This window comes from Roseovarius maritimus, from assembly GCF_043355895.2.
In the GTDB taxonomy this organism is placed as follows: Bacteria; Pseudomonadota; Alphaproteobacteria; order Rhodobacterales; family Rhodobacteraceae; genus Roseovarius; species Roseovarius maritimus.
Genome location: NZ_JBHFPF020000013.1, coordinates 1 through 56,241 on the forward strand (window position 1 = coordinate 1; position 56,241 = coordinate 56,241).

Annotated in this window: 52 protein-coding genes and 6 pseudogenes (1 of these 58 only partly in view); 31 read left to right on the forward strand and 27 right to left on the reverse strand. The window is 61.9% G+C overall.

Translation table 11 applies throughout. The features are described 5' to 3' along the window. Positions 1-132: 132 nt before the first annotated feature. Both ACEWPM_RS17220 and ACEWPM_RS17225 read right to left on the reverse strand, forming a co-directional pair. Entirely contained in the window at positions 133-993 is an 861-nt protein-coding gene (locus tag ACEWPM_RS17220; protein ID WP_393963761.1) for an NAD(P)H-hydrate dehydratase, read from the reverse strand. A gap of 24 nt (positions 994-1,017) precedes the next feature. Next, positions 1,018-1,722, reverse strand: a complete 705-nt coding sequence (locus tag ACEWPM_RS17225) for an NAD(P)H-hydrate epimerase (RefSeq protein ID WP_393963762.1) — start codon at positions 1,720-1,722, stop codon at positions 1,018-1,020. A 174-nt stretch (positions 1,723-1,896) separates the two neighbouring features. On the opposite strand from ACEWPM_RS17225, the gene ACEWPM_RS17230 reads away from it, so the two are divergent. The 10 genes from ACEWPM_RS17230 to ACEWPM_RS17275 all read left to right on the forward strand — a co-directional run bounded on the left by ACEWPM_RS17230 (position 1,897) and on the right by ACEWPM_RS17275 (position 12,323). Then, complete coding sequence (locus ACEWPM_RS17230; protein WP_393933467.1) at positions 1,897-2,235, forward strand: P-II family nitrogen regulator; 339 nt, start codon at positions 1,897-1,899, stop codon at positions 2,233-2,235. Between the two features lie 52 nt (positions 2,236-2,287). Continuing rightward, positions 2,288-3,694 carry a type I glutamate--ammonia ligase gene (gene glnA / locus ACEWPM_RS17235; RefSeq protein WP_393963763.1) on the forward strand — a complete coding sequence of 469 codons (1,407 nt, stop codon included), beginning with the start codon at positions 2,288-2,290 and terminating at the stop codon, positions 3,692-3,694. A gap of 148 nt (positions 3,695-3,842) precedes the next feature. Beyond that, positions 3,843-4,652, forward strand: coding sequence for a lytic murein transglycosylase (locus ACEWPM_RS17240; RefSeq protein ID WP_393963764.1), 810 nt, complete (start codon positions 3,843-3,845; stop codon positions 4,650-4,652). Positions 4,653-4,831: 179 nt separating this feature from the next. Further along, the gene (locus ACEWPM_RS17245; RefSeq protein ID WP_393963765.1) at positions 4,832-5,611 is read left to right on the forward strand and encodes a hypothetical protein; all 780 of its coding nucleotides are present in this window, start codon (positions 4,832-4,834) and stop codon (positions 5,609-5,611) included. Positions 5,612-5,707: 96 nt separating this feature from the next. Beyond that, a complete protein-coding gene (gene dddP, locus ACEWPM_RS17250; RefSeq protein ID WP_393963766.1) occupies positions 5,708-7,054 on the forward strand; it encodes a dimethylsulfonioproprionate lyase DddP in 1,347 nt (448 codons plus the stop codon). Between the two features lie 90 nt (positions 7,055-7,144). After that, complete coding sequence (locus ACEWPM_RS17255) at positions 7,145-8,356, forward strand: bifunctional alpha/beta hydrolase/OsmC family protein (RefSeq protein WP_393963767.1); 1,212 nt, start codon at positions 7,145-7,147, stop codon at positions 8,354-8,356. A 76-nt stretch (positions 8,357-8,432) separates the two neighbouring features. Next, positions 8,433-9,737 (forward strand): adenylosuccinate lyase, encoded by a 1,305-nt coding sequence (gene purB / locus ACEWPM_RS17260; RefSeq protein ID WP_393963768.1) that lies wholly within the window; start codon positions 8,433-8,435, stop codon positions 9,735-9,737. Between the two features lie 89 nt (positions 9,738-9,826). Beyond that, positions 9,827-9,982, forward strand: coding sequence for a hypothetical protein (locus ACEWPM_RS17265; protein ID WP_393963769.1), 156 nt, complete (start codon positions 9,827-9,829; stop codon positions 9,980-9,982). 212 nt (positions 9,983-10,194) lie between these two features. Then, positions 10,195-11,262: a flagellar motor switch protein FliG gene (locus tag ACEWPM_RS17270; RefSeq protein ID WP_393963770.1), complete on the forward strand. Its 1,068-nt coding sequence runs from the start codon at positions 10,195-10,197 to the stop codon at positions 11,260-11,262. A 95-nt stretch (positions 11,263-11,357) separates the two neighbouring features. Beyond that, on the forward strand, positions 11,358-12,323 hold the full coding sequence (locus ACEWPM_RS17275) for a lysophospholipid acyltransferase family protein (RefSeq protein WP_393963771.1): 966 nt from the start codon (positions 11,358-11,360) through the stop codon (positions 12,321-12,323). On the opposite strand, the gene ACEWPM_RS17280 is transcribed toward ACEWPM_RS17275, so the two are convergent. Beyond that, positions 12,312-13,013, reverse strand: coding sequence for a DUF1223 domain-containing protein (locus ACEWPM_RS17280; protein WP_393963772.1), 702 nt, complete (start codon positions 13,011-13,013; stop codon positions 12,312-12,314). The genes ACEWPM_RS17275 and ACEWPM_RS17280 overlap by 12 nt on opposite strands. A 386-nt stretch (positions 13,014-13,399) precedes the next feature. Between ACEWPM_RS17280 and acnA the strand changes: the two genes are divergently transcribed. Then, complete coding sequence (gene acnA, locus ACEWPM_RS17285; RefSeq protein WP_393963773.1) at positions 13,400-16,171, forward strand: aconitate hydratase AcnA; 2,772 nt, start codon at positions 13,400-13,402, stop codon at positions 16,169-16,171. 66 nt (positions 16,172-16,237) lie between these two features. Here acnA and ACEWPM_RS17290 read toward each other — a convergent pair whose 3' ends face one another. The 12 genes from ACEWPM_RS17290 to ACEWPM_RS17345 form a co-directional block, all read right to left on the reverse strand. Next, positions 16,238-16,789 carry a DsbE family thiol:disulfide interchange protein gene (locus ACEWPM_RS17290; protein ID WP_393963774.1) on the reverse strand — a complete coding sequence of 184 codons (552 nt, stop codon included), beginning with the start codon at positions 16,787-16,789 and terminating at the stop codon, positions 16,238-16,240. Further along, a complete protein-coding gene (gene ccmD, locus ACEWPM_RS17295) occupies positions 16,782-16,937 on the reverse strand; it encodes a heme exporter protein CcmD (RefSeq protein ID WP_393963775.1) in 156 nt (51 codons plus the stop codon). The genes ACEWPM_RS17290 and ccmD overlap by 8 nt, the downstream gene beginning before the upstream one ends. A 1-nt stretch (position 16,938) precedes the next feature. After that, positions 16,939-17,670, reverse strand: a complete 732-nt coding sequence (locus tag ACEWPM_RS17300) for a heme ABC transporter permease (RefSeq protein ID WP_393963776.1) — start codon at positions 17,668-17,670, stop codon at positions 16,939-16,941. 21 nt (positions 17,671-17,691) lie between these two features. After that, complete coding sequence (gene ccmB, locus ACEWPM_RS17305; protein WP_393963777.1) at positions 17,692-18,348, reverse strand: heme exporter protein CcmB; 657 nt, start codon at positions 18,346-18,348, stop codon at positions 17,692-17,694. After that, a complete protein-coding gene (gene ccmA / locus ACEWPM_RS17310; RefSeq protein WP_393963778.1) occupies positions 18,345-18,962 on the reverse strand; it encodes a heme ABC exporter ATP-binding protein CcmA in 618 nt (205 codons plus the stop codon). The genes ccmB and ccmA overlap by 4 nt, the downstream gene beginning before the upstream one ends. A gap of 62 nt (positions 18,963-19,024) precedes the next feature. Then, on the reverse strand, positions 19,025-19,378 hold the full coding sequence (locus ACEWPM_RS17315) for an Mth938-like domain-containing protein (protein WP_393963779.1): 354 nt from the start codon (positions 19,376-19,378) through the stop codon (positions 19,025-19,027). Positions 19,379-19,389: 11 nt separating this feature from the next. Continuing rightward, positions 19,390-20,166, reverse strand: a complete 777-nt coding sequence (locus ACEWPM_RS17320) for a sulfite exporter TauE/SafE family protein (protein ID WP_393963780.1) — start codon at positions 20,164-20,166, stop codon at positions 19,390-19,392. Beyond that, on the reverse strand, positions 20,159-22,792 hold the full coding sequence (secD, locus tag ACEWPM_RS17325) for a protein translocase subunit SecD (protein ID WP_393963781.1): 2,634 nt from the start codon (positions 22,790-22,792) through the stop codon (positions 20,159-20,161). Before secD ends, ACEWPM_RS17320 begins: the two co-directional genes overlap by 8 nt. 45 nt (positions 22,793-22,837) lie before the next feature. Next, positions 22,838-23,140 (reverse strand): preprotein translocase subunit YajC, encoded by a 303-nt coding sequence (gene yajC / locus ACEWPM_RS17330; RefSeq protein WP_393963782.1) that lies wholly within the window; start codon positions 23,138-23,140, stop codon positions 22,838-22,840. A gap of 112 nt (positions 23,141-23,252) precedes the next feature. Continuing rightward, positions 23,253-23,612: a cupin domain-containing protein gene (locus tag ACEWPM_RS17335; protein WP_393963783.1), complete on the reverse strand. Its 360-nt coding sequence runs from the start codon at positions 23,610-23,612 to the stop codon at positions 23,253-23,255. 30 nt (positions 23,613-23,642) lie between these two features. Continuing rightward, a complete protein-coding gene (locus tag ACEWPM_RS17340; RefSeq protein WP_393963784.1) occupies positions 23,643-24,434 on the reverse strand; it encodes a carbon-nitrogen hydrolase family protein in 792 nt (263 codons plus the stop codon). Positions 24,435-24,447: 13 nt separating this feature from the next. After that, on the reverse strand, positions 24,448-25,488 hold the full coding sequence (locus ACEWPM_RS17345; protein ID WP_393963785.1) for an alcohol dehydrogenase catalytic domain-containing protein: 1,041 nt from the start codon (positions 25,486-25,488) through the stop codon (positions 24,448-24,450). A 105-nt stretch (positions 25,489-25,593) separates the two neighbouring features. Here ACEWPM_RS17345 and ACEWPM_RS17350 point away from each other — a divergent pair, with 105 nt between their 5' ends. The 7 genes from ACEWPM_RS17350 to ACEWPM_RS17380 all read left to right on the forward strand — a co-directional run bounded on the left by ACEWPM_RS17350 (position 25,594) and on the right by ACEWPM_RS17380 (position 34,381). After that, a complete protein-coding gene (locus ACEWPM_RS17350; RefSeq protein WP_393963786.1) occupies positions 25,594-26,484 on the forward strand; it encodes a LysR family transcriptional regulator in 891 nt (296 codons plus the stop codon). 114 nt (positions 26,485-26,598) lie between these two features. Continuing rightward, positions 26,599-27,558: an agmatinase gene (gene speB / locus ACEWPM_RS17355; RefSeq protein WP_393963787.1), complete on the forward strand. Its 960-nt coding sequence runs from the start codon at positions 26,599-26,601 to the stop codon at positions 27,556-27,558. Positions 27,559-27,585: 27 nt separating this feature from the next. Next, on the forward strand, positions 27,586-28,665 hold the full coding sequence (locus ACEWPM_RS17360; RefSeq protein WP_393963788.1) for an ABC transporter substrate-binding protein: 1,080 nt from the start codon (positions 27,586-27,588) through the stop codon (positions 28,663-28,665). 62 nt (positions 28,666-28,727) lie between these two features. After that, on the forward strand, positions 28,728-29,786 hold the full coding sequence (locus ACEWPM_RS17365) for an ABC transporter ATP-binding protein (RefSeq protein ID WP_393963789.1): 1,059 nt from the start codon (positions 28,728-28,730) through the stop codon (positions 29,784-29,786). A 7-nt stretch (positions 29,787-29,793) separates the two neighbouring features. Beyond that, positions 29,794-30,636 (forward strand): ABC transporter permease, encoded by an 843-nt coding sequence (locus tag ACEWPM_RS17370; RefSeq protein WP_393963790.1) that lies wholly within the window; start codon positions 29,794-29,796, stop codon positions 30,634-30,636. Continuing rightward, positions 30,633-31,424 carry an ABC transporter permease gene (locus ACEWPM_RS17375; protein ID WP_393963791.1) on the forward strand — a complete coding sequence of 264 codons (792 nt, stop codon included), beginning with the start codon at positions 30,633-30,635 and terminating at the stop codon, positions 31,422-31,424. The genes ACEWPM_RS17370 and ACEWPM_RS17375 overlap by 4 nt, the downstream gene beginning before the upstream one ends. 719 nt (positions 31,425-32,143) lie before the next feature. Beyond that, entirely contained in the window at positions 32,144-34,381 is a 2,238-nt protein-coding gene (locus tag ACEWPM_RS17380; RefSeq protein WP_393963792.1) for a Hint domain-containing protein, read from the forward strand. Positions 34,382-34,497: 116 nt separating this feature from the next. On the opposite strand, the gene ACEWPM_RS17385 is transcribed toward ACEWPM_RS17380, so the two are convergent. Further along, on the reverse strand, positions 34,498-38,181 hold the full coding sequence (locus ACEWPM_RS17385) for a peptidoglycan-binding protein (protein ID WP_420768039.1): 3,684 nt from the start codon (positions 38,179-38,181) through the stop codon (positions 34,498-34,500). A 318-nt stretch (positions 38,182-38,499) separates the two neighbouring features. After that, positions 38,500-38,742: pseudogene (locus ACEWPM_RS17390) on the reverse strand (integrase core domain-containing protein); the annotation flags it as partial. Between the two features lie 171 nt (positions 38,743-38,913). Here ACEWPM_RS17390 and ACEWPM_RS17395 point away from each other — a divergent pair. The 4 genes and pseudogenes from ACEWPM_RS17395 to ACEWPM_RS17410 form a co-directional block, all read left to right on the forward strand. Further along, on the forward strand, positions 38,914-39,381 hold the full coding sequence (locus ACEWPM_RS17395; RefSeq protein WP_393963793.1) for a GNAT family N-acetyltransferase: 468 nt from the start codon (positions 38,914-38,916) through the stop codon (positions 39,379-39,381). Between the two features lie 142 nt (positions 39,382-39,523). Further along, complete coding sequence (locus tag ACEWPM_RS17400) at positions 39,524-39,865, forward strand: zinc ribbon domain-containing protein YjdM (protein WP_393963794.1); 342 nt, start codon at positions 39,524-39,526, stop codon at positions 39,863-39,865. Between the two features lie 82 nt (positions 39,866-39,947). Beyond that, positions 39,948-40,103: pseudogene (locus ACEWPM_RS17405) on the forward strand (IS481 family transposase); the annotation flags it as partial. Between the two features lie 50 nt (positions 40,104-40,153). Beyond that, positions 40,154-40,309 (forward strand): annotated as a pseudogene (locus ACEWPM_RS17410) (transposase domain-containing protein); the annotation flags it as partial. 188 nt (positions 40,310-40,497) lie between these two features. On the opposite strand, the gene ACEWPM_RS17415 reads toward ACEWPM_RS17410, so the two are convergent. The 3 genes from ACEWPM_RS17415 to ACEWPM_RS17425 are packed head-to-tail and all read right to left on the reverse strand — an operon-like array spanning position 40,498 to position 43,078. After that, positions 40,498-41,271, reverse strand: a complete 774-nt coding sequence (locus ACEWPM_RS17415; protein WP_420768040.1) for a LamB/YcsF family protein — start codon at positions 41,269-41,271, stop codon at positions 40,498-40,500. Next, positions 41,271-42,332, reverse strand: a complete 1,062-nt coding sequence (locus ACEWPM_RS17420; protein ID WP_393963796.1) for a 5-oxoprolinase subunit C family protein — start codon at positions 42,330-42,332, stop codon at positions 41,271-41,273. Before ACEWPM_RS17420 ends, ACEWPM_RS17415 begins: the two co-directional genes overlap by 1 nt. Next, positions 42,329-43,078 (reverse strand): 5-oxoprolinase subunit B family protein, encoded by a 750-nt coding sequence (locus tag ACEWPM_RS17425; RefSeq protein ID WP_393963797.1) that lies wholly within the window; start codon positions 43,076-43,078, stop codon positions 42,329-42,331. Before ACEWPM_RS17425 ends, ACEWPM_RS17420 begins: the two co-directional genes overlap by 4 nt. 128 nt (positions 43,079-43,206) lie before the next feature. Here ACEWPM_RS17425 and ACEWPM_RS17430 point away from each other — a divergent pair, with 128 nt between their 5' ends. After that, positions 43,207-43,725: a winged helix DNA-binding protein gene (locus ACEWPM_RS17430; RefSeq protein WP_393963803.1), complete on the forward strand. Its 519-nt coding sequence runs from the start codon at positions 43,207-43,209 to the stop codon at positions 43,723-43,725. A gap of 56 nt (positions 43,726-43,781) precedes the next feature. On the opposite strand, the gene ACEWPM_RS17435 is transcribed toward ACEWPM_RS17430, so the two are convergent. From ACEWPM_RS17435 to ACEWPM_RS17455, 5 genes are read right to left on the reverse strand one after another with little or no spacing between them, the layout of a single operon-like run. After that, on the reverse strand, positions 43,782-44,561 hold the full coding sequence (locus ACEWPM_RS17435) for an ABC transporter permease (protein ID WP_393963798.1): 780 nt from the start codon (positions 44,559-44,561) through the stop codon (positions 43,782-43,784). After that, complete coding sequence (locus ACEWPM_RS17440) at positions 44,558-45,466, reverse strand: ABC transporter permease (RefSeq protein ID WP_393963799.1); 909 nt, start codon at positions 45,464-45,466, stop codon at positions 44,558-44,560. Before ACEWPM_RS17440 ends, ACEWPM_RS17435 begins: the two co-directional genes overlap by 4 nt. Continuing rightward, entirely contained in the window at positions 45,463-46,638 is a 1,176-nt protein-coding gene (locus tag ACEWPM_RS17445; protein WP_393963800.1) for an ABC transporter substrate-binding protein, read from the reverse strand. Before ACEWPM_RS17445 ends, ACEWPM_RS17440 begins: the two co-directional genes overlap by 4 nt. Positions 46,639-46,677: 39 nt before the next feature. After that, positions 46,678-47,766 (reverse strand): ABC transporter ATP-binding protein, encoded by a 1,089-nt coding sequence (locus ACEWPM_RS17450; RefSeq protein ID WP_393963801.1) that lies wholly within the window; start codon positions 47,764-47,766, stop codon positions 46,678-46,680. Beyond that, positions 47,759-48,415, reverse strand: a complete 657-nt coding sequence (locus tag ACEWPM_RS17455; RefSeq protein ID WP_420768041.1) for a pyroglutamyl-peptidase I — start codon at positions 48,413-48,415, stop codon at positions 47,759-47,761. The genes ACEWPM_RS17450 and ACEWPM_RS17455 overlap by 8 nt, the downstream gene beginning before the upstream one ends. A gap of 190 nt (positions 48,416-48,605) precedes the next feature. Here ACEWPM_RS17455 and ACEWPM_RS17460 point away from each other — a divergent pair. Both ACEWPM_RS17460 and ACEWPM_RS17465 read left to right on the forward strand, forming a co-directional pair. Further along, positions 48,606-48,800, forward strand: a pseudogene (locus ACEWPM_RS17460) (integrase core domain-containing protein); the annotation flags it as partial. Positions 48,801-48,876: 76 nt separating this feature from the next. Then, positions 48,877-49,173 (forward strand): annotated as a pseudogene (locus ACEWPM_RS17465) (transposase); the annotation flags it as partial. A 38-nt stretch (positions 49,174-49,211) separates the two neighbouring features. Here the strand turns inward: ACEWPM_RS17465 and ACEWPM_RS17470 are convergent. After that, positions 49,212-49,391, reverse strand: coding sequence for a hypothetical protein (locus tag ACEWPM_RS17470; protein WP_393963955.1), 180 nt, complete (start codon positions 49,389-49,391; stop codon positions 49,212-49,214). A 594-nt stretch (positions 49,392-49,985) separates the two neighbouring features. On the opposite strand from ACEWPM_RS17470, the pseudogene ACEWPM_RS17475 reads away from it, so the two are divergent. After that, positions 49,986-50,384 (forward strand): annotated as a pseudogene (locus ACEWPM_RS17475) (transposase); the annotation flags it as partial. Between the two features lie 158 nt (positions 50,385-50,542). On the opposite strand, the gene ACEWPM_RS17480 reads toward ACEWPM_RS17475, so the two are convergent. Further along, a complete protein-coding gene (locus ACEWPM_RS17480; protein WP_393963954.1) occupies positions 50,543-51,343 on the reverse strand; it encodes a helix-turn-helix transcriptional regulator in 801 nt (266 codons plus the stop codon). Positions 51,344-51,492: 149 nt separating this feature from the next. Between ACEWPM_RS17480 and ACEWPM_RS17485 the strand changes: the two genes are divergently transcribed. The 5 genes in view from ACEWPM_RS17485 to ACEWPM_RS17505 are tightly spaced (at most 35 nt apart) and all read left to right on the forward strand, a layout consistent with a single transcriptional unit that may run on beyond the window. Continuing rightward, entirely contained in the window at positions 51,493-52,626 is a 1,134-nt protein-coding gene (locus ACEWPM_RS17485) for an ABC transporter ATP-binding protein (protein WP_393963953.1), read from the forward strand. Between the two features lie 35 nt (positions 52,627-52,661). Next, the gene (locus tag ACEWPM_RS17490) at positions 52,662-53,816 is read left to right on the forward strand and encodes an ABC transporter substrate-binding protein (protein ID WP_393963952.1); all 1,155 of its coding nucleotides are present in this window, start codon (positions 52,662-52,664) and stop codon (positions 53,814-53,816) included. Between the two features lie 30 nt (positions 53,817-53,846). Further along, the gene (locus ACEWPM_RS17495) at positions 53,847-54,698 is read left to right on the forward strand and encodes an ABC transporter permease (RefSeq protein ID WP_393963951.1); all 852 of its coding nucleotides are present in this window, start codon (positions 53,847-53,849) and stop codon (positions 54,696-54,698) included. A gap of 7 nt (positions 54,699-54,705) precedes the next feature. Beyond that, complete coding sequence (locus ACEWPM_RS17500; RefSeq protein ID WP_393963950.1) at positions 54,706-55,512, forward strand: ABC transporter permease; 807 nt, start codon at positions 54,706-54,708, stop codon at positions 55,510-55,512. 20 nt (positions 55,513-55,532) lie between these two features. Then, positions 55,533-56,241: the 5' portion of an SDR family NAD(P)-dependent oxidoreductase gene (locus tag ACEWPM_RS17505; protein ID WP_393963949.1), read on the forward strand. 47 nt of this gene lie beyond the right edge of the window; only the first 709 of its 756 coding nucleotides appear in the window; its start codon is at positions 55,533-55,535; its stop codon lies off the right edge, out of view.

Here is a 56,241-nt window from a genome sequence, read left to right on the forward strand (position 1 = left end):
GCGATCTCGACCCAAAGGCGTTAGTCTGGCATTCTGATGTTCGTTCATTCGATCCCTCCGAACGGCATTGGTGCTTGCTAACTCCAACCAACTCGCAAGGGATCGAACGGACAACCTGTTGAAAGCTTACAGCTAGACGCCGAGCGCGCGGAGGACTTGAGGCAACGCCTCGGGCAAATCTTCGGCGATCAGGCCCGGCCCGTGGATGAGGGCTGCCTCCACATGAAGCCAGGCGGCGGTTTCCGCCGCCTGCATCGGGGCCTGCCCGCGCGCAAGGAGGCCCGTGATGATCCCGGCCAGGACATCGCCCGCCCCTGCGGTGGCCAGCCACGGCGCAGCGCGGTCCGCGCGCGCAGAGTGCAGACTGCATGCACCGTCCGGCGCGGCGATCAGCGTATCCGCTCCCTTGAGAAGAACTATACAGCCTGCCCGCGCGGCGGCCGCGCGAACGCCCTGCGCCCGCGCCTCCAGATCATCGGCAGGAACCTCCAGATCGGGAAAGAGCCGCGCAAACTCACCTTGATGCGGGGTCAGGACGCAGCGGTCATTCAGTACGCCCACCAGCGACGCGTCCTCGGCAAGGGCGGTCAGCGCATCGGCGTCGATCACCGCCCCTCGGGGCTGGGCGCCCTCCATGGCGCGGAGCAGCGGCGCCGCGCGCGCAATGCCAAGGCCGGGCCCAACGCATAGCGCGTTGATCCGCTCATCCTCCAATGCGGCGGTCAGCGCATCGCCATCCACGATCCGCTTCAGCATCACGGCCGTCTCATGCGCGGACACCTCCAGCTGCGCAGCGGGCGGCACGCCCAGCGTGACCAGACCGGCCCCGATCCTGAGCGCGGCCCGCGCGGCCAGCCGCGCCGCGCCGGTCGCCCCCGGCCCGCCGGTCAGCACCAGCGCGTGACCGTGGTCGTATTTATGCGCACCGCCCGCCTTGCGCAGGCTGTCGATACGGGCGGCAGAGCGGGTGATCTGGCGTGGACAATGATGCATTCTGGCCTCCGGCGGGCGTGTCATTCAGCTCATTAAAGGATCGCTTGGCAGGCCGATATCCTTGACCACCAACGCGCCGCAATGATCCGGACCCCGGGCCATCAGGTGACCGCGCTTGGGCGCATGGAAGGTGACAGTCAGCGCGCAGAACGGGCATGGCGGCGCGAGGGCGTCCGGCCCCACGCCCGGTATGCGCCCGTCATCACTGCCAAGGCCCGAGGGAATATCGACTGCGACGAGGCGCGGCTCGAAATGAGGCCGATCACCACCCTGGCCGGCCAGATAGCGCAAGATCGCGGCCAGATCGCCGGTAACCGGACGGGCAAGGCCTGTGCCAAGGATCGCGTCGATGTATATGTCTGCTTGGGCGGAGCCGCGGAAGGCGCACGGAGTCAATGCGCGCGCGGTGTTTTCCTTGGCCCAGAGGTCATAATTCGCCTGCGCGTCGGGGGGGAGCCGCGCCGGATCACCGTAGAGAAACACCTCGACGTCCCATCCTCGGCCCCGCAAAAGGCGCGCCACGACAAAACCGTCGCCGCCATTATTGCCCGGCCCGCAGAGCACGACCGCTCGGTGCGTGCCGGCAGACAATGCGGGCCAATTGGCGAGCACCGCCTCCACCACGCCTTGCCCGGCACGCTCCATCAGCGTGCGTCCGGTGACCGCGCCGGAAAGAATCGCCGTCTCCTCGATCGCGCGCATCTGCGCGGCTGTAAGCGCCCGGGTCATTTTGACCTCCCCATGGTTTCAGTAGTGCCTATTTTTTGATCACCCTGCCACATTTTTGAGCATTCCCCCGCCAATCTCCGACCGTTTAGCGCCGGTGTGCAGCCGCACCATTGAGCCTTGTACGCCCACATGATCTGACGGGCGCGACGCGACGCTGCCAAAGGAGTTCCGGCGATGAAAAAGATCGAGGCGATCATAAAACCCTTTAAGCTGGACGAGGTGAAAGAAGCCCTGCAGGACGCAGGGATTCAAGGCCTCAGCGTGATCGAGGTCAAGGGCTTTGGCCGCCAGAAGGGCCATACCGAGCTTTATCGCGGCGCCGAATATGTCGTCGATTTCCTGCCGAAGGTCAAAATTGACGTCGTGCTGGACGACGATCAGGTCGACGGCGCCATCGAGGCGATCATCGAGGCCGCAAAGACCGACAAGATCGGCGACGGAAAGATCTTTGTCAGCCCGGTCGAACAGGCCATCCGCATCCGCACCGGCGAAACCGGCTCGGACGCACTCTGATCATCATCCCAAAACCATAGCCCCTGAGAATTTCCAAGCGGAGGACTAAGATATGAGCGCATCTGATCTGCTCAAGACCATCAAGGACGAGGGTGTCGAATATGTCGACATCCGCTTTACCGACACACGCGGCCGCCTGCAGCACGTGACCATGGTCGTCGATCTGGTCGACGAGGACTTCATCGAGGAAGGCTTCATGTTCGATGGCTCGTCCATCGCGGGCTGGAAATCGATCGAAGCGTCGGACATGAAGCTGATGCTGGACACGGGCAGCGCCTATATCGATCCATTTTATGCCGAGAAGACGATCTGCGTGCATTGCTCGATCGTGGAGCCGGACACTGGCGAATCGTATGAGCGCGACCCGCGCGGCACCGCCGAAAAGGCCGAGGCGTATCTCAAATCCTCCGGCATCGGCGATACGGCCTTCATGGGGCCCGAGGCCGAGTTCTTCCTCTTCGACAACGTGCGCTATGCCAATACCGTCAACAAGGTCTCCTATGAGGTCGACGCGCAGGACGGGTCGTGGAACACCGACACTGAATACGAGATGGGCAACATGGGCCACCGACCAGGCCTTAAAGGTGGCTACTTCCCCACCAACCCGACCGACGACGCGCATGACATCCGCGCCGAGATGCTGTCGACGATGAAGCGTCTTGGCATGAAGGTGGACAAGCACCACCACGAGGTCGCGTCCTGCCAACACGAGCTGGGCCTTCTCTTCGGCACGCTGACCAAGCAGGCGGACGAGATCCAGAAATACAAGTACGTCATCCACAACGTGGCGCAGGCCTATGGCAAGTCGGCCACCTTCATGCCCAAGCCGATCTACGGCGACAACGGCAGCGGGATGCACGTCAACATGTCGATCTGGAAGGACGGCAAGCCGCTCTTTGCGGGCGACAAATACGCCGATCTAAGTCAGGAAGCGCTGTGGTTCATCGGCGGCATCCTCAAGCACGCCAAGTCACTGAACGCGTTCACCAACCCGACGACCAACAGCTACAAGCGCCTGGTGCCCGGCTTCGAGGCGCCCGTGCTGCGCGCCTATTCCGCGCGCAACCGCTCCGGCTGCGTGCGGATCCCGTGGACCGAGAGCCCCAAGGCCAAGCGCGTCGAGGCCCGCTTCCCCGATCCGGCGGCAAACCCCTACCTGGCCTTCGCGGCGCTCCTGATGGCCGGTCTTGACGGCATCAAGAACAAGATCGATCCCGGCGAGGCGATGGACAAGAACCTCTACGATCTGCCGGCCGAAGAACTGGAAGGCATCCCCACCGTCTGCGGCAGCCTGCGCGAAGCAGTGACCGAATTGCAGGGCGACATGGACTACCTGCTGGCCGGTGACGTTTTCACCCGCGATCAGGTGCAGGGCTATATCGACCTCAAGATGGAAGAGGTCCTGAAATACGAAACGACGCCGCACCCGGTGGAATTCGGCATGTACTACAGCTGCTGACCCAAATCGGATCACCGATCTACCCGAGGGCGCCCTGACCGGGCGCCCTTTTTCGTCCGGACGGCCCTTTCTGTGCCAAGGCCGGGCTAGGCAGCGGGCCGCGTGCCCGCTAGGCTGCTGTCAGACGTCAAACAACTTCGGGACCATCATGCGCCTCATTGCCCTCTCGCTTCTCGCCGCTCTCTTTGCCGCTCCTGCGGCCAGCCAATGCATCACCAACAAGGGTGCCTTCAATCAATACAAGCAATCGCTCATGCAGACCGCGGCTGCGCAGGGCGTGACACAGCGCGGCCAGCAAGCGCTGGCGCAGGCGGGGTTGTCCGACATCACCTGGCGCTTTGAATCGCAGCCCTCCAGCCAGACCGGCACGCTGCAATCCGACCCGTCGCGTTTTCTGGCGAAACGATCCGGCGCGTCCGCAGACAGCTTTATCGCGCAGGTGCGCAACAGTATTGCCCGCAACCCAAATACATTCGCGGCAATCGAGCAGCGCTTTGGCGTGCCGGGAAGTGTTCTGGCCACGATCTGGGGGCTGGAGACCAGTTGGGGCGGGTATATGGGCCGCACACCTATCGTCAGCGGCGCTGTGACGCTGTCCTCCTATTGCCGCCGCTATCCGCGCTTTGTGCCGCACGCCATCGCGGCGCTGCAACTGGTGGATAGCGGCGTCATTTCCTCGGGCACCCAAGGCGGGCCGTCGGGCGAGCTGGGTCATATGCAGTTTCTAGCGGGGAACTGGGTGAAATACGCCGTAGACGCGGATGGCAATGGCCGCGCCGATCCCTATTCGGCGGCCGATGCGCTGGCCACCGCCGCCAACATGCTTCGGGCGAATGGCTGGCGCGCGGGGCAGCCTTTTGGCGAGGGCACCAGCAATTTTAGCGTCCTCTCGGCGTGGAACGATTCCGGCAACTACCAGCGCGCCATTGCCTATTCCGCCGAACGCGTCGGGCGCTAACAAACTCGGCACCCATTCTCCCTAAGCGAGCATTCCACATAGTAGACACAATCTTATCTAAATATCCCCCAGATTGCAGGGCCAACTGATTCCGTGGACAATCGTTAGGATCAGGAAAGATTATGCGACCGCAATACACTGGAACTGCTGCAGCCTTCGAGTTCGCCAGCCGCCCACCGATGAGTTTCGAATCGCTCGTCGGTGAGTTCGACAGGAAACTGACTCGCGCCGGCGGCGGCCAGAGCCAGTTGACCCGCGATGGCGACGACATCGCGATCTTTGATCGTGGTCCTATCCGCGTTGCCCTTGGCTGGGTCGCACCGGGTGTTCGCAAGAAAAACTGGTACTTGATAATGGTGGTCGGGCCGTCGCCCGAATACAAGGGTCCCATCCCGGATGACACGGCCATGAGCGCAATGGCGAACAGGGTCCTCAAACATGCCGAGGCCCGGTTTCCGACGGATAGCGTTTACCGCTGCGACGTGGATCGCCAGATCGATTCCGATCTGATCGACTTCATGACCGAGGCCGTTCTGAGCACGGACACGCCCAGCGCCCCGAACCCGGTGGATCCACCAATAAACTACGCCGAAGATCTGTCGAAGACGCGCGCCTGCTGGTCGCCGCACATCCTGCTGGCTCACCGTGATGCCGAAGAATACCAAAAGCGGTCCAAAGCCAAGAAGCAACAGGTTCGTTTGCAATCGGGGCGCCTTGTCGGGACGGCGCCGGACGCTTTGCCAGTGCAGGACACTGCACAAGTGGGTGACGACGAGCGCGACCGCGTGGCTCAACTGCGCCAGATATTGACCGAGATCGACCCTGAACAAGCCATCAGCCTGCCCATGCATCTGACACTCTATACCTTCAGCCTGTCGATGATGTTGCACGTGCCCAGCATTGGCGCCGCGCTTTTCATATACAATCTCCTGCGCGAGGATTCGCTGCCCTTCCTTTGATTTTGCGCATATGCGGCAGCCCGGCGTCGGAAATGGATGCGACGCCTGCCTTGCCCCTGCGTCACGCTGGCCCCGCACCCTGCCGGAGCCGCAACCATGAACCTGCATTACCGCGATACACGCAAAATCGACCCCACACGCGGCAAGACGCTGGGCGACAACACCCCGAATGATCAAGACCGGGTAGAGATCGGTCCGACGCGGCTCGCCTATTCCGAATGGGCCACCGCCGGGCTGGAGCTGCCGGATCTGCAGGAAATGCGCCGCTATCGCTGGGAGCGGCTGACGCGGCATGTGGTTCAGCGCGGCTATGCGGGCGTGCTGATGTTCGATCCGCTCAACATCCGCTACGCGACCGACAGCACCAACATGCAGCTTTGGAACACGCATAACCCGTTCCGCGCCGTGCTGCTCTGCGCCGATGGCTACATGGTGATCTGGGATTACAAGAACTCGCCCTTCCTCAGCGAGTTCAACCCGTGGGTAGCCGAGCAGCGCAGTGGGGCGGATCTTTTCTATTTCGACCGGGGCGACAGGATCGACGTGGCTGCCGATGTCTTCTCGAATGAGGTGCGCCTTCTGCTGGACGAACATGCCCCCGGCAACACCCGCCTCGCGGTTGACAAGATCATGCTGCATGGCCTGCGTGCGCTTGAGGCGCAAGGGATCGAGGTGATCCCCGGCGAGGAGCTGACCGAGAAATGCCGCGCCATCAAGGGCCCGGACGAGATTCGCGCGATGCGCTGCGCCTCCCATGCCTGCGAGGTAGCGGTAAAGGCCATGGAGGATGCGGCGAGAGAGGGCGTTCCGCGCGGCAACATGTCCGAGGATGATATCTGGGCCGTGCTGCACGCCGAGAATATCCGCCGGGGCGGCGAGTGGATCGAGACGCGCCTGTTGACCTCCGGCCCGCGCACGAATCCGTGGTTCCAGGAATGCGGCGGGCGCATCGTGCAGGAGGGCGAGATCGTGGCCTTCGACACCGACCTCATCGGCAGCTACGGGATCTGCGTCGATATCAGCCGCACGTGGTGGATCGGCGAAGCAAAGCCCCGTCCGGACATGATCGACGCGATGCTGCACGGGATCGAGCATATCCGGCACAACATGGAGCTGCTGCGCCCCGGCATCACCATCCCCGAGATCACCGAGCGCGCGCATCACCTCGCGCCGCAACACCAGCGCGGCAAGTATGGCTGTCTGATGCATGGCGTCGGCCTTTGCGATGAATGGCCGCTGATTGCTTATCCAGATCAGGCGGTGCCGGGTGCGTTCGATTACGCGCTGGAGCCGGGCATGACGCTCTGCGTCGAGGCACTGATCAGCCCCGAGGGGGGTGACTTCTCGATCAAGTTGGAGGATCAGGTGCTGATCACCGAGAACGGCTATGAGAATCTGACGCACTACCCGTTCGATCCGGCGCTGAGCGGCGGGCTCGCCTGACCTCACCTTGGCGTGACAAATGATACGTAAGGGGTGCAAGCCGGCACGCACATGTCTACTCTTGTCCTGCCAGCCAAGAGGACCGCGCCAATGCCCACAACACGCCTGACATTCACCGGCCATGATGGCGCCGAACTCGCCGCGCGGCTGGACCTGCCCGATGGGCCGCATCTGGCCACGGCGCTCTTTGCGCATTGCTTTACCTGCTCCAAGGATAGTCACGCCGCCCGCCGCATCGCCGCGCGCCTCGCGGGCGCGGGCATCGCCGTGCTGCGCTTCGATTTCACCGGTCTTGGCCATTCCGAGGGCGAGTTCGAGAACACTACGTTCAGCTCGAATGTCGAGGACCTTGCGCTGGCCGCGCAGGCGCTGGACGCGCGCGACATGGCCCCCAGCCTGTTGATCGGACATTCGCTGGGCGGGGCGGCGGTGCTGCGCGTGGCCGGGCGCCTGCCTTCGGTCAAGGCTGTGGTGACAATCGGCGCGCCCTTTGATCCCGGTCACGTCATGCACAACTTCGCCGGCGCGCTGGACCGGATCGAGGCAGATGGCAGCGCCGAGGTGGATCTGGGCGGACGGCCCATCCGCATCGGGCGTGATTTCGTCGAGGATGTCAGCGCCGCGGCGCTCGCCCCCGATATCGCCAACCTTAAGAAGGCGCTGCTCATCATGCATGCACCGCTCGATGCCGTGGTCGGCATCGACAACGCCGCCGAGATTTTCCGCGCCGCGCGCCACCCCAAAAGCTTTGTGACCCTCTGCAAGGCCGATCACCTGATCACCCGGCCGGACGACGCCGAGTACGCCGCCGGGGTCATCGCCGCATGGGCCGCGCGCTATCTGGAACTGCGCCCCCCTGCGCCGCCCCCCGGCGCGCCAGAAGGCATCGTGCGGGTCAGCGAGGCGGATGCGGAAGGCTTCCTGCAGGATATCAATTCCGGCCCACGCCACCACGCCCTCGCGGACGAGCCACTTGCTTATGGCGGCACTGATCGCGGCATGTCGCCCTATGGTTTCCTGTCCGCAGGGCTTGGCGCCTGCACATCGATGACGATTCGCATGTATGCGCGGCGCAAGGAATGGCCGCTGGAGCACGTGCGCGTCGATGTGTGCCACGACAAGGTGCACGCGCAGGATGCCGGAGGTGCCTCGCCCGCAAAGGTGGATCGTTTCATGCGCACCGTCTTTCTTGAGGGCGAGCTCACCGAAGATCAGCGCGCGCGCCTTCTGCAGATCGCCGATAAGTGCCCGGTACACCGCACGCTTGAGGCGACATCCGAAATCGTGACGCGGGAGGGCTAGTCACCCCGCGCCTTGGCATCGGGACGCGCGCGGGCTAAACCCCGCGCAACCGCCACCCAAGCGCAGAGGCCTGCCCATGATTCCACGCTATTCCCGCCCCGAAATGGTCGCCATCTGGTCGCCCGAGACGAAGTTCCGCATCTGGTTCGAGATCGAGGCCCATGCCTGCGACGCGATGGCCGATCTGGGCGTGATCCCGCGCGAGAATGCCGAGGCCGTCTGGAAGGCCAAGGACGTGGAATTCGACGTGGCCCGGATTGATGAGATCGAGGCCGTGACCAAGCATGACGTCATCGCCTTCCTCACCCATCTGGCCGAACATGTCGGCAGCGACGAGGCGCGTTTCGTGCATCAGGGCATGACCAGCTCGGACGTGCTCGACACTTGCTTCAACGTGCAACTGGTCCGTGCCAGCGACATCCTGATCAAGGACATGAAGGCGCTTCTGGCTGCGCTCAAGCGCCGCGCCTACGAACACAAGGACACGGTGCGCGTCGGCCGCAGCCACGGCATCCATGCCGAGCCGACGACAATGGGCCTCACCTTCGCGCGTTTTTACGCCGAGATGGACCGCAACCTGGAGCGGTTGCAGACCGCGCGCAAAGAGATCGCCACCGGCGCCATCTCCGGCGCGGTCGGCACCTTCGCCAATATCGACCCCGCCGTCGAGGAGCATGTCTGCAAGGAGCTGGGCCTCGCCCCCGAGCCGATCAGCACGCAGGTGATCCCGCGCGACCGCCACGCCGCCTTCTTTGCCACGCTGGGCGTGATCGCCAGCAGCATCGAGAACGTCGCGATCGAGATCCGCCACATGCAGCGCACCGAAGTGCTGGAGGGCGCGGAGTTTTTCTCGATGGGCCAGAAAGGCTCCTCGGCCATGCCGCACAAGAAGAACCCGGTGCTGACCGAAAACCTGACCGGTCTTGCGCGCATGGTCCGCTCTGCCGTGGTGCCCGCGATGGAGAACGTGGCCCTCTGGCACGAGCGTGACATCTCGCATTCCTCAGTCGAGCGCATGATCGGCCCGGATACGACGATTACGCTGGATTTCGCGCTGGCCCGTCTGGCCGGCGTTGTGGACAAGATGATCATCTATCCCGACAACATGCTGGCCAACATGAACAAATTTCCCGGCCTGGTGATGAGCCAGAGGGTCCTGCTGGCGCTGACGCAGGCCGGTGTCAGCCGCGAGGACGCCTATGCGATGGTCCAGCGCAACGCCCTCAAAGTCTGGGAAGAGCGCACCGATTTCAAGGCCGAACTTCTGGCCGACAAGGAGGTCGTCGCGGCACTTGGCGAGGACGGGATCGAAGAGAAATTCGACCTTGGCTACCATACCAAACATGTCGACACGATCTTTGCCCGCGTCTTCAAGGACTGAGGCCAGGCAACGGGCCTGCGAAAAAGTGATTAGGTGGCGCAAGGGGTATGAAGTTACCCTAGCGTTACCCAATCACAGGAGGCACCTCCATGAAGACTTTCGGAATCGCACTTGTCCTGACACTGGCGCCCACCTTGTCGCTGGCAATGGGCTGTAATTACGACAAAAGCACGCAAGCAATGACCTGCGCCGCTGGCACCGCCTATGATGCGGACGCCAAGGCCTGCCTGCCCGTCAGCAGCTGACAGGTTGCCCTGGCGGCTCGCCCACGCGGCGGGCCGTTTCGGAATTCACCTGGCATCCGTGCCGCGTAAACGGGGCGGATCAAGCGAGCTATGCATTGATGCCATCGTATCGAGCGCGAAAAGCGGTCGTTGCGTTTGTGTTTTAGACATTTGTTCACCCTTGCCGGTCTAGATTGGCTGCATCGCCCACAAGGGCCTGCACGAGGACCGACATGAGCCAACCTACACCGCTTGCCCGTATCGCGCCGCCCGCGCCGCCGCGCGCGCCCACCGCCGCCCGGCTGACACGGCGCCAGAAGGCGGCGATCATCGTGCGATTCCTGCTCAATGAGGGGGCGGATGTCCGACTGTCGGACTTGCCGGATGCGCTGCAGGGCACACTGACCGCGCAGATGGGCTCAATGCGCTATGTCGACCGCGCGACTCTTCTGTCTGTCGTGACCGAGTTCGCGGGCGAGCTTGAGGCGATGGGCCTGACCTTTCCGCATGGCGTTGCCGGGGCGTTGACGGCGCTTGACGGGCGCATCAGCCCGCAAACCGCGGCGCGGCTGCGCAAGGAGGCGGGTGTACGCCAGTTCGGCGACCCATGGGAGCAGGTGCGCGCCGCCAATGTCGAGGATCTGGTGCCAATCATCCTCGCCGAAAGCACCGAGGTCGCGGCCGTCATGCTGTCCAAGCTGGACGTGGCGCGCGCCGCCGATCTGCTCAGCCGCTTGCCAGGCGACATGGCGCGGCGCGTTACCTTCGCCGTCTCTCACACCGATGCCGTGACCCCCGGCGCGGTGGACCGCATCGGGCTGTCCCTTGCTGCGCAGCTGAACGACATCCCCGAAACCGCGTTTGACGAGGGGCCCGCCAGCCGGATCGGCGCGATCCTGAATTCGACGTCCTCGACCTTGCGCGATGACGTGCTGACGGGTCTCGACGCCGAAGATCAAGCCTTTGCCGAACAGGTACGGCGCGCGATCTTTACCTTCGCCAACATCCCGGCCCGTGTGGCGGAGGCCGACGTGCCCAAAGTCGCGCGCGGGGTCGAGCAATCCGTACTGGTCACCGCACTCGCCGCTGCGGCGGCGGGCGATCTGGGCGACGTGGCCGAGTTCATTCTCGGCAACATGTCGCGGCGCCTCGCCGATGCCATCCGCGAGGAGATCGAGGAGCTGGGCCGTGTCAAGATCAAGGAGGGCGAGGAGGCGATGACACAGGTGGTCAATGGCATCCGCCGCCTGCAGGCCGGAGGTGAGATTACGCTGGTTCAGCCCGAGGGAGAGGACGAATAGGGGTGCGCCGCATTCTGGCAGGTCGCCTCGTGCCTTGTGATCATCTGGGTCGCACTTTATGTCTGCCCAACCCGATCCATGCGGCGAGGCCACCCATGAGCACAGAAAAAACCCCGAGCAAAGACCCATTGGCGCAGCGCGCTGGCGAATATGTCGTCAATCTGGTGCTGCTCGCGCTGATCGGGCTGGCGGGCCTCATGCCCTATCGCTGGCGCATCCCCGCGCTGGGATGGATGACCTCGCGGATCGTGGCCCCTCTGGCGGGATATTCGTCACGGGTGCGCGAGAACCTGGCACTGGCGCGGCCCGACCTGCCGGAGGCGGATGTGCGCCGCCTCATGCGGCGGGTCCCCGACAATGCAGGCCGCAACATGATGGAGATGTTCTCAGCCGCCGAATTCTCTGCCCGTGCACGCCATTCGCCTGTTACCGGCCCCGGCCTGTCCGCGATCCAGAAGGCGCGCAAGGACGGGCGCCCCGTGATCTTCGTCACAGGCCATCTGGGCAGTTTCAACGCGGCCCGTGTCGCAATGGTGGAGCAGGGATTCGAGATGGGCGTCTTCTACCGCCCGATGAAGAACCGCTATTTCAACGTGCATTATACCGAGGCGATGGGATCGCTCAGCCAGCCGATGTTCGAGCAGGGGCGGCGCGGCATGGTGCAGATGACCAAGCATCTGCGCGGCGGCGGCGTTCTGGCCATCCTGAATGACCTCAATGCGCATGGCGGGGTGCCGCTGGACTTCTTTGGCCAGCCTGCCCTGACATCCCTTGTCACCGCCGAGCTTGCACTGAAATTCGACGCGCCGCTTGTCCCGGTCTGGGGGATACGGCGTGATAACGGCCTCGATTTCGATATCCATGTCGAAGAGCCGATCACGCCCGGCGACCCTGTTGAGATGACCCGCGAGTTCAACACCCGGCTGGAACGCCAAGTGCGGGAGCATATGGATCAGTGGTTCTGGATACACCGACGCTGGAAGGATGGCACCGGAGATATGGCCGATCGGGGCGCGGAGCGCATGGCCGAGATGCAGGGCGGCGGGAATCTACCGCAGTAGCGCGGCGGCCTCGACCTTGCCGTAGCCGGGGCGCTGAAGAATGACGGCGATGTTGGCATCCTCCGCCGCCTCGAATGTCAGCGCCAGGGGCTGCGCCGGATCCCAGTTTCCCAATTCGGTCAAATCCGTCACGATATTGACGTAGGAATATGTGTGCCCCGCATTCTCGCCATGGTCGATTGCGACGGTCTGCTGCGGAATGAACCGGGCGAGTTGCACGATCAGCGGTGTGTCGAACCCGCCATCCGCCGTGGCGGAAATGGTTATCTGGCCGTTGCTCTGGGAAATCGTCATCGACACGGCGCGCGGAGCTTCCAGATGCCGCTCGATAATATCGTTCACGTCTTTCGGCCGATTGCCGACCACGCCTTCCACCCCCCCGATCACCATCTGCGGCGTGTAGACCATGTCGCGCCCTGCGGCGGCGGCGTAGCCATATTGCCGCTTGGTATGGGCGGGTTTGCCGAAAAGATCGTCGTAAATGTAGTCCCAGTAATCCACGTGCAGCGCCAGGGCGACCACGTCTTCGCGCGCGGCCAACTCGTGCAGGAAGGCATCCGCGCGGGGGCAGGTTGCGCAGGCTTGCGATGTGAAAAGCTCGACCAGAACCGGCCGCTTGTCACCGGCCTGCGCCAGACCCGGTAGGCCCGAGATCGCGGCCGCGGCGACATACGAGAAGATTTTGCGCATCAAGGCCTCCGCCGGACTTGTCCGATTGCTGCGGGAACCTAAGCCGCGAGCCGATGAAACACCAATCAACGTTTCGTCAGAGGAGCGCGCCCAAAACATGCAGAGGACACTGGACGCAGGCTTCGGTGTGCAATAGTATACAAAAATCGCGATGCCCACTTGATCGCAGTTTTCAAATGCGCCAGAACCACAGGGGATCGCCCCGCCGCGCCAGCATGGGCTGGCGCCGACGATGTCCGAGTGCAACGATTTGGACCTATGCGGCGTTTGTCCGGTAGGCCCACCGATGTACAAGGCTCTGGCCCGCGGACATGACGCACTCAGTTTCCGCACGCCGCCCGCCGCGCCGTGCATCCAACGTTTTGATGACCCGAAAGGATAGCCTGATGCCAATCAATGTGGGACATGATTCCGCCAAGACGCGCAAGACCCTGAAATCAGGGGACCAGACCGTCGCCTACTACTCGATCAAAGCCGCCGAGGAGGCCGGCCTTGGAGATTTCACCCGCCTGCCCGCCGCGCTGAAGGTGGTGCTGGAAAACATGCTGCGTTTTGAGGACGGCAAGACCGTCACGCAGGATGACATCAGGGCATTCTCGGATTGGGCCGAAAAAGACGGCAAGAATCCGCGCGAGATCGCGTATCGCCCTGCCCGCGTCCTGATGCAGGATTTCACCGGCGTTCCCGCAGTTGTCGATCTTGCAGCCATGCGCGACGGAATTGTCGCCCTCGGCGGCAAGGCACAGCAGATCAACCCGCTGAACCCCGTCGATCTGGTCATCGACCATTCGGTCATGATCGACGAGTTCGGCAATCCCCGCGCCTTTCAGATGAACGTGGACCGCGAATACGAGCGCAATATGGAACGCTACCAGTTCCTGAAATGGGGTCAGGGCGCGTTCAACAACTTTCGCGTCGTGCCCCCCGGCACCGGCATCTGCCACCAGGTCAACCTTGAATATCTGGCCCAGACCGTTTGGACCGACAAGGACCAGAACGGCGAAGAAGTGGCGTACCCGGACACGCTGGTTGGCACCGACAGCCACACGACGATGATCAACGGCGTTGCAGTTCTGGGCTGGGGCGTCGGCGGGATCGAGGCGGAGGCGGCCATGCTTGGCCAGCCCATCTCGATGCTGATCCCCGAGGTCGTCGGCTTTGAGTTGACCGGCAAGATGACCGAAGGCACGACGGGCACCGACCTTGTTCTGAAAGTGGTCGAGATGCTGCGCGAAAAAGGCGTGGTCAACAAGTTCGTCGAATTCTACGGCAAGGGCCTCGACAATTTGCCGCTGGCGGATCGCGCGACCATCGCCAACATGGCGCCGGAATATGGCGCCACCTGCGGCTTCTTCCCGATCGACGACGAGACGCTGCGCTATCTCAGGCAGACGGGCCGCGACAAGGACCGCATTGCGCTGGTCGAGGCCTATGCAAAGGAGAACGGCTTGTGGCGCGACGCAGACTATGCGCCCATCTATACCGACAAGCTGCATCTCGACATGGGCACAATCGTGCCCGCGATTTCCGGCCCCAAGCGTCCGCAGGATTATATCGCCCTCGACAATGCGGCGACGGAATTCCACAAATATATCAAGGGCCAGCGCAAGGCCAAGGATGGCAGCGAGAATGCCGAGGGCCGCTGGGAGGCCGAGGGCGGACATGTCGAGCCGCAGGAGATCCCCGGTGACGAAGGCACGCACAAGCGCGGCTACGTGACCGGCGACGAAGCGTACCAGTTGCACGATGGCTCGATCGTGATCGCGTCGATCACCTCCTGCACCAACACATCGAACCCTTATGTCATGATCGGCGCGGGCCTCGTTGCTCGCAAGGCCGCCGAGCGTGGCCTGAACCGCAAGCCGTGGGTAAAAACCTCGCTCGCGCCCGGCAGTCAGGTGGTCTCCTACTATCTGGAGAAGGCCGGTCTGCAGGAAGATCTGGACAAGATCGGCTTCAACCTCGTTGGCTATGGCTGCACCACCTGCATCGGCAACTCGGGCCCACTGGACCCGAAGATCAGCAAATGCATCAATGACAATGACCTGATCGGTGTCAGCGTCCTGTCGGGCAACCGCAATTTCGAGGGCCGCATCAGCCCCGATGTGCGCGCCAACTATCTCGCGTCGCCGCCTTTGGTGGTGGCCTATGCGCTGGTCGGCGACATGAATGTCGACATCACGACCGCGTCGCTGGGCAAGGACAAGGAAGGCAAGGACGTCTACCTCAAGGACATCTGGCCCAGCCAGGCCGAGATCGCCGAACTCGTCGACGCCACCGTCACGCGCGACGCCTTTCAGGAAAAATATGCTGACGTCTTTGACGGCGACGAGAAGTGGAAGGCAGTGGAGACCTCGGAAGGCGAGACCTATGACTGGCCGCCCGAGTCGACCTATGTGCAGAACCCGCCCTATTTCCAGAACATGTCCAAGGATCCGGGCAATATCGAGGATATCGAGGATGCGCGTGTCCTGGCCCTTCTGGGCGATATGGTCACGACCGACCACATCAGCCCCGCGGGCAGTTTCAAGGAATCGACGCCTGCGGGTCAGTATCTGAGCGAGCGTCAGGTGCCGGTGCGCGAATTCAACTCCTATGGCAGCCGCCGCGGCAACCACGAGGTGATGATGCGCGGCACCTTTGCCAATATCCGCATCCGCAACGAGATGCTGGATGATGTCGAGGGTGGCTATACCCTCGGCCCGGACGGCGACCAGATGTCGATCTTTGATGCGGCGATGGCCTATGAAAAGAACGACACGCCGCTGGTCATTTTCGCAGGCGAGCAGTATGGCGCAGGCTCCAGCCGCGATTGGGCGGCCAAGGGCACGGCTCTTCTGGGTGTGCGCGCCGTCATCGCCGAGGATTTCGAGCGCATCCACCGTTCGAACCTCGTCGGCATGGGCGTCGTTCCATTCGAGTTCATGAATGGCGACACGCGCAAGTCACTGGGCCTGACCGGCAAGGAGACCGTCACGATCAAAGGGCTGGCGGACGTCAAGCCGCAGGCCGAGATGCCTTGCACCATCACCATGGAAGACGGCAGCAAGAAAGAGATCATGCTGAAATGCCGGATCGATACCGCCATCGAGATTGAATATGTCGAGAATGGCGGCGTGCTGAACTACGTGTTGCGCGACCTGGCGAAATCCGCCTGATAGACGTCTGCACCAGACATGAAAACGCCCGCGACCTTGGCCAGCGGGCGTTTTTTATTGAGCGGCTTACTGCGCGGCGTTGTCTTCCAATGCCTTGTCCAATGCGGGGCGGAATCGCTGCTCGTAATCGCTGCCGATCAGGGGGCCGGCATAGCGGAATAGGACCGTCCCGTCGCCCGCGACGATGAACGTCTCGGGCGGCGCGGTCACGCCCCAGTCGATAGCGGTAGAGCCCTTGGGGTCGAACCCGGTGGCAAAGAAGGGATCGCCATCATTCGTCAGGTATCTCTGCGCCTGCGATGCCTCATCCTTGAAATTGATGCCCGCCACGCGCAGCCCCTCGGCATCCAGCGCCTTCAGCTTGGGATGCTCGGCCCGGCAGGGCGGACACCAGCTGGCCCAGAAGTTGACGATGGTCACCTCGCCGCTGCGCAGGTCCGCGTCGGTCAGCAGTTGGCGCCCGTCCAGCCCCTGTTCCGGCACCGGCGGCGCGGGCTGGCCGATAAAGACCGAAGGAAGCGCATCGGGATTGCCCCGCTGCATACCGATAAAAAACAGCGCCGCAAGCCCGGCGAACACGACCGGCGGCGCGATCATCAGGGGCGAAATCCTAGCCATTCTTGCGCATCCTTTTCTCCAGCGTCTCCAATTGACGGCGCACCCGCTGAGCGCGCAGCACGGTCAGCGCGCCCAGCGCGCCGAGCAGTGCCAGCGTCACCCCGTAAGAACCCAGCACGGCCAGCGCGTATTTTCCAAGTTCGGGCATGTCATCCCATCCTTTCGCGGGCCAGAAGCGCGCGCATGCGGCGCGCCCGGATCTCGGTTTGGGTGCGCATCAGCACCAGCGCGATGAACAGAAGGACAAAGCCCGCGATGCAGACCAGCAGCGGCAGGTAGAACACATCCGCCACGTTCTCTTCCTTGTCGAGGCTGAGGGACGCGCCCTGATGCAGACCCTGGTTCCAGAAGAGCACCGCGTAGCGGCTGAGCAATGCAAAGACCGACCCGACGAGGCACAGGACCGAGGTGAGGTCGGCAGCGGTGTCGTCATTCTCGATCGCGGACCAGAGCGCGATATAGCCGAGGTAAAAGAGGAAGAGGATCAGGAAGGATGTCAGGCGCGGATCCCATACCCACCACGTGCCCCAGATCGGTTGCCCCCAGAGCGCGCCGGTGGCCAGCGCGATCACCGTCATCACCGCGCCCACCGGGGCGGCGGCGCGGGCGGCCAGCGCACTGACGTGATGGCGCCGCACGATCCAGATCAGCGATGCGACCAGCATCATCAGCCACGCATTGATCGCCATGAGGGCGGCGGGAACGTGCAAATAGATGATCTTGACGCTGGCGCCCTGCCGGTAATCCTCGGGCGTCAGGAAAAAGCCCCAAAAGAGGCCGACGACCAGCGAAATCAGCGCCAGCCCGCCGATCCACGGCAGGACGCGGTCCGAGGTGGCGATGAATTTGCGCGGGTTTGCATATTCCCAGAGCGAGGCCATTCAAACGTCCTTAATCAGCGGCTAGCGCAGGTTGACCCTTACTACCGCAGCCGAGGCGAAGGGCAAGAGGGCGATGGTGCCGGAGGTGATCCCCGCCAGCATGGTCAGGGGCATCGTATAATCCAGCCCCTCGGCACCGCGCCGGGCGGCCTCGGCGCCGAAAATCAATGTAGGCACGTAGAGCGGCAGCACCAAGAGCGACAATAGCAATCCGCCCCGGCGAATACCCACAGTCAGCGCCGCGCCGAACGTGCCGATCACACTGAGCGCAGGCGTGCCCAGGGCCAGCGACAGGGTCAGCGGCAGATACCCCGTGCCCGGCATGTTCAAAAGAACGGCAAGCGCGGGGGCGACCAGAACCAGCGGCAGGCCCGTGGTCAGCCAATGCGCCAGCGCCTTGATCGCCGTCAGCGCCTCCAGCGGCAGCGGCGCGGTGGCCAGAAGATCCAGCGAGCCATCCTCGTAGTCGAGCGCAAAGATCCGGTCGAGCGACAGAAGGCAGGCCAAGAGCGCGCCCAGCCAGAGAACGCCCGGCGCAATGACGCTGTGCAGATCGCCGCGCGGCCCGACGGCAAAGGGCACCAGCGTCACGACGATCAGGAAAAACGCAAGGCCAAGGCCAAAGCCGCCCCCGGCGCGCACGGCAAGGCGCAAATCCCGCATCAGAAGGGCAATCACAGGAATGCCTCGTCAAAATCATCGAGCGCGCTGGCGCGCGCCTTGTAGGGGGTGACATCCAGCGTCTCGGCCTCGTCCAGCCCCAGCTCGATATGCGTGGCGACGATGGCCGCACCGCCGCCTGCCAGATGCGCCCTCAGCGCGGCGGTGAACATGGCGGTGGCGTCGCGGTCCAGCGACACGGTCGGCTCGTCCATGAGCCACACGGCACGGCGCGCCACGATGAGGCGCGAGAGGCCAAGTCGACGCTTCTGCCCGGCCGAGAGGGCGGCGGCGGGCCGGTCTGCCAGCGGTTCAAGTGTATAGGCATCCAGCGCGGCCTCGACATCCCCGCCAGCGAAAATCGCGGCCCAGAAGGCGAGGTTTTCACGCACGCTCAGCGCGCCCTTGATCCCGTCCGCATGGCCCGCGTAGACCAGCGTGCCTTCCTCAGCTTGTACCGCACCCTTGAGGGGCGGCTGCAGGCCCGCAAGCGTGCGCAGCAGCGTCGTCTTGCCCGCGCCATTCGGGCCGCGCAGGATCAGCGCTCGCCCCGGCGCAAGCGAGAGCGACAGCCCCTCCAGCACGGCGATACCGCCACGCGAGACGCTGAGATTTTCGGCCTTGAGCAACATGATGAGACGCTTAGCGCAAAGCGCCGGACGGGGAAAGCGCGATGGACAAGCACCGGTGCCGCCTAGACCGGCAGAACGGCGGCAGCCACGCGACGGCCCTCGGACAAGAGCACATTATAGGTGCGGCAGGCGGCGGGCGAGCTCATCGTCTCGACCCCCATGCCCGCGTCTTCCAGCTGGCTGCGCAGCGCGCCGGGGATATGGGCAATCTCGGCGCCCGTGCCAATGAAAACCACGTCGATCTGACCTACCAGATCCAGCAAGGGTTGCGCATCCTCCAGCCCGCCCCAGCCGCGCGCGCCGGTTTCCGTGACAAGGGCCGCGCCCCGCATCACGCTGCCGCCCACGCGGAAGAAGCCGGGACCATAGCCGTCAATCGGGGTAGCCTCGGTAAAGGTGACTTCGTTCAGCTGCATCTTGTCACTCCTTATGCCCAGATCGGCAGGCCGGTCAGGACGGCCAGCGCGATCACCGTCAGCGCGGCGCGGCGATAGATCCGCTCGTGGATCGGATCGAACAGAGCCTGCCCCGCCACCATGCCGACAAAATAGGGCACCGACAGCATCCCGGCCAGCCATAGCACCGAAACATCGGTGAACCCGCGCAAGAAAAGGTTGACCACGATGACAAAGTCCATTGCCCCGAGGAATAGGATCGTGTTGGCCCGCACCGATTGCGCCATGCGCCCACCCGCAAGGTAGAAAAGAACGACCACAGGCCCGGTCAGCCCCGTCATGCCCCCTAAAAATCCCGCCGCCGCGCCGATGAGAACGATCAGCGGCAGGGTGATCCTGCGCTGGAAATGCCAACCGGAGATCAGCGCGATCAGCGTCCCGCCTGCCATCACCGCGACAATCCATCGCACGATGAGCACGTCGAGCGCCTCCATCACCATGAGGCCCAGCGGCACGGTCGGCAGCGCGGCCAGCACCAGAAGGCCCACCTGCCGGCGATCCGCATGGGCCCAGGCGCGCGGCACCAATGCACCGATGCTTGCCACTTCGACCAGCGCGATGATGGCGATGACATGGACGGGCGGCAGGAATATCCCCGCGACCGGCACAAAGATCAGGGCCGAACCGAAGCCGGTAAAGCCGCGCACGATGCCCGCCACGGCCAGCGTGACGGCCAGCCACCAGACCCCGGGATGGCTCAGCGCAGCCGCCAGCCCTTCCGTCACTGCACCGGTAAGAGCGTCAGGCATCCACGTTGGCGAACTGGTTGCCGGCATTGGCATCCGGCTTGCTCCAGTCGCGCTTGACGCCCAGCCACATCAGGATCACCGCGGCGACAAAGATCGAGCTGTAGGTACCGACGACAATGCCCCACATCATCGCAAAGACGAAGCCTCGGATGACATCCCCGCCCAGGAAGTAGAGCGCGAGGAGCGCCAACATCGTCGTGAACGAGGTCATGATCGTGCGGCTGAGCGTCTCGTTGATCGAAAGGTTCAGCACCTCCAGCAGCGGCCTCGCCTTGTATTTGCGCAGGTTCTCGCGGACGCGGTCGAATACGATGACCGTATCGTTCAGCGAATAACCGACGATGGTGAGCAGCGCCGCAATGGTCGCCAGGTCGAATTGCAGCTGCAACTCCGAAAAGACGCCGATGGTCAGGATCACGTCATGCACCAGCGCGGCAACGGCCCCCAGGGCGAACTGCCATTCAAAGCGCAGCCAGATATAGACCAGCACCGCACCGATCGCCAAGAGCACCGCGATGGCCGCCGTCTGGATCAACTCGCCCGAGACTTTGGGGCCGACACTCTCGACCGAGGTAAAGGTGATGTCGGGCACCGCTTCTTGCAGCGCGCCCTCGACGGCGGCGATGGTTTCGGGCGTGACTGCCTCGGCATCGTCCTGCGCCTGGATGCGGATCATCGACACGTTCTGATCCGGCCCGAAGGTTGGATCGAAGACCTCGGTGATGCTGATATCGCCTAGATCCAGCACCTGCATCGCGCCGCGATACTGCGCGATATCGACTGACTGCTCGCTCTGGGTGCGGATGGTGGTGCCGCCCCGGAAGTCGATACCAAAATTCAGCCCCTGCAGCATGAACGAGCCCGCCGCGATGACGATCAGCAGCGCCGACAGGCCCAGAGACATCTTCCAGCGGCCCAGGAAATTTACAGTGGTATTGGATTTGACCAAGCGCAAAGTGCGGCCCTGTAGCACCGTCTTGGGTCGTTTGCGCTCGAACCACATGACGGCGATGAGGCGTGTGACAAAGATGGCGGTAAAGACCGACGTGATGATGCCAAGGCCCAGCGTGATGGCAAAGCCGCGCACCGGCCCCGAGCCCATGGCAAAGAGGATCACGGCGGTAATGAGCGTCGTGATGTTGGCATCCACAATGGCGCTGAGCGCCTTTTCATAGCCCAGCTCAATGGCGCGGGCGGCGCCTTTGGCGGTCTTCATCTCTTCACGGATACGCTCGAAGATCAGGACGTTGGCATCGACCGCCATACCGATGGTCAGAACGATACCCGCGATACCCGGCAGGGTCAGCGTGGCGCCGATCATGCTGAGCAGGCCGAACATGAGGCCGATATTGATGATCAGCGCGATATTGGCAAAGAGGCCAAACAGGCCGTAGCTGGCGAGCATGAAGACAAGCACCAGCGCAAAGCCGACGATGCTGGCCACCTTGCCTGCCTCGATGCTGTCGGCGCCCAGTTCGGGACCGATCGTACGTTCTTCGAGGAATTCGAGGCCCGCAGGCAGGGCGCCCGCGCGCAGAAGAACAGCCAGGTTCGTGCTTTCCTCGACCGAGAAATTACCGGTGATGATGCCAGATCCGCCGGGGATGTGGCTCTGGATCACAGGTGCGCTGATGACCTCGTTGTCCAGCACGATGGCGAAGGGGCTGCCGATATTGGCCGCCGTATACTCTCCGAAGCTGCGCGCGCCCGTGGGGTTGAAACGGAAGGACACGGCGGGCCGCCCGTTCTGGTCGAAATCGGGCTGCGCATCGGTCAACTCGTCGCCCGTGACGACGGGCGCGCGCTCCAGCACGTAGAAAACACCCTCTTCGTTCAGCGAGGGCAGCACCTCGTTGCCTGCGCCCGCAGGCTCGTTGGCCGAGGAGGCGCGGCCCACGACGGGCTGGAAGGTCAGCTGCGCAGTGGTGCCGATGATGTCCTTCAGCTCGGTCGCGCTGCCGATGCCGGGGACCTGGATCAGGATGCGGTCGCTGCCCTGCCGCTGAATTGTCGGCTCTCGCGTGCCGACCTCGTCGATGCGGCGGCGGATGATTTCCAGCGCCTGCCGCACGGTACGCTCATCGGTCGCGCGCTGCTCGGCTTCGGACAGGCGCACCACGATGGCGCCGTCGCGGGTGGTGACCTCGATATCGCTGGCCCCGGCAGCGGTCAGGCTGGTGACGGGGCTGGCAAGGGTGCGCACGAGGGCGGCGGCCCGCTCGGCCTGCTCGGGCCGCTCATTCAGGCGCACGACCAGTTCGGCACCCTCGGTCGGCTCCAGCCGGATGGTTCCTACCTCTTCGCGCCGTTCGCGCAGAAGATCGCGCACGGCGGGCCACATGCCCTCGATGCGCGATTGATAGACATCCTGGACCTTCACCTCGGCCAGCAGATGCGCGCCGCCGCGCAGATCGAGGCCCAGATTGACCAGCCCGTTTGGCATCCAGCCCGGCCAGGCATCCAGTGCATCCGCGACCTGAGCGGGATCGGTGCCCTGCTCGACTGCCTGAACCGCATCATTATGCGTCTCGACGCGATCATAAAAGGCGTTCGGCAGCGCGAAAAGGATGCCGAGGGCGACAAGACCCCAGATGCAAATACGTTTCCACAGGTCGATCTGAAGCATGTCTGCGCCTTTATAGGGGGCTGGTCGTTAGGTCTTGGGGGCCGTTCAGGCCTTGGGGGCTTCGCTGGCAGGCTCGGTTTTCGAGACGACCTGCGCGATGGTGGACTTGACCACGCGCACCTTGACGCCCTGCGCCAGCTCGACCTCGATCTCGTCGTCATCCTTGACCTTCGAGACCTTGCCGATCAGCCCGCCTTGCGTGACCACCTGATCGCCGCGGCGCAGCGCCTCAACCATCGCGCGATGGTTCTTCAGCTTTTTCTGCTGCGGACGGATGAGCAGGAAATACATGATCGCGAAGATCAGAATCAGGGGAATGAACTGCGCGAACGCGGAACCGCCTTCCATGGGGAGTCTCCTAGATGAAAGCGGGGGCCGCCCCCGCGGAATTTCGCGGAACCTATGGCCGCGCGCCCCTTATTGCAAGGCGCGAAAACGTGAGCGGTGCGGCCCTGCCTGGCTAGTCCGGGAAATCCTCGGGCATGTCGGCAAAGACGGCGATCAGGCAGCCCCCCTTGGTGGTTGAATGATGCTCGGTCCCGTCGCGCAGCCAGACCAGATCGCCAGGACCGTATTCCGTGCCGTCATTATCGGTCAAATCCCCCTCGATGATCAGGAATTCTTCGTCCCCCTTGTGGCGATGGGCCACCGTGGTGTGGCCCGGCGGCATCCGGTAGACGTAGAATCCCGCGCCCAAGGGCCGCGCATCGTTAAGCTGCAGCACCTCGCCATCGGGCTTGCCATCCGTTTCGATAGGCTCGAATTTCGCTTTGTGGATGTTTGCGACGCGGCGGTCTTCTGACTTGATCGGATCCATCATGGTCTCCTCTTGGGCTGATGTTTCAGGCCGTCAGATCAATCCCTGACGCGCGGCATCCTCTAGATACGGGTTGGCCTCGCGCGAGTCGCTGTAGGCCGCGGGATCGATATCGGCATAGATCAGTGCATCGCCCGTCTCGCCCGCCTCGGCCAGAACCGATCCATCGGGTGCCGCGATGGAGGACAGGCCCTGATAGGTAAAGCCTTCGTCGCCATCGGCATTGTCGGCATAGGCCACAAAGACCTGGCTCTCGAAGGCGCGGGTGCGCACAGTGTGAAGCGCGACGAATTCGCTGGGAGCATCCTTGGGCAAGGCGGTGGGCACGGCCACCAGATCGGCCCCGGCGGCGGCAAGGCGCCGCACGTTTTCAGGGAATTCGACATCGTAGCAGATGAGGCAGCCCACCTTCAGGCCCTCAAGCTCCATGATCATGGTCGAGGGTCCGGCGGCGGTGAAGAGGCCGCGCTCATAGGTGCCGTAGAGGCACCCCTTGCGGTAGATCTCAGGCGCATCGGGGCGCTTGCGGTCGATCATCATGGCGCTGATGTAGCGTTGCTCGCCCGCAGCCTCGGGGAAGCCCGCGATGACGCTGATACCGTGTACCTTGGCCGCCGCGCCCAGCGCCTCGGCCCACGCGCCGTCCGGGCGCTGCGCTTCGCGGATCACGGCCTCGCCCCGGCCATAGCCGGTGAGGCCAAGCTCGGGCGTGATCAACAGGCGCGCGCCGGCCTTCGCGGCTTCTTCCATGGCGTCGATGATGCGCTGCCGGCGAGCAGCCGCGTCAATGGTGGCAGACATCTGGAAAACGGCGATCTTTGTCATGGCTTTGTCCCTTTCAGTGCGTGAAATCAATACAGAGGCGGCCCGTCACCTCGCCCGCCTTCAACCGGTCGAGCGCGGCATCCACATTGTCGAACCTGATTGCCTCGACATCGACGGCCAGCGGATGCGCAGCGGCAAAGGCGAGGAAATCGGCCAGTTCCTGCCGCGAGCCGACGGACGAGCCAAAGACGCGGTGCCCCCCATCGATCAGCCACATCATCGACAGCGGCATGGGATCATGCACCATGGCGATGGCAACGATATCGGCCATCGGATTGACCGCCGCCTCGACCGTGTCCCAGATCGCCGGGCTGGGCGCGAAGTTCAGCACCACATCTGCGCCGCCCGCTTCCTTGATCCGCGCGCCGGCGCCCTCGCCGGCCTTGGCTGTCACTTCGGCGCCCAGTTTCTCGGCCGTTTTCAGCTTGGCCGGGTCGCGGTCGACGACCATCACGCGCGCGCCACGTGCCTTGGCAATCAGGATGGCATATTGGCCCAGCCCGCCCGCGCCGATGATCAGCACATTGGTGCCCGCCTCGATCCGCGCCTTGCGCAGCGCCGACCACGCCGTCAGCCCCGCGCAGAGCAGCGGCGCACCCTTGAGCGGGTCAATCGCCTCGGGGATTTCCACCGCGAAATCCGCGGGGCAGAGCGCATATTCGGCAAAGGCGCCATGTTTCTGAACGCCGCGCGCGGTATTCTCGGCGCAGAGCACCTCATGCCCGGTCCGGCACGGCTTGCAGGCAAGGCAGGTGTCAAAGATCCAGGGCAGGCCGATGCGCGCGCCGATGGCGGGCGCGCCCTTGGCCTGCGGTCCGTGGGCCACGACGCGGCCGATGCCCTCATGGCCCAGGATAAGGGGGTAATAGCTCTGTGGCAGGTTCTCCTGCCCCTCGCGCAGGTGCAGATCCGAATGGCAGACACCGCAGGTTTCCAGCCGCACCAGCACCTCGCCCACACCGGGCGTGGGCACGGCGACCTCGCGCATCTCCAGCGGTGCGCCGGGCGCGGGGCAGACGGCGGCCTTCATCGTCAGCGGCAGGTCGTCGGGCATCTGGGTTCTCCTTGCGGTGCGAAATTCGAGGGTCAGACTAGGCGCGTCCGCCGCAAACTGGAATATGCTGTTGCAAAGCGATACATTTCCACCTCTCAATGCGTCATGCAAATCACCGGCTCGGACATCCATCTTCTCAGCGTTTTCGATGCGGTCGTGCGCAACGGGGGATTCTCCGCAGCGCAGGTGGAACTGGGGCTCAGCCAGCCGACCATCTCCAACCACATTACGGCGCTGGAACAACGGCTTGGCGTCACCCTGTGCCAGCGCGGGCGGCGCGGCTTCCTGGTGACGGAAAAGGGCATGATGGTGCATGAAATCGCCAAGACCCTGCTGGGCACGCTGGACACCCATTCGGGCCATCTGGCCGCGCTCAAGGGCAATCTTGTGGGGCGGCTAAAAGTCGCCGTGTTGGATAGCGTCTGTACCGATCCCAATTTCCGCCTGCCCGAGGCCATCGCCCGCTTTACCGAGGCTGCCCCTGCTGTGCGGATCGAACTCGGCATCGCGCGTCCACAGGATATCCTGAACGGCGTCCTTGACGGGGAAATCCATGTCGGGATCGGCAGTTTCGACAATGTCCTCAGCGGCTTGCGCGTGGTCGACCTCTACCGCGAGGACCACGCGCTCTACTGCTCGGAGGCGCATCCATTCTATGCACGCGGCGATGCCACCATGACCGAGGCCGAGATCACCGCCGCCCCTTGGGTACATCGCGGCTATTGGAGCCGCCAGCGCCGCAAGGCCGTGAACCCCACCGATCTCGATCGCTTTGCTGATGAAATCGAGGCGCAGCTGATCTTCATTCTCAGCGGCGCTTATCTGGGCCTGCTCCCAGTGCATATGGCCGAGGGTCACGTCGCCGCCGGGCGGCTGCGAAGGCTGGCCTATAGCGCGGAAAACTACGACTGCCCGATGCAGATACTCAGCCGCGCGGGACAGGTGCCGCAGGTCAATACGCTCTTCATGCGAATCCTCGCGGAGTGCTATGCTTGAACGCGATACATTTGCAGACATCAATGCGCGCTTTTGCGCTATCATATTTTCCGCGCGGCGACCCGCGCCATAGGCTGTGCGCCTGAACAAGCGCGCCGGCACGAAGGAATCACCATGAGCGACACCGCAAAACCGCATTTCAACCAGCCACTGGGCGGCAACGACATGCCGCGCTTCGGCGGCGTGCCCACGATGATGCGCCTGCCCAGCCAGGATACGGCCAAGGGGCTGGATGCCTGCTTCGTCGGCATTCCGATGGATATCGGCACGTCGAACCGCACCGGCACGCGCCACGGCCCACGCGCCATCCGCGCCGAAAGCGGCATGATGCGGCCCTACAACATGGCCACCGGCGCCGGTCCATTCGCCAAGATGCAGGTCGCCGATATCGGCGACGTGGCGATCAACACCTTCGATCTGAAGAAGACGGTCGATCTCATCACCGAAGCCTATGACGAGATCCTGAAGCATGACGTCGTGCCCCTGACGCTGGGCGGCGACCACACGCTCAGCTATCCGGTCCTGCGGTCCATCGCCAAGAAGCACGGGCCCGTTGCGCTGATCCATATCGATGCGCATGCCGATACCAACGATCTGATGTTCGGTGAAAAGATCGCCCATGGGACGCCCTTCCGCCGCGCGGTCGAGGATGGACTTCTGCTCAATGACAAGGTGTTTCAAATCGGCCTGCGCGGCACGGGCTATGAGCCCGGCGACTTCGACTGGGGGCGTGAGCAGGGCTTTACCGTGATCCCCGCCGAGGAGTGCTGGCACAAGTCGCTGACCCCGCTGATGAAGGACATCCGCGCCAAGATCGGTGACGCGCCTTGCTACCTGACCTACGATATCGACAGCCTCGACCCGTCGATCGCGCCGGGCACCGGCACGATGGAGATCGGCGGGCTCACGACCATTCAGGCGCTCGAGATTGTGCGCGGCTGCAAGGGGCTGAACCTTGTCGGCGGGGATCTGGTCGAGGTATCGCCGCAATATGACACGACAGGCGCGACCGCCATGCTGGGCGCGAACCTGGTATACGAAATGCTTTGCGTCCTGCCGAAAACCTGGGCGTAAGCCGAACTCAACAAGGGAGAAAATGAAATGAATAGCACTTTCACACGCCGCCGGTTCCTCGGCACTGCGGCCGCCACGGGGGCAGCGACACTGGCCGCGCCCTCGATCCTGCGGGCCCAGGGCACGCCGCTGCGCGTCGGCACCTATGGCGGCTTCTTCGAGGACAGTTTCAAGGCGCATATCTTCCCAGGCTTCACCGAGGAGACCGGCATCGAGGTGGAATCCATTGCCGTGCCCACTGGCGAGACCTGGCTCGTTCAGATCAAGAACGCCGCGCGCGCCAAGACGGCACCGGCAGATGTGTCGTTGATGGCCGGCACGCCGCGCCGCGAGGGCGCCAAGCAGAAGGTCTTCAAGACCATCGACGAGAGCAAGATCCCGAACCTCGCCAACCTGACCGACACCTTCAAGGATCGCTATGACGATGGTGGCCTTTACGGCGTCGGCGGCGTGTCGTGGTACATCACGCTTTGCACCAACTCGGACGTCATCCCCGAGGCACCCACCAGCTGGGAGGCACTGTGGGACAGCCAGTATGAGGACCAGATCGGCCTTCTGGGCCTGGCCACCAACTCCTTCCTGCTGGAAGTCACCGCCACCACCTATTTCGGCGGCACCGACATTCTGGCGACCAAGGAAGGCATCGGGGAAGTGTTCAACAAGCTCTCCGAAGTCGTGCCGAACGTGCGCCTTTGGTACAAGGACGAGGGCAGCTTCCAGCAGGCGCTGCAGCAGGGCGAAATCCCGATGGGCCAGTACTACCACGATGTTGCCGGGCTGGCGGCGGCCGAGGGTTTCCCCGTCGTGTCGACCTTCCCGAAAGAGGGCGGCATCCTCGACAGTGGCTACTGGATCGTGCCGGAATATGCCGAGGCCGATGACGAGATCGCGGCCTTCATCAACTATATGTCCAAGCCGGAAACGCAGGCCACCCTCGCGCGCAAGGTGGGCACATCGCCCGTCGTCAAGCCCGAGCTGACGGACCTCACCCCCGAGGAACTGGCCGCCGTGTCGAGCGATACCACCCCCATCATCCCGCGCTACGAGATGTATGGCGAGCATGGCGCGTTCATCTCTGACCGTTGGAACCAGATGATCGCGGGCTAAGCGATGCTTCCCCGGCCCGCCCCACCTGATGGGGCGGACCGATCCCACTCAAGGATACCTGCATGACCGGCCTTACCATCAACGGCGTCACCAAGAAATTCGGCAGCGTGACCGCCGTCGAGGACGTGAATCTCACCTTCAAGGATGGCGAGATGGTCTGCTTTCTCGGACCGTCGGGCTGCGGCAAGACCACCCTCCTGCGCATGATCGCGGGGCTGGAGGAGCCGACCAGCGGCTCCATCACCATGGGTGGGCGTGACATGACCCATGTGCCGGTGCACCAGCGCGAGATTGGCATGGTCTTCCAATCCTTCGCGCTCTTTCCGCACCTCACGGTAGGCGAGAACATCACCTACTCCATGCGCATCCGCGGCCATTCGCGGAGCGAGCGCGAGGACCGTGCGCGTGAACTGCTCGACATGATGCACCTGCCGGGCATGACGGACCGCCGGATCAGCCAGCTTTCGGGCGGCCAGCGCCAGCGCGTCGCCATCGCCCGCGCTCTTGCTCTCAACCCCCAGGTTTTCCTGCTGGACGAGCCGATGTCGGCGCTCGATGCCAACCTGCGCGAGGCCATGCAGATCGAGCTGCGCAAGTTGCAGCAGGAGCTTGGCATCACAACGGTGGTCGTGACGCACGATCAGACCGAGGCGATGACAATGGCCGACACGATCGTCGTCATGGGCAAGGCCAAGGTGCTGCAATCCGGCAGCCCGATGGAGATTTACAAGAAGCCCGTGGACCGTTTTGTCGCAGATTTCATTGGCACATCAAACCTGCTGCCCGCCCGTATGACGGGCGCGAGCACAGCCGAGGTCGCCGGGACCACACTGAACATAGGCACCAACGCACATGGCTTTGCCAAGGGTGACGAGGTCGTGCTGATGACCCGCTCCGAGGAGATCTTCGTGCGCCCTTCCAGTGCGCCCGCCCCCGAAAATGCGGTCAAGGGACGCGTCACCTTCGTGCGCGATATCGGCGCCACGATCGAGATCCTCTGCGATTGCGACGGGCATGAGGTGATCTCGGTTCTGACGCCCAAGGATTGGCCCGAGGTCGAGATCGGGCAGGACGTGCATATCGAAATGCCCAAGGACGCGTGCAGCGTCCTGGCGCCGTGAGGCGCTGATGCGCAAGCCCGGCCTCGCCCCCTATCTCGCCCTCATCCCCTCTTCGGTGATGATCGGCATCTTCTTCGCCATCCCCTTCGCGCTGATCCTTGCCGTCAGCGTGGCCAGCCCCGCCGACGATGCCGACTTCCGCCTCGGTTTCGATCTGCAACATTTCGAGCGGTTTGCGACGTGGTTCTACATCGAGCGCGCGCTTTTCTCTGCCGGGCTCTGCGCGCTGATCGCAGCGATCAGCATGGCCGTCGCCTTTCCGTTCACGTATTTCCTGACCACGTTCCGGCGCAAGGCGCAGGATCTTTGGCTGATCTACATCCTCGCGCAGCTGTCGCTGTCGGAGGTGCTGATCGCGTTCAGCTGGCAGATCCTGCTGTCGCGCACCTCGGGCATCGGCAATATCCTGGAATGGATGGGCATCGTCGAGAACAGTTTCTCCATGACGCCCTCGGCGGGCGCGGTCGTGGCGGCGCTGGTCTATCTCACCATTCCCTTCTCGGTGCTGCTGCTGTTCCCCGCGCTCAGCCGGATGGACCGCAGCCTGCTCGAGGCTGCACGCACGCTGGGCGCGTCGCCGCTGCGCACCTTTTTCACCGTGGTCATTCCGGTGACGCGCCCGGCCATCATCTCGGGCAGCGTCACCGTCTTCGTGCTGACGCTGGGCGCCATCATCGTGCCGCAGGTGCTGGGCGCGCCGCAGCACTGGACGCTCTCGGTGCTGATCACCGATCAGGCGATCTTCAACTTCAACATGCCCTTCGCCTCGGCGCTGGCCGTGGTCCTTCTGGTGCTCAGCGCCAGCGTGATCGCCGGCGTCTCGTGGCTGGGCCGGAGGAGCGAGACATGATCGGCACCTTTTTGCGCCGCGCCTACATGGCGACCTTCGCCCTCTTCCTGATCGGCCCGATCATCGTCATCACGGCGGTCTCGTTCAACGCGCAGAAGTTCCTCGCCTTCCCGCCCCGCGGCTTCTCGCTCCGCTGGTACGGGGCGATCTTCGGCGAGGCGGACTGGTTCGGGGCGCTCGTCAACTCGCTGAGCATCGCCGCGCTCTCGGCGCTTCTGGCCACCGCCGTCGCGCTGCCCGTCGCCTACATGGCGTGGCGCCATGGTCTGCGCTATGCCCGCGCGCTCTTTGCGCTGGGGATCGCGCCCTTCATCCTGCCGCCGGTCATCATGGCGCTGGCATTCCTCATCTTCTTCTCGAGCGTGGGCGTGAACGGGCTGATGATCAACGTCATCATCGCGCATGCGATCTTCCTGCTCGCCCTGCCCCTCGTTACCATCTCGCTGGGGCTGGAAAGCATAGACAAGGCGCTGATCGAAGCCGCGGAGACGATGGGCGCCTCGGGCTGGACGGTCTTTCGCACCGTGATCGCGCCCATCGCGGCGCCCTTCGCGCTGGCGGGGTTCGCCTTCTGCTTCGTGCTCAGCCTCAATGAATACATCATCGCGCTGATGACAGTCGGCTTCACGGTCGAGACGCTCCCGGTCAAGATCTTCAACGCGCTGCGCTATGGCTATACGCCGGTGATCGCCTCGATCGCCGTGCTGTTCCTGGCCGTGAACATCACCGTATTCTCGCTCATCGCACGGTTCAGCAATCTGGCGCGGATCCTGGGCGCGATGGACTGAGGCCAGCTGCCTGATCATTTTCAGCATATCGCGAAGCCTGGAAAATCGGGAACAAAACAGGCAGTCCGGTTTTGATCGCAAACTCTGACCTGAGTCCCGTATCTTCGTCCAGTTTGACCTACCCCAGAAACAATCCTCGTGCTGATCTAGAATTTGCAGACGATACCGGAATTGCGGCGGCGACAAGTACATCTGATCTTGCAACTCTTCTCTCGGTGGCTCCCGCCTTTCTGAAAGATGCAACCAGGTAGACTTGGTATCTCCATGATCGATCCCCCAATTCGCCATGCCCTTCTCAAACGACATACCAACCTTGAAATGGCACGGAGTCAGGGGTGGCTCAGCATCCGAGATCGGCCTTGGATCCTTCTTGACCGAAGCTACAATGAAAAGGCATGGCGGAGACGCGCAGTTGCGACCTTTGCAAAGTCACGGCCAGGCCGCCGCCGATCAACCGTGTAAAAACCGCCTCAGCGGACGATTTTTGCGGTGCTGGACCGGTGGCTTTCGAAAGACCCGACTTGCCTCAATCTGGTTACCGTGGCCAGCTGCACCGCCCCGAATTCGCCCGAATTCAACTAAAATTCGCCTGACCCGTTCCTCTTTCCAGCCATGCACGCTGTGTATTCACGTTCAAAATGATTGGGTAAGTTAAGCACGAAACTGCCCCATCCGACCAGTCGGCACAAGACCGGCGGCCGCGAGCAAGGAGCAGAGCCATGCCAACCTATACGGTAAGCGTTTACGATACGGACCCCCTCGGGGTTCTATCGACGACCATAGGCAATACACGGACCTGGTCGGGTGAGGCGTTCCCCTCCGGCATGGCGACCATCACCGACACCGAAATCGGCCTCGAAGGTCAGACGCTCGACAGCGATGCCGCTGGCAACGAAACGGCCACTGCCACCATCACCATCGGCGGAAACACCTCGACTGGCGCCCTGATCTATGCCGAGGAAAGCTGGACTATCCGCGACACCGTGACGGGCGAGGTGTTCAACGTTGTCACCCTGCGCGTCGATGCGGGCCCTGCGGCGGGCTATTATACTTTGTCCGAAACCCCACTCGTTGTCGGCCGCAGCTACGAAACCATCGACTATGACACCGACCCGGACGTCACCGCAGGCGATCCCGCCTTCAAGATCGACGACTATGTCGAACCCGACACGACCGGCGACGTGGTCGACGGCACTGCGGGTGCTGACATAATCAACGGTGCCTATCTGGACATTGACAGCGAAAGCCTCACCGCGGGGGCCGACACGGTCTTTGCAGGTGACGGTGACGATATCGTCACCGGCAGTGATGGCAACGACCAGATTTACGGTGGCGGTGGCGCCGACACGCTCGGCGGCGGCAACGACGATGACGTAATCTACGGCGACACGCAGCCTACGGTAGATCCTGCCGAGTCGCTCAACTGGGATGGCGAAGGCGCGGATGGAGACGACATATCGGCGGGTTTCACCCAGAATACCGGTGAGATGGACGTCACCGTCAGCTTCGTCAATGACGGCAACAACAACCCGACCTTCGAGGTTGAAACGACCGACACGCTCTATACCCAGAATGGCGAGCCGTTCGACACGAATTCAAGCCTCTATCTCTTCGCGAATGGCGACGGGCGCTCCTCGACCACCACGATTGACTTTGCGGCAGCGTCCGGCAGCGTGACCGACGAGGTCCAGAATGTCTTCTTCCGCCTCAACGATATCGACGCTTTCGGAGGCAACCACACCGATATTGTCTCTGTGAATGCCTTCGATGCCGACGGCAACCCGGTGCCTGTCACCCTGACAGCGGCCGGTGACGATGCGGTCATCGACAGCACCGTCACAGCCGGATCGAGTCTTGACGATCCCGACGACGCCAACGGCTCGGTGCTGGTCGAGATCGAAGGTCCTGTCCAGAGCATCGAGATCGTCTATTCCAACGGGCAGACCGGCACCCAGGGCGTCAATGTCTCCGACGTGCATTTCGACACGATCCCTACCGACACCTCCGGCAGCGCCGACAGCATCGACGGCGGCGCAGGCAACGACACGCTCTATGGCGAGGCGGGCGACGACACCTTGATCGGCGGCACTGGCGCGGACGTGTTTTTCGGCGGACTCGGCGATGACGAAATATATCTGGCCGAAGGCGATGTAGCTTATGGCGGCGACGGCGACGACATTTTTGTACTGGGCGATCTGGGCGAGGCCGGCGCCGGTACCATCGACATCGTCGGTGGCGAAGGCGGCGAAATCAGTGGCGACACGCTGCAACTGACGTCTGATGTGTCTTATGATGACATCACATTCTCCAACACAGATGACACAGCGGGTGGGCTGTCGGGCAATTTCGCCATGGCCGACGGGACGGTAGTCAACTTCTCGGAAATCGAGAACATCATTTGCTTTACCCTTGGCACGCGTATTCTGACGCCGCATGGTGAGCGGGCGATTGAAACCTTGCGCAAGGGCGACATGGTGATCACCCGCGATCGCGGGCCCCAGCCCATTCGCTGGATGGGCCGCCGCACGGTTAAGGGCCTGGGTAATCAGGCACCTATCGCGGTGAATTCCACAGTGATGGACGGCGCGCGCCGTCCTCTTCTGGTGTCGCCGCAACACCGGTTGCTGTTCACCGACTACAAGGCCGAATTGCTTTTTGGCTACGACGAGGTGCTGGTCGCGGCAAAGCATCTGGTGGACGGGATCGACGTGCGCGTGGCCGAGCGCGAAAAAGTCACTTATTTCCACATGATGTTCGATCAGCACGAGATCGTTTATGCCGAAGGCGCCGCCACCGAGAGCTTTCATGCAGGCGATGTCGGACTCGCTGCAATCTCGGATCAAGCGCGCGAAGAGATGTTCAACATCTTCCCTGAACTGCGCGCGAACCTGACCGCCTATGGCGACACGGCGCGGATGTGTCTGCGAAGACACGAAGCGCGTCTGCTAGTAGCTTAACCAATCGGCTTAAAGTTTCTGGCTTTTTCGACCGCATCTGCAAGTGTCGGGAACCTGTATGCGTTCACGCACTCCGCGCGGAAGAAGTACCTGACGACACTTGGCCGAGTTCCCCGTCAAAGATCAAAATCCTCTGTCTCCGGTGTCTGAACCTCAGCGGCCTCGTCCCTCAGCTTCTCAGCAAGCCTATTCATGGCAGCTGGATTGGAGATAGTTTGGCGGAATTCCACGATTTTTCCGTCTTCACCATAGCTCAAGACAAGCACCATCACTTCATGGTCCGGGCATTCCGCGGCATCATCAAATAACTGTGGCAGCGATAACGGGCTCGCTACCGACGGCACGGCTACATCACCATTCTCATCAAACCACGCCGCACGAGTGTCCACGGGAGCGAAATATCCCTGTGTACGCTTTTTCTTGTCCCGAACCATGGCGCGGGCATTACCCTTGCTGCCAGTCATCACCGAACGCATGCAAGTCCTCTGATCCGGGGGTATCGCTCGGAGGTCGGTATCCGGCGGCCAGTCCCAAATCTCAATGTTGGTCGGGTGTCCCTCTTCTGGCAACGTTGCAGTGCTTACCGTTTCATAAGTTCCCAATAGTTGCGTGCGAAGCTGTTCCCACGTGGGTCCATCGCCTTCCGGGAAAAGGCGCGTCCTTGAAACCGCGGTTACGGTATCTTCGAGCCCCGGAGCTTCATGGTAGATCGCAACGAGCTCTTTCTTTCCGGAGGCCTCCAACAAAATGGCGCTGTGATAGGCGTCGAAGTTCTCGACCGCTCTAACGTTATTCTGCTTCACGTATTCTTGCCGACCTTCCACCGTTGCCTGGTAACGCATGTCCGCGCCAATTCGGGCGCCCAAGGTGTCTACAGCAGATTGGAAATCATCACCGATGGCGACATCCAGAATAGAGAACGAGCCAGACGATATCGACACATCATCTGTTTCAGGCGCATCATCCCGAGATTGCGCCATGGCCTCGGGATCCGCATAATGGTGGCGTAGCAATATGTCCTGGTCCTCAAGGACAAGCTGACTATTACCGGCATCGAACAACACGACCTCAACCGGCTCGTAAAGCAACGTGATATGCTCCCCAAGGTTGGGGCCGTAGGACGTATCCACACCCGTAACTCTGATGGACATAAGTGCATCGAGCTTGGGGAAGGATTCAGAGTTGTTTTGTAGGGCCTGCGCCACATCGGGAGGCGCCGGAATGAAAATACCGCGATCATCGGCATCACTCATCACCGTGATCGACATCGCTCGGTCGGCTTCGGGCGCTCCTTCGTTGAAGCTCAGACTTATGCCTCTGACCGGCCATCCTTCTCGATCGAAGTCATATGCGTCCATACGGATGCCAGCCTTCACCCAAGGAGCCGAGGAGGCATTTGCGCGCTCTCTCGACAACGCGAGGAGTTCCGCAGCGGCAGCTCTCTTGGCGAAGGCATCAGAGCCCCCTATCCAGCTGTTTTCCACCTGTTGCTGGATAATTTCCGTCGGGGGAAGCTCGACGAAGTCCTCGGCATCGAGGATCAGGTCAGACTGCCAAGCGAGATCCACGCTCTCGTAGTCTTGCCGCTCCGTTTCAGAGAACATGACATGCGCTATCTCGGGCGCATCTTGCCATCGAATCTTGTTGTTCGAACGGCGGATGACAAGCCGCCTGGGATGACCCGCCAATACCAGGTACTCAGACCCACCGGGTATGGTCACAATACGCTCTGCGGTAACTGCTATCTCAAGATTTGAAAACGGACGCCCTCCGTCTCTGTTTTCATATGCAGGCAGTGCCTGATCGACGGGGTAAGCCTCAGCCGACTGCGGGAGCAGCAAAATGACGCTATCGAACGCCGATACCGAGGATGGCGCCGGAACTGCGGTATATATGATGGCATCAAGCGGCATACCAAGAGCCTGGGCCACGATGTGCAGGTCGCGGTTTCGCAGATGAACGAAATCAGAAAGTGAGCGCCCTGACGCAACCAGTTTTTCATCGTAGTTGGTTCGGAAGGCAAACTTCAGACCGGTCTCGCCGGAGAACAGTTCCTGCTTGGCAAGATCGTCGAGACTGATCTGTTGCGCGCGGGCAGCGACCACTGCCACTTCATCAGCGCTTTCCAGCCACCACGCCCGATCTAGGTCGGCCAAGCGCCGCGCCTCGGGAGTATCATCGATATCCCTGAGGTCGGATTCTGAAAATCGGTAGAGCACCTCGGACAGATCAAAGGCTGAGCGCATCTCTAAGGGGCCAGTCACTGTCGCCGTTACCCTCAAGGCAGGGCGCCCGTTACTTTCTTCTGCGAGGTATCCGCGCAGTGTAGCAGGCATTGCGATCGCGAAGCGTGCTCCGCCGATACGCTCCACGATCTGCTCCGCGCTCGCAGGATCGATCGGGAAAGTTTCCGGCCTGGATTGGGCTTCAATCGGCAGCTGCACCTTGAGGCCCACTACATTACCGACAGCATTTGGCTCCGCCTCAAAACACCTTTCGACATCCCCCTTATCGAGCGGGTATAGCTGACGATCGAAATCATAAGCCCCAACATTGACCGAGCAGACCAGCATGACGTCCACGGCTTCTCGTGCACTCGCGCGTACTTTTTCAATCAGAGTCTGCCGAAGCTCACTTTCTATCCGCCTTTGAGCAAATTCATTCTGGTCCATTCGCAAGAATTCTCTGAGTCGAGCAAGCGATGAGACCTGACCCTTGGAGAGCAGGCGATCAAGCGTTTCCGAGGGCTGTACATTGGCGCGCATGAGAGCATCACGTATATCCCACTCGGTGAGCGGAAATGACGCCAGCAACGCCTCTTCGAGCTGTGTTCCCAAGAGTTGTGTGCCAACAAGAGATATGACGGTATCCGTTGGATTTTGACCTCGACTTTGATTTTTCCACTCGCGATTCAGGTATCCTCCCATGTAGGCAATGAAGATATCCTCTGCGGAAGTCGGTGCACCGCCGCCATCATCTGTAATACCTGCGATACTTCTGTCATCATCCGGGTCTGAAATCGTCCCATAAGCGGAAGCGGTTCCACCTTCTCCATTCGATGCGATGATCACGAGCTTCTGAGACCGTGCCGCCATCGAGCCGACGAGGCACTGGACATCAGCGCCACAGGCATTGCGCTGCGCGAGCCAAGCTTTTTGGCTGTTCCTGACTTGCGCCTCGGTGCTGGAATTCGAACTACGCAAAGCAACGGAATAGTTTCGCGCGATCGCTCGATCCAATTCAGCAAGTTGTGGCGACCCGCAGATTGCAAACTCGGTCGGCGTCGATGCGCGGCCGCAATCAAAGCTCGGACCGGATGAGGACGTGCTGCGATCGCGCTGGACAGGGTTTTGGGACGCGACCCAACGCAAGTCCTCCTGCAGGCTTCGGCTTGGTCGACCAGTTGCCTGAATTCCCCGGTCACGCTGGAATGCCCTGATTGCGTTGCGGGTACGCTGGCCCATAATTCCGTCTGCAGGTCCCGGATCATAGCCGGCCTGTGACAGTAATGACTGTATTTCCCTGATATCCCGCCGCGACATGCCCGGTTGCTGAAGCTCTCGCGGCGCAGACCTTTGAGAATTTTGAGCGGTGCCGGGCGTCCGCGTGGCATCTTGCCCTTGCCGCAGCACCCGGTCGGCCTCGTTGATTATCCGAACGCCGTTAAGGATGCGGTCCAAGCTGTCCGACTGTGCAGGTGTAGGACCAAGACCCATCATGAGGGTCAGAAAAATGGCGACACACTTTAACATGATCACACCGAGTTCTATTCGTTCAAAATAGAAACATGAAAGTACCATAAAGTTGTCCGATTCTCAAAGTCAGCGCCATTTATGGTCGCTCAAGAGACCCAAACTTCTTTATCAATCAGTCCACGTCACGTCGGCGACTTGCCAGGCTGCCGGACAATCCGCTCGGAGCACCGGGCGCGCCTGTTGGTTGGACGGATATGATCTCTGAGGTTCCATCTGATGGTATCGGCTGTGATCCCGGAATTGGCTCGAAGCCGGACATGAACTTCTGAAGAGGTCGAACGCGTCGGTTTGAAGACCGAACCATGTCGTCCAAGGAAAACCCCGCATTCAGTCCGGCTTCGAGAATATTATCACGCCAATGACCTACCCCCGCCGGTCCGTCGTTCGCTGCGAGAGACTGCGGTTTGAGTTTGGATAGTCTGGTTCCTCGCCTGGCGCATGCGCGCCGGGCGAGGAGTCCTCAAATTGTTCAAGCGCTGGGCGCGCTTGTTGGGTTGTCTGGTTACGCAGCGACGGGTGGGGTCCGACTGTGTAGTAGTCGTAGCGCCGTAGGGCCAGCTTGCGCCGTGCGTCGTCGAGACTGTTGAATATCTCCTCGTTCAGAAGCCAAACCACTGCCCGGCCGTGCATGTTTACATCTCCCCTGAGCCCTGACGTGGTCGCGATTGCCGGTATGGCCCCTCCCGGGTTGACTAAGACAAATCATCTGTGCGAAGCGCGCGGCTTTCATGATGCGCCCCGGCGGGCTGCCGCCGGGCCCAGCCGGAGGAAGGACCCATGGCACTCACCCTGCGTCGAAACAGTGACTGCGATCTCACCCCCTTGGCAACGATGCTGCCAGACTCGGAAATACCGTTGCTCAATCCTAATGCAAAAGTGCCCTTCGACGAGATGGAATGGCATCATAAGTGGCTTGGAGATCGTGAGGACGTCTCTTTCTACCTGCAGGACGATGCCGGACGAGACGTGGGATTTTTCGCCCTGAGGGAGGGAGTCGGACCGGAAGTGCGACACCTCACCTACGTTTATCTCGCCGAAGAGGCGCGCGGCGGTGCTGCTGCGGAGCTGACGAAGCGCGTGGAGCAGGCGGCGCGGGAACTCGGCGCGCTGATCCTGACCTTGAAGGTGGACCTCGAGAACGCGCCGGCTTTCAACGCCTATCTCTCGGCCGGCTACGAAGAATTGTCCCGTCGTCGGGGCATGGCTACGATGCGGCTGGACCTTGAAAAGCGGCTCGCCGCATAAGCAGGGCGGCCAGATATTGGTTTGGCAGTCCGCTGCGGCAATCTGCGGATCAACGCTGCGCCTTTCGTCGAGGTCCGTTGAGGACCGTCTACTCTCTAAGAGAGTATTGGCGTGCCGCCATCGGGGGAGCTATAGGTTTCTTATGAACGATATATTGCCGCCTTGTCCCGAATGCTCTTCCGCTTTCACCTATCAGATGGACGCATTATTGACCTGCCCGGAATGTGGTCACGAATGGGAGCCGGGGGCGTCGTCGAACGGGGAGCCGATTGTGCGCGACAGCGTAGGCAATATTCTGAGCGATGGTGACGTCGTCACGGTAATCAAGGATCTAAAGGTCAAGGGATCCTCGTCCGTCGTGAAAGTCGGGACGAAGGTTCGCAATATTCGACTTGTGGACGGGGATCACGACATTGACTGCAAAATTCCGGGAATCGGCCAGATGGGCCTGAAGTCCAAATTCGTGAAGAAGACATCCGGTTGAAACCTGCCCAGGCTTTCAACACGAAGCCAACGTCCGCTACGAAAAATGCCGTGCCACGGCGGCAATGCTGCAAGCGGACCCCAGCTATGCCCGCGCCTACCGACCATCAGAGGACCGCGCGGCGGACCTGCCAGTCTGGACCCACCTCTACAATTGGTACCGATCACACTCGGCGCTAAAATCACATCCGCTGATCAGTCGACTAGGATTGGATCGGAACAACCTGTTGAGGTTCCACACCCTGAGCGATATCGGGATCTCAAATGTCCGACGCCACCGCCTCTCCGATTATATACCCTCATCGTCATCGCAAAAATGAACGACTTCGACCCGCCGGCCTGACTGGCCGATGTCCTCGCCCGGTTACCTGACATGTCTGTTTCGCGCATCCACGAAAGTCTGCCTTGGAACTGGAAGCATAGCCTAAACGCCAAAGCCGTATAAAATTGCCCTAAACCGGATGGTTGCCCCGAAAATCTCATTCAGATCAATGTTAAGCTCGCGACTCTCATTGACATAACGGGTGATAAGATGCGGCGCTTTCAATACACCGCTATCGACGGCCTGATCGCCGCCGAACGCAATCGGCGGGCAGAATTGCGCACGACCAAGCACAAAGGGTCAAAGCGGCCTCATTGGCCGAGGGTCTCCGGCAATGTCGCGGGAATGTGGTCCGTATCGATGATGCATTGTCTTGCCGCCTCGGCGATGGCGAGCGCTGCGGGGCCGTCCCCATGCACGCAGATGCTGTGGAACTCCGCCTCGATGCGTGTGCCGTCTCGGCACAGGATCACACTGCTTTCAAGCATGCTCAACAAGTGCTTCCGCACTGGCCCCAACTCGTGCATGACCGCGCCGGGTAGGCTGCGTGGAGTCAGTTGGCCGTCGGGCTCATAGCTGCGGTCCGCGAACACCTCCAGCGCGACGCGCAGTCCGGCATCCTGCCCGGCACTAGCCAGAGGCGACATGATCGGCGCCAGCAGGATCAGATCGCTGTCATATTCGGCTATCGCCTCGGCAATCGTGCGGGCCAGTGCTGGATCTTTGCCCGCCTGATTGTTCATCGCACCATGCGGCTTCACATGCGTCACCGGCCAGCCACGGACCTTGCCGATGGCGCAAAGCGCGCCGATCTGCGCCCAGAGCTCGGCCCGCAACACCTCAGGCGGCAGGTCCATCGGGACGCGCCCGAAATTCTTGAGGTCCGGATAACCGGGGTGCGCACCGACCGACACGCCCTGCCGCTGCGCCGCGCGCAAGGTCGCATCCATGATGCGCGGCTCCCCCGCATGGGCACCGCAGGCGATGTTGGCGCTGCCGACAATCCCAATTAGTGCGTCATCCGCACCAATTGTGTAGGGGCCCCAGCTTTCGGCCATGTCGGCGTTTAGATTGATCTTCGTCATCATGTACCTCCCGTCCTCGGCTCGAGATGGCCGGGGAAATGATCTGGTTGGCGGGCATTTACGCCGCCCGAAACCAGGTTGCATCTGTAGAGCGCCTCGCTGGGCGATACAGGCATAGCTTCCGCGCTCTCGCAAATTCTTTCCAAAGCGCGGGCGTGGTCGCGGGCAGCCTCTTCGGCCTCGGCCACGGAGATGGCGCGGAATCGCAACCTGTCACCGGGTACCATGCGGGCTACTGCAGACAGGTCGGCGGATATGATCGTCGCGATCTTGGGATATCCTCCCGTGGTTTGTGCATCTGCGAGCAGCACGATTGGCTGGCCTTCGGCTGGAACCTGGATCGCGCCAGGCACGACACCGTCCGAGATGATATCGGCGCCGCGTTCGGAATGCGCAAGCGCTGGACCCAAGAGACGCATGCCCATCCGGTCCAGCGCGGGCGTGACGAGCCAGTCGGCGGACAGGAACTCTTGAAGCGCCGCATCCGAAAACCATTCCGCCTGCGGCCCCAACACAACCCGAATACACCCAAACGGCTTGAGCCTGCCGGAGAGCCGCATCGGAGCGCTGTCGCAGGCCGCCGCGGCAATATGTAGACGGTCTCCAGTGCGTAGCGCCCGCCCTTCGAGGCCGCCTATCACAGAGGTCAGAAGGGTGGCGTGGCTGTCAAAGAGTCGGGGAAGGTTCAGCCCGCCCTTGATCCCCAGCAGGGCCGTGCCGCCGCGCGCCGGCGCGAGCAGGACCAGTTCATCCCCCGAAGCCAGCGTCACGGCGCTCCACTCATCCAATCCGACCTTCTCGCCAGCCCGCAGCACATGGCCCGACAGCCCAGCCCCGCAGGCGATGCGCACCGGCCCATCCTCGACCCTGAAACGCGGCGCGGTGACAGCGATCTCCAGCGCGGCGGTGCCCGCCGGATTGCCCAGAAGCCCGTTGAGCAATGTCAGCCCGTCACGGTCCAACACGCCCGAGCGCGGCACGCCGCGATCCCGCCCGCCACGAAAGCCAAGGTCCTGCACCAGCGTCCGCGAACCGGGGTCGAGCACCACAAGAACGCTCATCCCTCGCTGCCTGTCTCGAGAAATTCGCAGGGATCCATATCCTTCTTGGCGAGCGCTTCGATGATCTGCGCGTGCCGATCCTCGGTAACGCGGTCAAACGTCACCCGATCGCCAGCGGCCAGAAGCGCCGGCACCTCTCGCCGAACATCGAACAGTGGCACGGGACATTGCCCGACGATATGCCAGCCTCCGGGGCTGGCACCCGGATAGATTACGCAGAGCCCCTTGGCGATGGCCACGGACCCCTTTGGAACTCGCTGGCGCGGACTGCTGCGGCGCGGCAGGGACAACTTTTCGGGCAACTCGCCCATGAATGGCAGGCCCGGCAAGAACCCGATCGCGAATATATCGAAAATGCAGGCAAGGTGGCTTTCTATGATGGCGTCCCGCGCAAGGCCCAGACGCTGGGACAGATCTTGGAGGTCAGCGCCGTGGGGGCCGTCATAGCAGCATGGCAGGCGCCAGAGGCGGGTTGAAACTGCCGCTGCCTCGCTTGTGACCTTCAGCCGCTGGATGACGAAGTCCACCAGGTCGGCCTGCGCGGATTGCAGGGGATCGTAATGCACCGTCATGCTCGCGAAGGCTCCGACCGGATCGACCGAGGCATCAAGTGCGCCTTCCGCGACCGCGGCCCTGATCGCCGCAACCGCGGCATGGACGCGCGCAGCTGCACGGGCGCCGGGCCTTACGTCCAGATCGAAGGTCACCGCGCTATCAGCCAGCGGACGGATCTCAATCACCTCCATACCACACCCCACGGCCCGCTGGCATTTTGAGAAAGCACGGTGCATGCTGCCGTATCCGCACCGGAACAGCCGCTAGGTATTGCATGACCAACACTCCCCGCCTTTCCCTGATCGACGAAGTCACCCGCATGATGCCGGGCGAGCAATCCATGATCGTTTCGTCCCAGCATCTGGCGCAATCCGAAGGCTGGCAAGTCTCGGAATATGAATACGGTCTGATCGTCTCCTACAATGCCTTCAGCCGCTGGATGACGCGCTGCATGTCGGCTGTCATCGGGCATTCCGATTTCAATCCGCTCGACATCCTGGTCTTGCACAACGTCAACCATCGTGGCCGCGCAAAACGCGTGGCGGATGTCGCCTTCGTGCTCAACATAGAGGACCAGCATACAGTCAACTATGCGCTGAAGAAGCTGGTCCGTAGTGGCCTCGTCGAAGGCGAGCGGCGCGGGAAAGAGCGATTCTACATGACGACCGACGAGGGCCGGCGTGTCTGCACCGCTTATGCCGAACTGCGCGAGCGCTGCCTTCTCGACACGGTCCGGTCCCTCGAAAGCGATCCGGACGAACTGCGCAGGATCGCAACGGTACTGCGCGGACTTTCCGGATTTTACGATCAGGCGGCGCGCGCGGCCTCCTCGACCTGACGTCGGCACCATTGCCCCGCGAGAACGGCGCGGTGTCGGGCTTGCAGCCGGGTCTGTCATTGTCCGGTCGCGCTCTTTCTGCGGTCCAGCACGGCGAGCAGCCCGACCAACACCAGCGTAAAGACGATGAGCAGGGTCATCAGCGCATAGAGCGGCGGGCTGAGCCCGACCTGCTGGTACTGCGACCAAAGATAGGTTTGAACCGTATTCTCGCCCCCTTGCACGATAGATGTTCTGATCGTTTCGTTGAACGACAGGATGAGCGAAAAGATGGAAGCGCCCATCAACCCTGGCCAGACCTGCGGCAACTCCACTTCTATGAAGGCCTGTCTGCGATTTGCGCCCAGCATATAGGCCGCCTCGAGATAAATCTGGTCGAAGCTGGCCATGACGGTCACGATGACCAGCGTTGCGAAGGGCAAGGCCCAGAGGACTTGCACCATGACCATTGACGCGACAGACGCCTCCAGCCCAAGGACACGGAAAAACAGCGCCGTTGCGACCCCCATCGACACGCCCGGCACGAAGAGCGGCAGCATCACCAATGCCAGGATCAGTCGCGGACGGCGCCAGGCCCGCAGCGCCTGGGCCAGCGCAAGCGCCAGCATCGGGGCGATCAGTGCGACGAGGCCTCCGACAAGGGCGGTGTTCGCGATCCCCTCCATCAAAACGGCATCGGCCAAGATCGCGCCATAGGCGGAGAACGCACCGCCATCGCCGTCCATCGACCGGATCATCGGCGGCAGAAGGGGCGCATAAAGAAAGAGCAGACAGAGCAGAACAAAGCCCCATATGACTGCACGCGTCAAAGTCGAGTTTCCTGCGGTCATGTTCATGCACGCCCCATGATCTTGCCGAGGAACAGCCTCACATCGAAGAGCCTGAACCACACGACCAGCAAAAGCGCCATCACAGCGACGGTGAATGTCGACATGGCAGCGGCCAGAGGATAATTGATGACGTCAAGCGCACTGGTGATCGAATTGCCGAGCAGCTGATAGCCGGTCCCACCCAGCACCGTCGAAATCGCGAACTCCCCGAAAGCGCCGACAAAGCCGAAAATCGCGGCGGCGAAAACTCCCGGAAGCGACAGCGGTAGCGTCACGCGCCAGAAGCTGCGCCAGGGTCCCTCGCCAAGCATCCAGCTGGCTTCTTCGAAGCGCCTGTCGATCCCCGACAGGGACAGCCAAATGGGAAAGATCATGAAGGGCATGTAGGCCGTGACCAGCCCAAGATAGACAGCAAAATCGCTGTATAGAAGCCAGTCCAAAGGCTCCTCGGCAAAGCCGCTTCCGACGAGGGCCCGATTGATCCAGCCGGTCCGGCCAAGGATGTCGGCCCAGGCGAAGGTGCGCAGGATGTAGTTGACCAGAAACGGTACCGAGAAAATAAACAGAATGCTGCGCACGGCATCAGCGCGGACGTGGCGCGCAATGAAATACGCCAATGGATACGCGATCAGAAGCATGATCGCAGTCGAGCTGACCGCCACCCAGATGCTGCGCAGGAAGACCGAAAAGCGCACCCCGCCAAGGAAAGTTTCATAGGCCTTGAGCGAAAAATCCGGCTTCATCGAAAAGCCGCTTTTGGTCCAGAAGCTGACAATGGCCATCATCGCCAGCGGGCCGAGAATCAAAACGGCCACGATGATTACCGGCCCCGCAACCGAGACAGCGCGGAGAAGCGCCGGGAAGGATATCCCCGGCACCGCCCGCTTGTCAGAGGCCGTCTGTCGACTCATGCGGCCTTGAACCGCTGCCATTCCTCTTCGTAGAGGTCGACTTCAGTGGGCCAGCGGTTCTGCCAGGTTCCGCCGAAGGCGAAACGGTCTTTCACGCCCGCGTCGATCGCAGCGATCCGCTGGGCCGCGTCGGCGTCGAACAGATCGCTTTGCGCCGCGAAGTCGCTCGCTTGCGGATTGGTCATATAACCACGGCTCTGCGTGATGGTCGCACCGTACCAAGGCCCCAGCATGAAATCGAGCAGGGCGTAGGCCGCCTCGGTCTCAGACTCGGTCCGCTCAGGGTTGTTGACCAAGTAGGCCGCCATCGCCCAAAGCAGATAGCCTTCCTTGGGCGATGCATATTTGACATTCGCGCCCTTCTGGTTGGCGACAAACACCATCGGCTCCCAGCAATCCATGACATGCACTTCCTGATTGACCAGAAGATTGACCGCCTGCTCGAAGCTGGACCAGATCACGCGAAACTGGCCTTCCTTTTTCTTTTCGATGAGAAAATCTATCACGGTCTTCAACTCGCTCGGGGTCATGTCGGCGGGATCCGCTATTTCGGCCAAACCACTTTTTTTGAGGTAGAGGGCCGTTTTTTGGCCCGCCGTCGTATAGTTGTCCTCGATCGAGACATATCCGCGGAACTTGGGATCGAAGAGAGCCGCATAGCTATCCAATTCGCCGGTCTGGTCCGGGAGATAGGCAAAGCTATCGGCCTGAAGTACGGTTGGGACGCCGTACACTCGCCCATCATAGCCGATGAAATCGAAGCCGGGGGTGCCTTGGGACAGGTATTCCGTGATATAGCTGTTCTTGTCCCAATTGCTCAGCCGACTGGTGTCGATCTCGCTGATCAGCTTCTCCGCCGCGAGGGGCTTTTGCATACCGCCAACGATGTTGATGATGTCAAACGCGGTTCTGCCGCCGCCCGCGACAAGCTGGTTGACCACTGCCGAGGGCGTGTTGCCGATGGCGATAAGATTGACCGAGCTGCCGCTTGCCTCCGTGAACAGGCTCCAGTCTCCAGGATCGCCGACGCCGATATCGGCAATGGTGACCTCGGTCGAGGATTGCGCGAATGCACGGCCGCCAAGGCCAGCAAGGCCAGACGCCGCAACACCGCCTGCCAGCATGGCGCTGCCACGTAGGAATGCTCTGCGGTTTGAGTGTGCCTTAAACATTTTAGTCTCCCTGTTTTTTGATAAAGTTGTTGGACTTGGTCAATTCGCGCCCGATGTCACATGATCGGCATCAAGCAAGGTAATATCCTCGGCCCTCATCCCGATAGCGACACGGGCCCCGACGTCGAGTGGTCTTCCGCCACTTTGCGTCGCTGTCATCACCTGCCCGTCAGGCAGGCGAAGTTCGGTGCTGGTGTAAAGGCCGCGATAGGTCGAGCTTAACACCGTGGCGTCAAACGTGATGTCGGCGCTCTTTGCGTCATCACCAACAAGGATCATCTCGCCCCGTACCGCGATCTGACCCGCATCGGCGCTGCGCGCTCTGTCAGAAAGCGTAACGGTATTGCCACAGATGGTTACGCCGTGCTGGCTATCGCCCTGACGGGTGATCTGAGCATCAAGAAGGTTGGATCCGCGAAAAAACTGCGCGACGAAGGGTGTGGCCGGAGCCCTGAAAATCTCCTCAGGGGCGCCGCATTGGACATAGCGGCCACGATTCAGGACCGCGATGCGATCGCTCATCGTCAGGGCTTCTTCCTGGTCATGCGTCACATAGACGAATGTCGTTCCGGTGCGCTGCTGAATTGATCGCAGTTCCGCCTGCATCTCGCGGCGGATCTTCTCATCCAGGGCTGACAAGGGCTCGTCCAAAAGCAGGATATCAGGTCCGGGCGCCAGCCCGCGCGCAATGGCGACGCGCTGCTGCTCACCGCCCGACAGCTGCGAGACACGACGCATCTCGAAGCCCTTCAATCCCACAAGGTCCAGCAACTCCGACACGCGCTGCGCCTTGGCGGTCCGGTCTAGCCCCGATCGCCGCAGACCGTAGCCCACATTGCCCGCGACATCCAGATGCGGAAAGATCGCATATTGCTGGAACACCATGCCCAAATGCCGCTCCCAAGGCGGCACGCCCGTCACATCTGCGCCGTTTATACGGATCTCGCCCGAATCCGGATGTTCGAGCCCCGCAATCATGCGCAGGATGGTCGACTTGCCGGACCCGCTGGGGCCGAGCATGCTGAAGAATTCACCCCGAACGATGTCGATGGAAAAATCATCCGCCGGCCGCACCGCACCGTAGCGTTTCCGGATATTGCGGAGGGACAGGATAGCGTCGTCACTCATTCAAGCTCTCCACCGCGCAGGACAAGGCCAGCATGACGCCCCGCTCCATCACGTCAAAACTCATCGACGCCAGGTCAGCACGCTGATGCTGCTCCAGCTCCTCGGACGTTTCTACATCGTCCAATAAAGCCGCGACCTGTTCGGGCAAATAAGGCAGATGCATGAACCCGACGCGACCGCGCGACCGCCGCGCACATTCGTCCGACATCAGGTAGAACAGCGCATTGCAAAGATAGCCCCCCGCAGTCCCGGAAATACGACAGGGAATACCATCGGCACGAAGCCTGCGTTGCATCGCACCAATCGGCAGTCCCGTAAGATGTGCTTGCGGCCTGCCCTCGCGGACCGGACCAAGACTCTTGACGCCTTTATGGTCACGCAGCTCGAAACGGGAGTGATTGACCGCCACTTCCTCCAGTCGCAATACCGCCTCACCCGGCCACAGGCCAAAAGATAGGACTATATCCGGCGACACCACATCAAGTATGGCCGGAATTTCTTGGGTCACGGCATCCAGATCCACCGGAAGAACACGGCTTGTTACGGAGTGACCGCCAATCACTGATCCATCCAAGGCTTCGGCGAGCAGCGCCGCAGGGTTGCCGCTACGGCCTCCATAAGCCTGAAATCCGGTAACGAGTATACTCATGTTTCGCGTTCCAATCCGCCTTGGTAATAAACGAAATCATTTTGCCGACAAATTGTCAACGTTCTTGCTGACCGCCCATGCGGTCGGTGTCTTCCCACTTGACCTGCCCTTCTCGAACCTCCCCTCACCTTGATGTAGAATTTGCTCAGGACCTCGAAGGAGCAAACGAATGCGAAAGAGCCGTTTTCCGGAACCGGATGCACTTGTGCGTATCCACGGAAAGCCTGCTTGCATTGTCAGTGATAACGGCGCCAAGTTCACCAGTCGGGCGATCCTGAAATGGGCCGGAGACAACGCCGTGGACTGGCATAATTTTGATTCAGGCAAGCCAAAGCAGAATACGTTCATCGAAAGTATCAACGGCAGTCTGCGCGATGAACTGCTTGGACTCCGGACCCATTGATTGGCTCGAAGCTACGAGGCGTGGTTAATTCAAGCTCCCGGAGTGATGGGGGGTGTTGATGAGCACTCGTTACTGGCTGAGCGAAGATCAGATGGCGCGGCTTCGGCCATAGTTTGCGAAGAGCCATGGGGTGCCGCGTGTCGACGACCGGCGTGTTTTGAGTGGCATCATCTTCGTAAATCGCAATGGGTTTCGCTGGCGTGATCCGCCCAGGAAGTAGGCCCTCTACAACCGATGGAAACGGTGGAGCGACATGGGGGTATTCGCGCGGATCATGACGGGCCTGGCCGCCGAGGCATCCGACCAAAAGACAATCTCGATTGATGCAACCTGCCTCAAAGCACACCGCCCCGCCCGAGCCTGACCATGTGGCGGCCGTGGACCGGACATCGGTCACGACCCGGTCGTCGCGGCGAAGATCAGACCATCCAGCAACTGGTGGCGCGGCAGCGCCATCAGCGCGGTGTCCGAGCTGTCGATCGCCACCAGATCGGCCAGCTGGCCCGCGACTGCCCCGGAGTGGCCATTGCCCCTGTTTCGGTATCGCTCGTGTGGGTGGCGTGGACCAGGCACCAATCAAGCGTGACATCGGCATTCAACAGCAACCAGTCCACGGGGCGCGATGCCGACGCGGCAATCGCCGGGCAGCCCTGCCACCGCGTGACGCGCGCGCTGCCAGCTCGCCGAAGCGGTTGACCGAATTTCCGAACCGCGCCTGCCTTGACAGCAAGGGCGCCTGCCCCGCCATAGGTATAGAGGCCGGCAAATGCGTCAGGCCGATGCCCGCCGTCTGCACTGCGCCCGCAATCCGCGCCGAAAGCTCGCCCAGATAACTGTAGGGCGCGCCGTTCGGCTGATGATGCAGGTAGTGAAATTCGCCGAGGCTGGCATATCTCGCCTGCTGCATTCAAGGAAAACGAAGGCGGTGATCACTTGTATATTCTCGGGTGTCAGAGGCGCGGTGAAGCGATACATCAGATCACGCCATGTCCAGAAACTGTCTGTGCCAGCCAAGCGATACTCAGTCATGCGCGCCGGTACCCGCTGAAAGCTGTGGCTGTGCAGGTTGGCAAGCGGGGGCAGAAACGTATCGACACGCAGGTCATTAGTGCCGGCGCTGTCGTCTGCGGCCACATCCGTGATCGTGCCCACGTCCATGCTCAAGAGCTGAAGCAGTTCCGCCGCAACCACTCGGACCCAAGCCGAGGTCCGAACGGCAAAGGCGTCGCCAAATACCGTGCGCTGAAACTGAGCTGTCAGGCCTGCCCATTCAAAGCCAGCTACTGCCCCAACATGGACTTTCGATCCATCACCCGCGAGGAGCATGAGGACGCCCGTCAGGTTGCCCGCGAGATCGCGAGGACCGACCAATATGCCGTCTCGATGCGACTACGGAAGAAGGTCGAAATGCTCTTCGCGCACCTCAAACGTCTTCTGCGGCTGGGGCGGCTTCGATTGCGCGGCCCGAACAGCGCAAACGACGAATTCCTACTCGATGCAACCGCCCAAAACCTTCGTAAATTGGCCAAGATCCTTCCTGCACCGAAGCATGCGCGTCAAGCCTGACAAGAAAAGCGCTCGCGCTCTCTTCGCCCCGTGATTTTCTGCGCGAGCGAACCGCTGTTTGTCAACAGAACGGGCGGGAAGCTGACCTTTGGGGCTCCGGGCATCAACATCATGCAATAAAAGGTTTTCAAACGCTCCAAGTCCATCAGAAGTGATTTTCACAGCTCGTCGAGCGAGGCGATGAAGGTCGAGAACAACTCGCCCTGCGAGGTGACCCCGAGTTTGCCGTAGATGTTGCGCCGATGGATGCGCACCGTGCCGGTGGCGATACCCAGCGCATTGCCCGTGGATTCGGCGGAATAGCCCTTGAGCGTGTATTCGACAATCTCGCCTTCGCGCGGGGTTAGCAGATTGCGCCCAAAGCGCTGAAAGGACTCCTTGATCAGCTTTGACAGACGCGGCCCTTCAGAATGCGGACGATCCGAGAAATTCGAAAGTAGCCCGTCCCAATGGCGGCGCGCACATACCTCGACAAACGGAACGATCGCTTGGAGGTCGCGAAATTCGCGGGCTGAAAACGCTTTACGTTCGCGCATGCTCGATATCACCACGCTCACGCCACCGCCGACATTGATGATAAACCCTATTTCTTCGGCAAGACCGGTCTGGACATAGTAGTTCCGAAAATATTCCGCCTGATAGAATCGATCCGGTGCAAGCTCGCGCAAACGCACAAGGCGCGATGCCGTCGGGCGGTGCGAATTCAGATAAAATGGGTCGAGAAGATAGGGGCCCTCCTGATAGTCATCGACCATGACCTTGCGCTTTGAGGCCGGGAAATTGTCGTAGATATCAAGGGGGCGACTATCACGATAATAGGCGAAGATGACCGTAAACTCAAACGGTACCAGAACGCGCATCGCGTCAGTCAGTGCCTCGGGGAAGCGCGGGGTCTCCAATGTCGAAACGACCTCGGCACTTGCCGCAATCCAGTCTGAAAGTTGCAATTTCGCGTTCATCTATGCCCTTTGTGATATATACAGCCATCAGGCGTTTTTGTATCGTTTTGGACGATTGACGACATATGCCCCGACGCGCAAGGCAAAAATGATGCGCGATGTCGAGCGGGTGAGCCGGAGCGGGGAACGCGATGATTCAGGATCTGCAAATGGCCGAAACTGCCTGTGCGGATGTTTCCGCAGGAGATGCGGTTGCGGAATTTACCGGCGCCACCAAGCGCTTTGGCGCGATACTTGCCGCTGATCGCATTGATCTGCGCATTCGGCGAGGGGAGTTTCTATCGTTTCTAGGCCCATCGGGCTGCGGCAAGACCACGGCGCTGCGGATGTTGGCCGGGTTCGAAAGCCCGACCGAGGGCGCGGTCCTGATCGATGGCAAGGATGTCAGCGCGGTGCCCGCCCATATGCGTCCGGTAAACATGGTTTTTCAGCACTATGCGCTGTTCCCGCATATGACAGTTGCGCAGAATGTCGGCTACGGACTGCGCCAGCTGCGCCCGCGTATGGCCAAAAGCGATATCGCACAGAAGGTCGCCAAGGCGCTGGCCACGGTGCGGCTGGGCGAGTTCGACATGCGGCGCATCTGGGAGCTGTCGGGCGGTCAGCAACAGCGGGTCGCGCTGGCGCGCGCCATCATAAACGAACCGCAGATCCTGCTTCTGGACGAACCGATGGCAGCGCTTGATGCCAAGCTGCGCGGCGAAATGCAGCGCGAGCTGCTGGAGCTTCAACGCAGCCTGAACATTACTTTCGTGCTGGTCACCCACGACCAGGAAGAGGCGCTGTCGATGTCCGACCGCATCTGCATTATGGGCAAAGGCCGCATCGTGCAGGTGGGCAGCCCGCAAGAGCTGTATGACCGCCCGCGCAGCCGTTATGTCGCTGATTTCGTTGGCAAAGCGAACATCGTCGCGGCCCGGATCAGCGGGCGGCAGGGCGGGATGGCGCAGGCCGTGCTGGGGAACGGCACAACGGTTATCCTGCGCGACCTGCCTGCCGACACCCGCCAGACTTCCGAGATCGCCGTTCGCCCCGAGGCGCTGAGCATCGCGGCGCGGGGCGCGCCGCTTCCCGAAGAAACGGCCGCGATCCCTGCGCGCCTCACGCATCGCACCTTCCTGGGAGATCGCACCGAATACCTGCTGATGGCCGAGGGCATTGGCCCACTGCAGGTCAACGCTCCGAGACAGGCCGGAAGAGCCTCGAGCGAGCATGATGTGGGCGGGCTTGTCCATGTCCTCTGGCCGGCGGGAACGGGGCTTGTTCTTGCCGCCGACATCTGACTGATCCTGAAACGGTCCAAATAGGGAAAACCAAGATGAAAAACGACAACACACCGATTTCACGCACGGCATTCATGGAAGAGTTGCGCCGCTACCAGAAGGGTTCGGTCACACGCCGGCATTTCCTGGGCGTTACCGGCCTTGGCACGGCGTTGGCCGTGATGGGCGGTACGCTGCCCGGGCTGCTGCCGACCCGCGCCCGCGCGCAAGACATCGGCGACCGCGTGGTTCTGGCGACCTGGCCGAACTATCACGACGCCGCGAATTTCGACATGTTCACCGAAACGACGGGGGCCTACACGCAGGTCAACGTCTTTGGCTCGAACGAGGAAATGCTGGCCAAGATTCAGGCAGGTGGATCAGGCTGGGACGTTTTCGTGCCGACCAACTATGCGATCCCGACCTATGTCCAGGCGGGCCTGATCGAACCACTGGACCTGTCGAAGATTCCGAACTTTGACGCAGCGGCCTTTGACAAGCGGTTCGCCGATGCGGGCACGATTGACGGCACGGTCTATGCGGTGCCGAAGAATTGGGGCACCACCGGCATCGCCTTCAACAGCGACAAGACCGGCGGTGTGGTCGACAGCTGGAAGACCTTCTTCGACGGCGCCCGCGATCAATTCGACAATCGTGTCATGGTGCATGACTACCAGCTGACCACGATCGGCAACGCGCTGGTTTATCACGGGTTCAGTTTCAACTCGGTCGATCCCGAGGAATTGGCGCAGGCAGAAAAGCTGCTGATCGACGTGAAGCCGCATCTCTACGCGATCTCGTCGGACTATCAGCCCGCGATGCGCAACGGCGATGCCTGGCTGACCATGTGCTGGACCGGCGACGGCAAGCAGATGAACGTGGACATGCCCGAAATCGGCTTTGCCCTTGGAAAGGAAGGCGGCGAAATCTGGTCCGACTACTACGCGATCCCCAAAGGCGCCCCGCACACGGACGCAGCCTATGCGCTGATCAACTATCTGCTGGACCCCGAGGTGAATGCCCGCGAGGCGCTGGCCCACGGATATCCGGTGGCCGATAGCCGCGCCAATGCGCTGCTGCCCGAGGAACTGCTGAACGATCCGATCCTCTATCCCGCCGCAGAGGCGCTTGATCCGCTTGAGTTCGGTGCGGCAGTGACGCTGACCGACCCGAACCGCGCCGAACTTATGGCGCGCTTCAAGTCGGCCTGACGGCCAAGGAAGGGGAGACGGACGTTGGCCATGACCCAAAGACGGGCCCGGGCGCTGCTGCTAACACCGGCAGCGCTGTGGTACGCGGCACTTTTGCTGCTGCCACTGGCCGTCGTCCTGATCTTTTCCTTTGGCGAGCGCAGCGCCATCGGTGGCTACGCCCCCGGTTTCACGCTGGAGCAATACGCCAACCTGCCGGCGCGGTTCGCGGCGTTTCGCAACACCCTGACGCTTGCGCCGGTGGGCACGCTGGCGGCGCTGCTGATCGCCTATCCGCTGGCCTATTTCCTGGCGATCAAGGTCACGCCCAGATGGAAGACGATGCTGCTGGTGCTGGTGATCGTCCCGTTCTGGACCTCTATCCTGATCCGGTCTTACGCATGGATTTTCCTGCTGGGCGGGCAGGGTCTGCCCGCCTTGCTGGGGGCCTTGGGGCTTGAGGATATACGCCTGCTCAACACGCCTTTCGCAGTGCTGGTTGGCATCGTCTACGGCTATCTGCCGCTGATGGTATTCCCGATCTACGTGGCGCTGGAAAAGCTGGATCTCGGCCTGCTTGAGGCCGCTGCCGATCTTGGCACGCCGCCTTGGCGCAGTTTCGTGCAGATCACGCTGCCGCTTTCGATGCCGGGGGTGCTGACCGGGTCGATGCTGGTCTTTATCCTGCTGATGGGCGAATTTCTGATCCCCGCGATCCTTGGCGGCGGCAAGGTGTTCTTTGTGGGCAATGCGCTGGTGGATCTTTTCCTGCAATCGCGCAACTGGGCGTTCGGCTCGGCGGTCGCTGTGGCGCTGGTGGTCATCATGCTGATCACCGTCGCCATTTATACCCGCGCGGTGAAACGGTTCAGCGCGGGCCGCGACGATGTCGGTATAATGTGAGAAACCCATGAGATTTTATGCCGCCGCCGTCTATGCCTTCCTTTACATGCCTATCGGCATCATCGCGCTGTTCTCTTTCTCTGCCGGGCGGTCAGCCTCGTCGATGCAGGGATTTTCGCTGCAATGGTATGGCAGGGCGTTGCACAATCCCTTCGTGATGGAGGCGCTCTGGACGTCAGTGCGGGTTGCCTTCGTGTCGGCGATGTTGGCCACACTCGTCGGCACGGCGGCGGCCCTTGCGCTGACGGGCATGCGCGGACGGCTGCGCGCCACCTTCGATCTGCTTGTGCAGATCGCAGTGATGATTCCCGGCATCGTGATCGGTATCGCCACGCTGATCGCGCTGGTCAGCGTATTTGGCCTGATCAACCCCTGGCTGGAGCCGATGACGGGCTGGTCGCTGTCGTTGGGCGCAGGGTCCCTGATCGGGGCGCATGGATTGTTCACCATGTCACTGGTCGTTCTGCTGGTGCGCGGCCGGATGGAGACGCTGGACAGTGCGTTGATCGAGGCATCCTACGACTTGGGGGCGACGCCCTTCGGTACGTTTCGGCAGGTGACGCTGCCCCAGATCCTGCCCGCGATCCTGGCGGGATTTCTGCTCGCATTCACCTTCAGCTTTGACGATTTTGTCATCGCCTTCTTTGTCGCCGGATCCGAGACCACGCTGCCAATCTACATCTTTTCGTCCATCCGCCGCGGCGTGACGCCCGAGATTAACGCGATCGGCACCATGATCATGATCGCCTCGCTTACCCTTCTGATCGCAGCGCAGCTTCTGTTGCGGCGGTCCCAAGCGCGCAAGCGCCCCTAATTCGGCTGCAGGAGACGGCAATGTTGCAAGACCGTATAGTACTGGTAACCGCGGGCGGCTCGGGCATCGGGCGCGCCGGTGCCATTGCCATGGCGCGCGCGGGCGCGTTTGTCGTGGTGAGCGATCTGCAGAAGGACCTGGCTGACGAGACGCTGGCCCTGATCAAAGGCGCGAGCGGGCACGGGGAAGCCTGCGCGCTGGACATGCGCGACGATACGGCGGTCGAGGCCCAGATAGCGCGCGTCGTGCGCGATCATGGCCGGATAGACGTGCTGCACAGCCACGCGGGCATCCAGATCCCGGGCAGGGCCGAGGATGTGACCCCGGCCCAGATGGATGACGCTTGGGCGCTGAACGTGCGCGCTCACTTTGTCGCCTCGCGCGCGGTTATCCCGCACATGCGCGCGCAGGGCGGTGGATCGGTGATCATAACGGCGTCCAATTCAGGCTGCCAGTTCGATCGCGGTATGGTGTCCTATGCCACGACCAAGCATGCCGCCGTTGCGATGGTCAAGCAGATGGCCGCCGATTACGCGCGCGAAAAGATCCGCTTCAACGCGCTTTGTCCGGGGTTCGTGGATACGCCGTTCAACTTGGGATTCGAAACGCAGATGGGTGGGCGGGCAGAACTGGAGAGCTACGTGGCGGATACCATTCCGATGGGCCGCTGGGCCAGCACCGAGGAGATCGCCGAGGGTATCCTATACCTCGCATCGGATCGCTCGGCGT

Coding starts and splice junctions, on each gene's coding strand:
- ACEWPM_RS17220 (WP_393963761.1), bottom strand. CDS start 993: ATGCATCATTGTCCACGCCAGATCACCCGCTCTGCCGCCCGTATCGAC.
- ACEWPM_RS17225 (WP_393963762.1), bottom strand. CDS start 1,722: ATGACCCGGGCGCTTACAGCCGCGCAGATGCGCGCGATCGAGGAGACG.
- ACEWPM_RS17230 (WP_393933467.1), top strand. CDS start 1,897: ATGAAAAAGATCGAGGCGATCATAAAACCCTTTAAGCTGGACGAGGTG.
- glnA (WP_393963763.1), top strand. CDS start 2,288: ATGAGCGCATCTGATCTGCTCAAGACCATCAAGGACGAGGGTGTCGAA.
- ACEWPM_RS17240 (WP_393963764.1), top strand. CDS start 3,843: ATGCGCCTCATTGCCCTCTCGCTTCTCGCCGCTCTCTTTGCCGCTCCT.
- ACEWPM_RS17245 (WP_393963765.1), top strand. CDS start 4,832: ATGAGTTTCGAATCGCTCGTCGGTGAGTTCGACAGGAAACTGACTCGC.
- dddP (WP_393963766.1), top strand. CDS start 5,708: ATGAACCTGCATTACCGCGATACACGCAAAATCGACCCCACACGCGGC.
- ACEWPM_RS17255 (WP_393963767.1), top strand. CDS start 7,145: ATGCCCACAACACGCCTGACATTCACCGGCCATGATGGCGCCGAACTC.
- purB (WP_393963768.1), top strand. CDS start 8,433: ATGATTCCACGCTATTCCCGCCCCGAAATGGTCGCCATCTGGTCGCCC.
- ACEWPM_RS17265 (WP_393963769.1), top strand. CDS start 9,827: ATGAAGACTTTCGGAATCGCACTTGTCCTGACACTGGCGCCCACCTTG.
- ACEWPM_RS17270 (WP_393963770.1), top strand. CDS start 10,195: ATGAGCCAACCTACACCGCTTGCCCGTATCGCGCCGCCCGCGCCGCCG.
- ACEWPM_RS17275 (WP_393963771.1), top strand. CDS start 11,358: ATGAGCACAGAAAAAACCCCGAGCAAAGACCCATTGGCGCAGCGCGCT.
- ACEWPM_RS17280 (WP_393963772.1), bottom strand. CDS start 13,013: ATGCGCAAAATCTTCTCGTATGTCGCCGCGGCCGCGATCTCGGGCCTA.
- acnA (WP_393963773.1), top strand. CDS start 13,400: ATGCCAATCAATGTGGGACATGATTCCGCCAAGACGCGCAAGACCCTG.
- ACEWPM_RS17290 (WP_393963774.1), bottom strand. CDS start 16,789: ATGGCTAGGATTTCGCCCCTGATGATCGCGCCGCCGGTCGTGTTCGCC.
- ccmD (WP_393963775.1), bottom strand. CDS start 16,937: ATGCCCGAACTTGGAAAATACGCGCTGGCCGTGCTGGGTTCTTACGGG.
- ACEWPM_RS17300 (WP_393963776.1), bottom strand. CDS start 17,670: ATGGCCTCGCTCTGGGAATATGCAAACCCGCGCAAATTCATCGCCACC.
- ccmA (WP_393963778.1), bottom strand. CDS start 18,962: ATGTTGCTCAAGGCCGAAAATCTCAGCGTCTCGCGTGGCGGTATCGCC.
- ACEWPM_RS17315 (WP_393963779.1), bottom strand. CDS start 19,378: ATGCAGCTGAACGAAGTCACCTTTACCGAGGCTACCCCGATTGACGGC.
- ACEWPM_RS17320 (WP_393963780.1), bottom strand. CDS start 20,166: ATGCCTGACGCTCTTACCGGTGCAGTGACGGAAGGGCTGGCGGCTGCG.
- secD (WP_393963781.1), bottom strand. CDS start 22,792: ATGCTTCAGATCGACCTGTGGAAACGTATTTGCATCTGGGGTCTTGTC.
- yajC (WP_393963782.1), bottom strand. CDS start 23,140: ATGGAAGGCGGTTCCGCGTTCGCGCAGTTCATTCCCCTGATTCTGATC.
- ACEWPM_RS17335 (WP_393963783.1), bottom strand. CDS start 23,612: ATGATGGATCCGATCAAGTCAGAAGACCGCCGCGTCGCAAACATCCAC.
- ACEWPM_RS17340 (WP_393963784.1), bottom strand. CDS start 24,434: ATGACAAAGATCGCCGTTTTCCAGATGTCTGCCACCATTGACGCGGCT.
- ACEWPM_RS17345 (WP_393963785.1), bottom strand. CDS start 25,488: ATGCCCGACGACCTGCCGCTGACGATGAAGGCCGCCGTCTGCCCCGCG.
- ACEWPM_RS17350 (WP_393963786.1), top strand. CDS start 25,594: ATGCAAATCACCGGCTCGGACATCCATCTTCTCAGCGTTTTCGATGCG.
- speB (WP_393963787.1), top strand. CDS start 26,599: ATGAGCGACACCGCAAAACCGCATTTCAACCAGCCACTGGGCGGCAAC.
- ACEWPM_RS17360 (WP_393963788.1), top strand. CDS start 27,586: ATGAATAGCACTTTCACACGCCGCCGGTTCCTCGGCACTGCGGCCGCC.
- ACEWPM_RS17365 (WP_393963789.1), top strand. CDS start 28,728: ATGACCGGCCTTACCATCAACGGCGTCACCAAGAAATTCGGCAGCGTG.
- ACEWPM_RS17370 (WP_393963790.1), top strand. CDS start 29,794: ATGCGCAAGCCCGGCCTCGCCCCCTATCTCGCCCTCATCCCCTCTTCG.
- ACEWPM_RS17375 (WP_393963791.1), top strand. CDS start 30,633: ATGATCGGCACCTTTTTGCGCCGCGCCTACATGGCGACCTTCGCCCTC.
- ACEWPM_RS17380 (WP_393963792.1), top strand. CDS start 32,144: ATGCCAACCTATACGGTAAGCGTTTACGATACGGACCCCCTCGGGGTT.
- ACEWPM_RS17385 (WP_420768039.1), bottom strand. CDS start 38,181: ATGGTACTTTCATGTTTCTATTTTGAACGAATAGAACTCGGTGTGATC.
- ACEWPM_RS17395 (WP_393963793.1), top strand. CDS start 38,914: ATGGCACTCACCCTGCGTCGAAACAGTGACTGCGATCTCACCCCCTTG.
- ACEWPM_RS17400 (WP_393963794.1), top strand. CDS start 39,524: ATGAACGATATATTGCCGCCTTGTCCCGAATGCTCTTCCGCTTTCACC.
- ACEWPM_RS17415 (WP_420768040.1), bottom strand. CDS start 41,271: ATGACGAAGATCAATCTAAACGCCGACATGGCCGAAAGCTGGGGCCCC.
- ACEWPM_RS17420 (WP_393963796.1), bottom strand. CDS start 42,332: ATGAGCGTTCTTGTGGTGCTCGACCCCGGTTCGCGGACGCTGGTGCAG.
- ACEWPM_RS17425 (WP_393963797.1), bottom strand. CDS start 43,078: ATGGAGGTGATTGAGATCCGTCCGCTGGCTGATAGCGCGGTGACCTTC.
- ACEWPM_RS17430 (WP_393963803.1), top strand. CDS start 43,207: ATGATGCCGGGCGAGCAATCCATGATCGTTTCGTCCCAGCATCTGGCG.
- ACEWPM_RS17435 (WP_393963798.1), bottom strand. CDS start 44,561: ATGAACATGACCGCAGGAAACTCGACTTTGACGCGTGCAGTCATATGG.
- ACEWPM_RS17440 (WP_393963799.1), bottom strand. CDS start 45,466: ATGAGTCGACAGACGGCCTCTGACAAGCGGGCGGTGCCGGGGATATCC.
- ACEWPM_RS17445 (WP_393963800.1), bottom strand. CDS start 46,638: ATGTTTAAGGCACACTCAAACCGCAGAGCATTCCTACGTGGCAGCGCC.
- ACEWPM_RS17450 (WP_393963801.1), bottom strand. CDS start 47,766: ATGAGTGACGACGCTATCCTGTCCCTCCGCAATATCCGGAAACGCTAC.
- ACEWPM_RS17455 (WP_420768041.1), bottom strand. CDS start 48,415: ATGAGTATACTCGTTACCGGATTTCAGGCTTATGGAGGCCGTAGCGGC.
- ACEWPM_RS17480 (WP_393963954.1), bottom strand. CDS start 51,343: ATGAACGCGAAATTGCAACTTTCAGACTGGATTGCGGCAAGTGCCGAG.
- ACEWPM_RS17485 (WP_393963953.1), top strand. CDS start 51,493: ATGGCCGAAACTGCCTGTGCGGATGTTTCCGCAGGAGATGCGGTTGCG.
- ACEWPM_RS17490 (WP_393963952.1), top strand. CDS start 52,662: ATGAAAAACGACAACACACCGATTTCACGCACGGCATTCATGGAAGAG.
- ACEWPM_RS17495 (WP_393963951.1), top strand. CDS start 53,847: ATGACCCAAAGACGGGCCCGGGCGCTGCTGCTAACACCGGCAGCGCTG.
- ACEWPM_RS17500 (WP_393963950.1), top strand. CDS start 54,706: ATGAGATTTTATGCCGCCGCCGTCTATGCCTTCCTTTACATGCCTATC.